Here is a 57,671-nt window from a genome sequence, read left to right as displayed (position 1 = left end):
CTGCGGTACGCCGACGAGGAGCGCGGCTACCTGATCACGGGGTTCCTCATCGCCCTGCGGCGAAACCTCTGGCGTGGCACGGCCGTCGGGCTGCTGCTTGGCCTGCCGGCCGCGATGGCGGGCTTCGCCGCGGCCTTCTGGCTGGCGACGGGCAGCGCCGTCGGGACTGCCGTCGGCACCGTCGCGGTGCTGCTCACCGCCTACCTGGCGGCCGCGCTGCTGTGCGGCCTGGCGCTGGTCGCGCGGTACGCCGACCCGCTGGGCCGGATCGTGCGCAACGCCCTGCTGCTGCCGCTCGGCGAGCCGCTGCGCACGTTCGCCCTGCTGCTGCGGCCGGTCGCGACGGTGAGCCTGTTGTACGTGTACCCGCCGGCCGTGGTGCTCGTGGTGACAATCGGGTTCTCGGTGGGGGCATACGTGGACGCGCTAGTGCTGCACAGCGTCTTCCGGCGGCGCAGCGGTGATCCCACCGCGCTCGACCCGGTCAGCCCGTTCTCCGGCGAGTAGACGGCACGCACAAGGCCCAGGCGATCGATCGCCTGGGCCTTGCGCGTGCCGTCTACCGCCCCGGGATCAGGCGGTTCCGCTTCCGGCTCAGCCGAACTCGTTGGCGACCGCGACGCGGGCGTCGTTCTGCGCCTTGGCGTTGGCCATGTCGACCTCGAGGACCTTCTCGTAGCCCAGGCCGTTCACCGTCTCCTGGAGCTCCGCGAGCAGGGAGTCGAACTCGGTGTCGTCCTTGGCGAACGCCATCTTCCAGGAGTACTCGACGATGCTGGCCTTGACCTGGTTGCGCAGTGTCTCGATCTCCGAGTCGTCTGTCGGGGCGGTGAAGCCCGACCCCGGCGCCACGATGAGCTGGTCGTTCTCCTGCAGATACTGCATGGTGGTCGTCGCGCCGCCCATCTGCGCGCTCCAGTCCTCCGTCAGCGGGTTGGCGACGGTCTCCTGGTAGCTGGGCCAGTACTTGTAGTTGTACGGGAGGCCCGTGTTCGGGTCCACCTCGGCGGGCAGCACCGCCGACACGTTGAGCGCCGAGCCGCCGTCCTTGTACTTTCCGCCGCCCCACTCGGCCGGAACGTCCGCGTCGCCCTCCAGGATGGCCTTCCGGCCGAACTCGGTGAGCTCCGGCCCGTCAGGCCCGTCCTCCCAGGTCAGCCCCTCAGGACCGGCGGCGCCCATGGTGTCGGAGGAGGTGACCTGGACACCCTCCGGCGAGTAGAGCCAGTCGATGAACGCCGCGATGCGAGCCGGGTCCTCGGCCTTCGAGCCGATGCCGTAGACCAGCCCGCCGCCGTACGCCTCGGCGCCGTACGTGAAGATCTTCTGGTCCTCCATCGGCACGAGCTCGAAGCCCTTGCCGTCGGCCATGTTCTTCTCGGTGTTGTACGCCGACTGGCCCAGCCACGGCCACCAGGACAGCAGGACCTGGCCGGCCTGGTACTTGGCGAACATCGTGTCGTAGTTCTGCGTGGTCGACTCCGGGTCGACGAGGCCCATCTGGTTCGCCTTGTTGTAGAACTTCAGCGCGCGCACGTACTCCGAGTCGGCGTCGATGATGCTCTGGTAGTCCGAGCCGTCGGCCTTGGCGAGCACGAAGCCCATCTCGTCGTAGCCGTAGAGGGTCGTCGGCTGCTTGCCCATCACCATCATGTTGCCATCCCAGTCCTTGAACAGGGAGATGGCGTAGGTGGGCTTGCCGTTGTCGGCCTTCGGGTGGGCGTCCTGCATCTCCTTGAGCACCGGCAGGAGGTCCTCGAGGGTGCCGATCTCGGGGTAGCCGGCCTCGGCGTAGTAGTCCCACCGCAGGAACGGGCCGAATGTCGGGTCGATGCTCTCGCCCGGCTCGGTCGGCTTGATCGTGGAGACCGTGGTCGGGAAGGCGTAGACGCCGTCCTTGCCCTCGTTCAGCTTCTGGACCGCCGGGTCGTACGCGGACGCGTTCTTCATGGACTCGTAGTAGGGGGACGCGTCGAGCAGCAGGCCGCCCTCGACCAGCTCGTCGGCCTGCTTGCCCTTGCCCACGATGACGAGATCGCCGAGCTCGCCGCCCGCAACGCGGGTGTTGTAGAGCGTGTCACCGCCGCCCGCGACGTTCGGGGCGAGGATGTTCAGCTCCATGTTGAACTTGTCCTTGACGATCTTGCCGAACCAGCCGCTCTGGATGCCCTGGTAGTTGGCTGGAACGTCGAAGACGTCGATAGTGATGGGCTCGGCCTTGGACCAGTCCTGGTCGAGCGACACCGCCTCGGCGTCCTCCGGCGTCCCCGACCCCGTGCAGGCCGCGAGGGACAGGATCCCCAGCAGCGGAGCCACCATCATCGCTATGGCCTTGTGTGATCTCATGACACTCCCTTGTGTTAACACGGAATGGACGGCGCTCAGCCGAACTCGTTGGCGACCGCTTCGCGGGCCTCGTTCTGGGCCTTGGCGTTGGCCAGGTCGACCTCGAGGACCTTCTCGTAGCCCAGGCCGTTCGCCGTCTCCTGCATCTCGGCGAGCAGGGCTTCGAACTCGGCCTCGTCCTTGGCGAAGGCCATCTTCCAGGAGTGCTCCACGATCGTGGCCTTGACCTGGTTGCGCATCGTCTCGATCTCGGAGCTGTCCGTCGGGGTGGTGAAGCTCGCGCCCGGTGCGACCAGCAGCTGGTCGTTGGACTGCAGGTACTCCATGGTCGTGGTGGCGCCGCCCATGTGCTCGGACCAGTCCTCGGTGAGCGGGTTGGCCGCTGTCTCCTGGTAGCTCGGCCAGAACTTGTAGTTGTACGGGTAGCCCGTTCGCGGGTCCTCGTCGTTCTGCAGGACTCCGCTGACGTTGAGCGCCGAGCCGCCGTCCCTGTACGCGCCGCCGCCCCACTCGGCCGGCACCTCCTCGTCGCCGCCCTCCAGGATGGCCTTCCGGCCGAAGTCGGTGAGCTCCGGCCCGTCAGGCCCGTCCTCCCAGGTCAGCCCCTTGGGACCGGCACCCGCGTTATCGGAGGAGTTGGACTCGACGCCCTCCGGCGAGTAGAGCCAGTCGATGAACGCCGCAATGCGAGCCGGGTCCTCGGCCTTCGAGCCGATACCGAAGATCAGCCCGCCGCCGTACACGTCGGCGCCGCGGGAGAGGACCGTCTGGTCCTGCATCGGGGCGATCTGGAAGCCCTTGCCCTTGGCCATGTTCTGCTCGGTGTTGTACGCCGACTGGCCCAGCCACGGCCACCAGGACAGCAGGACCTGGCCGGCCTGGTACTTGGCGAACATCGTGTCGTAGTTCTGCGTCGTCGACTCCGGGTCGACGAGGCCCATCTGGTTCGCCTCGTAGTAGAACTTCAGTGCGCGCACGTACTGCGACTCGGGGTCGAGGACGCCGTGGTAGTCGGACCCGTCCGCCTTGGCCTCGGCGAAGGCGACGTGCTCGTACCCGTAGAGGGCCGGCGGCTGCCCCGCCATGGTCATCACGTTGCCGTCCCAGTCCTTGAACAGCGACATGGCGTACGTCGGCTTGCCGTTGTCGGCCTTCGGGTGCGCGTCCTGCATCTCCTTGAGCACCGGCAGGAGGTCCTCGAGGGTGCCGATCTCGGGGTAGCCGGCCTCGGCGTAGTAGTCCCAGCGCAGGTACGGGCCGAACGTCGGGTCGACGCCCTCGGACGGCTCGGTCGGCTTGAGCGAGGAGACCACGGTCGGGAAGGTGTAGACGCCGTCCTTGCCCTCGTTGAGGTACTGGACCGCCGTGTCGTACGCGGACACGTTCTTCATGGACTCGTAGTAGGGCGACGCGTCGAGCAGCAGGCCGCCCTCGACCAGCTCGTCGGCCTGCTTGCCCTTGCCGACGATGACGAGGTCGCCGAGCTCGCCGCCCGCGACGCGGGTGTTGTAGAGCGTGTCGCCGCCACCGGCCACGGCCGGGGCGAGGATGTTCAGCTCCATGTTGAACTTGTCCTTCACGACCTTGGCGAACCAGCCGCCCTGGATGCCCTGGTAGTTGGCCGGGCCGTCGAAGACGTCGATCGTGAGGGGCTCGGCCTTCGACCAGTCCTGGTCGATCGACACCGCCTCGGCGTCCTCCGGCGTCCCCGACCCCGTGCAGGCCGCGAGGGACAGTATCCCCAGCAGCGGAGCCACCATCATCGCGATGGCCTTGTGTGATCTCATGACACTCCTTTGTGTGGTCATGGGACGCGGTCAGCCCTTGACCGCGCCGAGCATGATGCCCTTGACGAAGTACCGCTGGAACAGCGGGTAGACGAAGATGATCGGCAGCACGACGATCACGGCGACCGTCATGCGGATCGACGTGGGCGTCTGGGTCGTGGCGGCAGAGACGATCGCGCCGAGGTTGCCCTGCGCGTTCTGTGCCGCCTGAGCCAGGCTGTTGGCCTGGTTGAGATAGGTGTAGAGCGTGTACTGCAGCGGGTAGAGCCGCTGGTCCGTGACGTACAGCAGCGTGTCCTGGAACGAGTTCCACTGGGCCACCGCGGAGAAGATCGCCACCGTCGCGAGGATCGGCGTCATGTTCGGGAGCATGATCCGGAAGAAGATCGTCACGATCCCGGCACCGTCGAGCTCGGCGGCCTCCTGCAGCGACTGCGGCAGCGACTCCACGTACGTCTTGACGAGGATGATGTTGAAGGGCTGCACGATCGCCGGGAGGATGTAGACCCAGAAGTTGTTGGTCAGCCCGAGCGTATGGATCGTGACGTACACCGGGATGAGGCCGGCGTTGAAGTACATCGTGAAGATGACCAGCCGGTACCAGAGGGAGCGATTCTGCAGGCGCTCCTGCGTGAACATGAAGCCGAGGAACGCCGACGCGAGGACGGTGGCTCCGGTGCCGATCACGGTGCGCGCGATCGAGACCAGCAACGAGCTCGTCAGTCCCGGCAAGCCGAGGATCTGTTCGTAGTTCGACAGGTGGAGGCCGACCGGCAACAGGCGCACGTCGCCGAGCGCGCTGATGTCGTTCGCGCTGACCGAGTTGATGATCAGGTAGTAGAACGGGTAGCCGCAGACCAGTGCGAAGAGCAAGAAGCCGGCGTAGTTGATGATGGCGAACGGGATGTCCCCGCGGGCGTGGCGCCAGTGGGGCCCGGTGTCCATGGTGGTCACGACGTCGGTCCTTTCCTAGATGATCGACGTCCCGCGGGCGCGCTTCGCGATCGCGTTGGCGGCGATCAGGAGCGCGAGCGAGATCAGGCTCTTGAGCATGCTGAGGGCCGTCGCCATCGACAGGCTGTTCCCCGTCATGCCGATGTTGTAGACGTACAGGTCGAGCACCTGGATGTGCTCCCTGTTGAAGGCGTTCTGGAAGACGAAGTACTGCTCCATGCCGTTGTTGAGGATGCTGGCGATGGAGAGGATCAGTAGCACCACGTAGGTAGGCATGAGCTGCGGGAACGTGATGTAGCGCATGAGCTGGAACCGGTTGGCGCCGTCGATCCGCGCCGACTCGTACAGCGACTGGTCGATCCCCGCGATGGCGGCGAGGTACATGATCGCGCCCCAGCCCAGGCCCTTCCACAGGCTCCAGGCGAGCATGGTCAGCCAGACGTGCTGGTCGGTGTCGAGGAACTTCATGGGGACCGTGATCAGGCCCCAGTCGTGCAGCGTGGTGTTGACCAGGCCCGACGTCGAGAACAGCGAGAACGCGATCATGTACACGAGCACCCACGAGATGAAGTTCGGGAGTGTCGTGAGCGTCTGCACCGTGTTCCGGAACCAGGTGGAACGGACCTCGTTGAGCAGCATCGCGAAGAAGACCGGCAGCAGCGATGTCGCGATGCCGAGGAAGCTCATGGCGAGGGTGTTCGCCAGGACCTGACCGATCTGCTGGAGCTGCGTCTCGGACGAGACCAGGATCTCGAACCACTGCAGCCCGACGAACTCGCTGCCGCCCAGGCCGAGTGCCGGCTTGTAGTCGTAGAGAGCGGTGACCCAGCCGAGCAGCGGCAGGTACGAGAACACGAAGACGAGCACGAGGAACGGCAGGACGACGAGGAACATCGACCCCGAGGTCTTGCCTTGGGTCGGTGCTCGACGGCGTCTGTCGCGACCACCCCCCTTGCCTGTGCCCGCCGGTCCGGCGCCTGGCGGGGTGCTCGCGCCGAGCACCTCCTGGGGCACTCCCTGGGTGAGGCTCACCTGTCACTCCCTTGTGATTGGCCACGTCAACGTGGCGCGAACGACGCATCGGAGGAGTCCGTCCGTCGAAGCGCTTCGACATTAATATCAGAGGTACGCCTTGCCATGCAATGACCAAAAGTTCACGGTTCGGCAACGGACGCCCGGGGCATCCGTTGCCGCCCGGCCGCGAAGAGGTGGTGCTCGGGCGTTACGTGAGGCCAGGACGGCGGCGGGTGTGAACCGGCCCTCAGTCCAGCGCGCCGGCCGGCCCGTACGCCGAGCTCTCCCGCTCGGTGAGCACTGGGGAGAGCAGCCTCGTCTCGGACGGGTGGTCGCCCTCGAGGCGCGCCATGACCATGTCGACGGCTACCTTGCCGATGTCCTCGGCGGGCAGGTCGATGCTGGTCATCGGGATCCGCTGGGAGAGCGCGACGTCCGTGGGGCACACGGCTATGACAGACATGTCGGCGCCGACCACGATGCCGCGCTCGGCCAGCCGGGACAGCACGTGGGGGAGCGCGGCCTCGTTGTGCACGATGATCCCCGTGGTGTCCGGCGCTGTGGCCAGCAGCGTGTCGACGGCGGCCGAGGCACCCGACGGCGAGGAGTCGCACGCCTCCACCCTGGCCGTCAGGCCGGAGCTCGTGGCCTGGCTGCGCAGCCCGCGCATCAGCCGCTCGGCGTAAGACGTGTGCCGCTGCAGCACCTCGGGCGGGGAGCCGATGAGCGCGACGTCGGTGTGGCCCGTCCGAGCGAGGTGTCGCACGGCGAGCCGGCCTGCAGCCTCGAAGTCGAGGTCGACGCAGCTGAGCCCCTCCGGATCCTGCGGTAGGCCGATCAGCACGGTGGGCTGCTTGGCGGCCGCCACCAGGGGCACGCGCGGGTCGTCCGCCTCGATGTCCATCATGACCAGCGCGTCCACCATGGAGCCGCCGGTCACGCGGTCGAGGCCGCTCACGTCGTCCTGGGTCAGGAGCAGGACGTCATGGTCGAAGTCCCGCGCACGCGTGACCACGCCCGCCACGAACTGCATGATGACCGGCACGTTCACGCCCACACGCAGAGGCGCCATGAGCGCTATGACGTTGGTGCGGGCAGAGGCGAGGGCCCGCGCCCCGGCGTGCGGCCGGTATCCGAGCTTGTCGATCGCCCGCTCGACGCGTGCCCGTGTGGGCGCTGAGATGGGCCGCTTGCCCGACAGCACGTAGGACACTGTCGAGGTCGAGACCCCCGCTGCCTTGGCGACGTCGTCGATCGTGGCCACAATGTTCCTCTCGGTCTGGTATCGCACAGTGTGCTCGCATAGTTGTGCTCGCGTGAGTATGCCTGCGTGAGCGTGCCAGGCGCCGTGGCAGATGGAGCGCGTCGCGTGCGGACACCCTCAGTGTGCCGCATGGTAGGCAAGCGCTTCGATGAAACCTTTGACAAATTGCCCTTTGTCGCTCGCTGGACATAAGCACATGCCCCGGACTAGCGTATTGAATCGCTTCGACGATCCAGATTTCGACGAGCCAGACGCAGGCGTCTGGGACGGGCCAGGAGGGTAATGATGCCGACGACCGACGGACTTCGTGCGCTCGTGGCCGAGAGCGGGATCTGCTGCTCAACCATTCCGGCGAGCCGGCACGCGTCAGCGCGCCGGGCACTGAGCCCTGAGCCTGGCACTGCGAATCAAGGAGAGATGCGATGAGGCACCAGCGGACGATGACGGTCGTAGCGGCCGCGATGGCCGGCGCCCTGGCCCTGGCCGGCTGCACCGGCCAGACCGGCGGCGGCGGTGGGGACACCGACGACAGCACGCTGACGATCTGGCACTACGAGAACGATGACTCTGCGATGGGCCAGGCGTGGGCCGAGGCCATCAAGATCTTCGAGGAGGAGAACCCGGACGTCACCGTCGAGCTCGAGAAGCAGACGTTCGAACAGATCCAGAAGAACGCAAAGATCGTGCTGACGGGCGACGACGTGCCCGACGTCATGGAGTTCAACAAGGGCAACGCGACAGCGGGCCAGCTCGCGGCGCAGGGCCTGCTGACCCCGCTGACCGACGCCGCCACCGAACGGGGCTGGGACGAGAAGCTGACCGGCTCGCTGGCGACCACGGCGACCTACGACGAGCAGGGTCTCATGGGCTCCGGCGAGTGGTACGGGGTACCGAACTACGGCGAGTTCGTCGGGGTCTATTACAACAAGGACATGTTCGACGAGCTGGGCCTCGAGCAGCCGACCACCCTTGATGAGCTCGAGGACGTGCTGGCCGCCTTCAAGAAGGAGGGCATCACGCCGCTGGCCGAGGCCGGTGCCGAGTACCCGCTGGGCCAGCTCTGGTACGAGCTCGTGCTCGCCTACGGCGACCGCACCCTGGTGGACGACTACCAGCTCTTCGCGAACGACGTGGACTTCCACAACGACGCGATGACACAGGCCACGGAGAAGCTCGACGAGTGGATCGAGAAGGGCTACATCGCGTCCGACTCGGCGGCGCTCACCGCCGAGGACATGGGCGTCTCGTTCATCGACGGCACCTATCCGATGATGGTCAGCGGCTCCTGGTGGTTCGGCCGCCTCGCTGCCGAGACCGAGGCGGACTGGGGCCAGTTCAACTTCCCGGGCAACGACCTGCACACGGGCTCGTCGGGCAACCTGTGGGTGATTCCGACGAACGCCGACTCCCCGAGCCTGGCCGAGGAGTTCATCGACATCACGCTGCGGCTCGAGGTGCAGAACATCCTGGCCTCCGAAGGCGGCTTGCCCGTGGCGGGCGACGCGTCGGTCATCGAGGACGAGCGTACGCGCGAGCTCACGGAGAACTTCCAGGCGATCCTGGACGCCGACGGCCTAGCGTTCTACCCGGACTGGCCGGTCGCGGGCTACTACGACGTGATCGTCAGCGAGCTGCAGTCACTCGTGAACCGGTCCAAGACGCCGGACGAGGTGCTGGACGGGCTGCAGAGCTCGTACGACGAGGGCAAGGCCGACCTGCTCGATGGCTGACAGCACCCTCACCGCACAGCGCTCGCGGGCGCAGCAGCGCCCGCGAGCTCGCGGGACGCGCCGCCGTCGGGCAGAGTGGGTGGGCTACCTGCCCTACCTGCTGCCCGGCGCGGCCGCGTTCATCGTGGTGATCGGGTACCCGCTGATGACGAACGTGTACTTCAGCCTGTTCAAGTGGCGCGGCGGCATGGCTCCGCTGCGCTGGAACGGGCTGGGCAACTACGTGGACCTGTTGGGCGACGACAAGTTCTGGACGTCGTTCGGCAACTCGCTGGCGATGATCGTCGCGATGGTCCTGGTGCCCACGCTCCTCGGGCTGGTGCTCGCGGCAGTGCTGTTCGACTACCTCGGACGGCGGTTCGGCGCGCAGGTCTCGTCGGTGCTGCGGGCCACCTACTACCTGCCGCAGATCCTGCCCGTCGCCGTGGCGGGCGTGCTCTGGAACTGGATCCTGAACTCCCAGACCGGCGCGCTCAACGAGATCCTGCGCGGGATGGGCGTCGCCGCGCCGCCCAACTGGCTCGGCGACCCCACGACAGCGCTGCCATCGGTGATGCTCGTGCTGATCTGGGTGCAGATGGGCTACCCCGTGGTCATCTTCATGGCGGCGCTGCAGCGTGTCGACCCCGAGCTCTACGAGGCGGCGGAGCTCGACGGAGCCGGCTGGTGGGACCGGTTCCGGGCCATCACCGTGCCCCAGATCCGGCCGGAGACCTTCGTGGTCACGCTCACCTGCACGGTGGCGGCGCTCAAGGTGTTCGGGCCCATCTACGTGCTGACGCGCGGCGGCCCGGAGAGCTCGACCCTGGTGCCGAGCTACTACTCGTACCTGAACTTCTTCGACAAGTCGCAGGTCGGGTACGGATCCGCGATCGCGACGGTGCTCACGCTCGTGATCGTCGTGGTGGCCGTGATCATCCTCGGCCTGCAGAGCCGGTCGGAACGACGTGAGAGGGAGGGGGTCTGACATGGCTGTCGCCACTGAAGTGCGTACGCCCGAGGTGCGCCGCACCGCCGTCGACTCCCGGTATCGCCGTGGCCCGGGCCGCTGGCTCGTGCTGGCCGCAGCGGTCGTCGTGGGCCTCGCGGTCCTCGCGCCGTTCGGGATCATGCTGCTCAACGCGTTCAAGTCGCCGCAGGACTACGCGGCGAACGGGCCGCTGTCGCTGCCCTCCGGCCTCTACCTCGACGGGGTGGTCGCCTTCTGGGAGCGCGTCGACTTCCCGGTGAAGCTCTGGAACTCGGTGTTCATCTCGGCCGTCGTGGCCGTGCTGGGGGCGCTGCTGTCGCTGCTCAACGCGTACGCGATAGGCATCGGTCGGGTGAAGGGGCGGCTGTGGATCGTCGCGCTGTTCCTGCTGGCGAACATGCTGCCGCAGGAGGCCCTGATCTACCCGCTGTTCACGATGGCGCAGTCGGTCGGCCTGTCGAACTCGCAGTGGTCGGTGATCATCATCTTCACCGTCATCCAGTCGGCGTTCGGCACCTATCTGCTGTCCTCGGTGCTGGGCACGTTCCCGCCCGCGCTCCTGGAGGCCGCGCAGCTCGACGGCGCGAGCCGGTGGCGCATCCTCTGGCAGGTCGTGTTCCCGATCGTGCGGCCGACTCTCTCGGTCCTGATGATCTTCTTCTTCATCTGGACCTGGAACGAGTTCTTCATCCCGCTGGTCATGCTGACCAGCAACGACACCCAGACCATCCCCATCGCCCTGGCCTCCCTGCAGGGCGATCGCATGATGGATGCGCCGACCATCAACGCGGGCTCGCTCGTCTCCCTCGTGCCGGCCGTCGTGTTCTTCCTGATCTTCCAGCGCACCCTCACCCGGGGCGTGACCGCCGGGGCGGTCAAATGACCCCGTTCAACGACGCCGAGAGGTTCCAGCCCTATGAGATTCACTGACGGCTACTGGCAGCTGCGACCTGGCGTCGAGATGCTCCGGCCCCGCGACATCGACTCGGTCGAGGCCGGCGACGACACCCTGACCGTGTACGCGCCCACCGCGCCGATCACCCGGCGCGGCGACACCCTGAACCGCCCGGTCGTGACCGTCACGTTCGACGCACCTGCGGACGGCGTGATCGGCGTGCGCATCGAGCACCACCAGGGCCGCCGGGACCCAGGCCCGCACTTCGCCGTGAACCGGGATCCGGGCACGGTCAAGGTCGTCGCGCCCGACAGCCCGGTCGTGGGCCCCGCCGAGCTCACCTCCGGCGCCCTCACGGCCCGCATCGCCACCGACGGCGAGTGGCAGGTCGACTTCCTGGCCGACGGCGAGGTGCTCACCTCGTCGTCGGGCCGGAGCATCGGGATCGCGACCACGCCCGAGGGCGACTTCGTGCACGAGCAGCTCGCGCTCGGCGTCGGCGAGCACGTCTACGGGCTCGGCGAGCGGTTCGGCGCGTTCGTGAAGAACGGCCAGAGCATCGACGTCTGGAACGAGGACGGCGGCACCGCGAGCGAGCAGGCCTACAAGAACGTGCCGTTCTACGTGACCGACCGCGGCTACGGCGTGTTCGTGGCCCACCCGGAGCGGGTCTCGTTCGAGGTCGGCTCCGAGGTGGTCAGCCGCACCCAGTTCTCCGTGCCGGGGCAGTCGCTGCAGTACTACGTGATCCACGGACCCACGCCGGCGGAGATCCTGCGCCGGTACACGGCCCTGACGGGGCGGCCCGCCGTCGTCCCGGCCTGGTCGTACGGGCTGTGGCTCTCCACGTCGTTCACCACGAACTACGACGAGGAGACCGTCAACGGCTTCATCGACGGCATGGCCGCGCGGGACATCCCGCTGTCGGTGTTCCACTTCGACTGCTTCTGGATGCGGCAGTTCCACTGGTGCGACTTCGTGTGGGACCCGGCCACGTTCCCCGACCCCGAGGGCATGCTGGCCCGGCTGCACGACCGCGGCCTGAAGGTCTGCGTGTGGATCAACCCGTACATCGCCCAGCGCTCGCACCTGTTCCGCGAGGGCCAGAAGAAGGGCTACCTGGTCACCACACCGGACGGCGACGTCTGGCAGTGGGACAAGTGGCAGGCCGGCATGGGCCTGGTCGACTTCACCAACCCCGACGCCGCCGCCTGGTACAAGGACAAGCTGCGCGTGCTCCTGCGTCAGGGCGTGGACTGCTTCAAGACCGACTTCGGCGAGCGCATCCCCACCGACGTCGTCTGGCACGACGGGTCCGACCCGCAGCGCATGCACAACTACTACGCCTCGCTGTACAACAAGCTGGTCTTCGAGCTGCTCGAGGAGGAGCGCGGCCGCGGCGACGCGGTCGTGTTCGCGCGGTCCGCGACCGCGGGCACGCAGGCCTACCCGGTGCACTGGGGCGGCGACTGCGAGTCCACCTTCGTGTCCATGGCGGAGTCCCTGCGCGGTGGCCTGTCGCTGTCGCTGTCCGGGTTCGGCTACTGGAGCCACGACATCGGCGGGTTCGAGGGCACGCCCGACCCGGCTGTGTTCAAACGGTGGGCCGCGTTCGGCCTGCTGTCCTCGCACTCGAGGCTGCACGGGTCGAGCTCCTACCGCGTCCCGTGGGCGTTCGACGACGAGGCCGTCGACGTCACCAGGAAGTTCACGAAGCTGAAGCTGCGGCTCATGCCGTACCTCGGGCGGCTCGGCCACGTGGCCGCCGAGGAAGGCATGCCCGTCATGCGCCCCATGGTGCTGCAGTTCCCCGACGACCGGACTGCGGCCGGAGTCGACACGCAGTACATGCTGGGACCGTCGCTGCTGGTCGCGCCGGTCTTTCACGAGTCCCGCGTGGAGTACTACGTCCCCGAGGGGGAGTGGACCCGCCTGCCCGACGTCGGGGCCGGGCAGACGCCGACCGTCACGGGACCGCGCTGGATCGCCGAGGAGCACGGGTTCGACAGCCTGCCGCTGCTCGTCCGGCCCGGCACGGTGCTGCCCGTCGGCGCGCGCGACGACCGGCCCGACTATGCGTGGGCCGAGGGCGTGACGTTACGCTGCACTCGTCTGCCCGAGGGGTTCGACGAAGAGGTCCTGGTACCCGGCGGTACCGGCTCCCCGGCGACGTTCCGTGTGCGGTGCGAGTCCGGCGTCGTGCACGTGACCAGCGATGACGCACCTGGCGAATGGGGCGTCGAGAACGAAGGACGGACCGTTCGGGCCACCGGCCCGGGAGAGGTGGCACTGTGAGTGCGCGGAGTTTTCCCCCGGATTTCCTCTGGGGATCGGCGACGGCGTCGTACCAGATCGAGGGGGGCGCGACCGAGGGCGGGCGCGGCCCGTCCATCTGGGACACGTTCTCGCACACGCCCGGCAAGACGCTGAACGGGGACACGGGCGACGTCGCTGACGACCACTTCCACCGGTGGCAGGAGGACGTCGAGCACATCAGGAACCTGGGTCTTGGCGCATACCGGTTCTCCATCGCGTGGCCGCGTGTGCAGCCGGGCGGGTCGGGGGAGTTCAACGCCGAGGGCATCCGGTTCTACTCGGACCTCGTCGACGGGCTGCTCGCCGCGGGCGTGAAGCCCGTGGTCACGCTCTACCACTGGGACCTGCCGCAGGAACTGGAGGACGCCGGCGGTTGGACGAACCGCGAGACGGCCTACGCCTTCGCGCGGTACGCGCGGCGGATGGCCGAGGAGCTGGGCGACCGCATCGACGTCTGGACCACGCTCAACGAGCCGTGGTGCACGGCGTACCTGGGCTACGCCTCGGGCGTCCACGCGCCGGGCCGTACGGAGCCCCTGGCCGCGCTGCAGGCAGTGCACCACCTCAACCTGGCGCACGGCCTCGCGGTCCAGCAGATCCGCGAGGTGCTGGGCGACGCCGCGAAGACGTCGATCACGCTGAACCTGCACGTCTTCCGGCCGGACGACCCGGCGTCGGAGCTGGACCGCGGCGCGGTCCGCAAGGTCGACGCCCTCGCCAACCGGGCGTTCCTCGGCCCGGTCCTGGAGGGCGCGTATCCCGCGGACCTGCTGGAGAACACCGCGTCGGTCACCGACTGGTCGTTCGTGCAGGAGGGTGACCTGGAGGCCATCGCGCAGCCGCTGGACGTGCTGGGGGTCAACTACTACTCGACGGCGCGGGTGCGGCGCTTCTCCGGGCAGGGGGAGCGGCAGCAGGCCGACGGGCACAAGGACTCCTCGGGCACGCCATGGATCGCGGCGGACGACGTCGAGTTCCTGCCGCAGCCCGGCCCGTACACCGCCATGGGCTGGAACATCGAGCCGGCCGGCCTCACGGACCTGCTGGTCTCGCTGCGCGACTCCTACCCGGACCAGCCGCTCATGGTCACCGAGAACGGTGCCGCGTTCCAGGACGAGGTGGTGACGGAGGACGGCGTCAAGCGGGTGCACGACCCGCTGCGCGTGTCCTACCTGCACGACCACGTCGAGGCCATGGGCCAGGCCCGCGACAAGGGCGTGGACGTGCGCGGGTATTTCGCGTGGTCGCTGCTCGACAACTTCGAGTGGGCCTACGGCTACGACCGGCGGTTCGGCATCATCCACGTCGACTACGAGACGCTTGAGCGCACCTGGAAGGACTCGGCGCACTGGTACCGGCGTCTGGCGACGTCGGGCACGCTGCCGGGCACTGACGAGGTGTCGCCTGCCTGAGCGGGATGCTTGGGGGCTTGCGCGACCTCGGTCGGATGCTTTGAGATCGGTCAATCACTGGACCGAGCTCGAAGCATCCGACCTATCTCGTTCTCGCGGTGCCCGCATCCGACCGATCCCGTGCTCCGGGTCGCCCTCGTGCGCACGTGCTTCGGTACCTTCGGGGCATGACGAGATCGGACGAGCTGCCGGGCGCGGAGCTGAGCGGTGTGATCGCAGGCCTGCGCGATGCCGCACGAGTCCCGGCCCTGTCCGCGGCGGCAGGCCGCGGGGGCGAGGTGGTCTGGGCCGACGTCGCCCATGCCCGCTGGGCAGGCACCCCGACGCCGGAGCACGCCTTCCGCATCGGGTCCATCACCAAGCCCATGGTCGCCGTGGCAGTGCTCCGGCTCGTCGCCGAGGGCGAGGTGGCGCTCGCGGACCCGATCGGCAAGCATCTGCCCGACGCGCCCGCCCCGGACGCGACGATCCGCCACCTGCTGACCCACACGAGCGGCTTGCAGGCCGAGTTTCCTGGCCCGTGGTGGGAGCGGCACGGCGGGCAGACGTGGGAGGAGCTGGCCGGAGCCGGCGTCGAGCAGCTCTGGGACCCGGGCGAGCGGTACCACTACAGCAACGCCGGGTTCGCCGTGCTGGGCCGTCTGGTCGAGGTGGTCCACGGCAGCACCTGGGACAAGGTGCTCCGTGACGAGCTGTGGGAACCGCTGGGAATGACCGCCACCGGGCGCGTGCCCGTCGGCCCGCACGTCACGGGGTACGCGGTGCACCCCCACGCGGACCTGGTCCACCACGAGCCGGTGGCCGAGTACCTCGCTGCGGGGCCGGCCGGAGAGCTGTGGTCCACGCCCTCGGACCTGGTGCGGTTCGGCATGTGGCTCGTGGGCGGCGAGGCCGACCGGGACGCCGGCGAGGCCGTGCTGCCGATCGCCCTCCGCCACCACATGGCCGTCCCACGCGTTGTGGTCGACGACGCCGGGCCCTCGGGCGGTCCATGGTCCACCGCCCACGGCCTGGGTGTGCGGGTGCGCCAGGACGGCACCGTCCGCACGGTGGGCCACGGCGGGTCGGTGCCGGGCTTCACCGCGGACCTGAGGGCGGACGCCGCGACGGGCGACGTGGTCGCCGTGTGCGGATCGTCGACGCTCGGGTTCGGCGACGGCACCCGCCTGCTCGCGACCCTCCAGGGCACCGGGACGCCTGCTCCGCTGCCGCCGGGGGACTCGCATGACGCCGTGCGGCAGGCGAGCGAGCGCGGCGCCGGCGGACCGGGCGAGATCACGGGCACCTGGTACTGGGGGCCGTTCCCGCACACCGTGAGCATCGATGCCGCGGGCCGTGTCGAGCTGCGGTCCCAGGGCAACGGCGGCCGTGGCACCGTGTTCGACGCCGTCGGGGGCGAGCTGCGCGGCGTCGAGGGCGGTTACTGGCTCGGGGAACGGCTGGTGGTGCGCGACGCCGGGGGCGTGCCCGTGGCGCTGGACGTCGGCACCTTCCACTTCACGCGGACCCCCTACGACCCGGACACGGCCGTGCCCGGCGGCGTCGACGGGGACGGCTGGTACCGACCCTGACCCGCCGCGTGACCGCCGCGCCGAGCGTCTGCGAGACACGCCCAACGGTCGCGACACGCCGCTGACTCAGATCACTTTTCCGCCTCTGCGGGGGCCTCTGACGGTCGCGTGAGGCGCTCTTTCTCGTGCCCCGCGCGGCTCGTCCGACGGCGCCGCGAGAAGCCCTGGGCGCGGCCTACCAGGCGGTGTCAGAGGCTCGTGGCAGCATGGTCCGTGAGCGTTCCGGGCGGGTCGGGTAGCGGATTGGCATGGCGCGCCGGACGTCCTCAACCACAACATGTCGTAACAGGGCGAGTGTCAGACACTAGGTGTAGTGTTTGGTTCAGCGGGAGACGCAGACCCGCAAACAAAGCACACCGGTGTAAGTTCACGGGTGTCCTTCGAGGTCAGAGGAGGCGGACATGAGCGTCACGGTCTACAGCAAGCCGGCGTGCGTCCAGTGTGACGCGACGTACCGGGCACTGGATCGCAAGGGCGTCGAGTACTCGGTTGTCGACATCACCCAGGACCCCGAGGCGCTCGAGATGGTTCGCGGCCTCGGGTACCTCCAGGCGCCGGTCGTCGTAGCCGGTGACACCCACTGGTCGGGCTTTCGCCCCGACCAGATCAGCGCGGTCGCCGCGCTTCAGGCCGCCTCGGCCTGACCTGCATCACAGCTACGTCGGCAAGGAGGCGTGACGTGAGCTCTCTCGTCTACTTCTCCAGCGTGTCCGAGAACACGCACCGGTTCGTCGAGAAGCTTGGCCTCGAGGAGCTCGGGATGTCGGTGCACCGGATACCGCTGCGCCCCGCCGACGGCTTCCTGCGCGTGGACGAGCCCTACGTCCTCGTGGCCCCCACCTACGGCGGCGGCAACGAGGGCGGGGCCGTTCCACGGCAGGTGAGGAAGTTCCTCAACGACGAACACAACCGGTCGCTCATTCGCGGCGTCATCGCTGCGGGGAACACCAACTTCGGGGCTGCGTACTGCATCACCGGGGACATCATCGCTGCGAAGTGTGATGTCCCGTATCTGTACGCCTTCGAGCTACTGGGAACTGCGCAGGACGTCGCGCGCGTCCGCAACGGATTGGGACGATTTTGGCAGCAACAACGACTGAGCCTCTCCGCCTGAACGGTGAGGGCCTGAGCGAGATCCCCCTGGAGACCATCCAGATGGACTATCACTCGCTCAACGCCATGCTGAACCTGTACGGGTCGGACGGGAAGATCCAGTTCGAGAAGGACCGCGAGGCGGCCCGCCAGTACTTCCTGCAGCACGTGAACCCGAACACCGTCGAGTTCGAGTCGCTCGAAGCCAAGCTCGAGCACCTCGTCGAGGCCAAGTACTACGACCCGACCGTGCTCGCGAAGTACTCCGGTGCGTTCGTCAAGGAGCTGTTCCAGCTCGCGTACTCGAAGAAGTTCCGCTTCGAGACGTTCCTGGGCGCCTTCAAGTACTACACCTCGTACACGCTCAAGACGTTCGACGGCAAGAAGTACCTGGAGCGCTTCGAGGACCGCGTCGCCATGGTCGCGCTCGGCCTGGCGGACGGCGACGAGCGGACGGCGCGGGACATCGTCGAGGAGGTCATCTCCGGGCGGTTCCAGCCGGCGACGCCGACCTTCCTCAACATCGGCAAGGCGCAGCGCGGCGAGCCCGTGTCCTGCTTCCTGCTGCGCATCGAGGACAACATGGAGTCGATCGCGCGCGGCATCAACTCCGCGCTGCAGCTCTCCAAGCGCGGCGGCGGCGTGGCGCTGCTGCTGAGCAACATCCGCGAGCACGGCGCGCCGATCAAGCACATCGAGAACCAGTCCTCCGGCGTCATCCCCGTGATGAAGCTCCTGGAAGACTCCTTCTCCTACGCGAACCAGCTCGGCGCACGTCAGGGTGCGGGTGCGGTGTACCTGCACGCGCACCACCCCGACATCATGCGGTTCCTCGACACCAAGCGGGAGAACGCGGACGAGAAGATCCGCATCAAGACGCTCTCCCTCGGCGTCGTCATCCCGGACATCACGTTCGAGCTGGCCAAGAAGAACGCTGACATGCACCTGTTCAGCCCGTACGACGTCGAGCGCGTCTACGGCAAGCCGTTCGCCGACATCTCCATCTCGGAGAAGTACGACGAGCTGGTGGCCGACGACCGCATCCGCAAGACGACGATCAGCGCGCGTGACTTCTTCCAGACGCTCGCGGAGCTGCAGTTCGAGTCCGGCTACCCGTACATCATGTTCGAGGACACGGTGAACGCGGCGAACCCGATCAAGGGCCGCATCACGCACTCGAACCTGTGCTCCGAGATCCTGCAGGTGTCGACGCCGTCGACGTTCAACGAGGACCTCTCCTACAGCGAGGTCGGGCGGGACATCTCCTGCAACCTGGGCTCGCTGAACATCGCCAAGGCGATGGACTCGCCGGACTTCGGCCGCACGATCGACACCGCGATCCGCGCGCTGACCGCGGTGAGCGACCAGACGTCGATCGAGTCGGTCCCGTCGATCAAGCTGGCCAACGAGCAGGGGCACGCCATCGGCCTGGGCCAGATGAACCTGCACGGCTACCTGGCCCGCGAGCACATCTACTACGGCTCCGACGAGGGCGTCGACTTCACGAACATCTACTTCTACACCGTGGCGTACCACGCGATCGCGGCGTCCAACCGCCTGTCGATCGAGCGCAAGAAGAAGTTCGGCGGGTTCGAGGACTCGAAGTACGCCACCGGCGAGTACTTCGACAAGTACGTCGAGCAGGAGTGGAAGCCGGCCACCGAGCGTGTCGCGCGCCTGTTCGCCGACGCCGGTGTGTCGATCCCGACGCAGGACGACTGGCGTGAGCTCAGGACCTCGGTGATGGAGCACGGCATCTACAACCAGAACCTCCAGGCCGTGCCGCCCACGGGTTCGATCAGCTACATCAACAACTCGACGTCGTCGATCCACCCGGTCCCGGCCAAGATCGAGATCCGCAAGGAAGGCAAGCTCGGTCGCGTCTACTACCCGGCGCCGTACATGACGAACGACAACCTGGACTACTACCAGGATGCGTACGAGATCGGCTACGAGAAGATCATCGACACGTACGCCGCGGCGACGCAGCACGTGGACCAGGGCCTCTCGCTGACGCTGTTCTTCCCGGACACGGTGACCACGCGCGACGTCAACAAGGCGCAGATCTACGCGTGGCGCAAGGGCATCAAGACCCTCTACTACATCCGTCTGCGCCAGCTCGCCCTGGAGGGTACTGAGGTGGACAACTGCGTCAGCTGCATGCTGTGACGGGTTCTTGCCCCCTGGCCCGCCACTACCGTCGTCGTCCCTGAAGGAACCTCCCATGTCACCCACTGGCAAGCTCAAGCTCATCGACCGCGTGACCGCGATCAACTGGAACCGCCTCGAGGACGAGAAGGACCTCGAGGTCTGGGACCGCCTGGTCGGCAACTTCTGGCTGCCCGAGAAGGTCCCGGTCTCCAACGACATCCAGTCGTGGAACACCCTCTCGGAGCACGAGAAGACCATGACCTCGCGGGTGTTCACCGGACTGACCCTCCTGGACACCATCCAGGGCACGGTCGGCGCGGTGTCGCTGATCCCGGACGCGCTCACGCCCCACGAGGAGGCGGTGTACACCAACATCGCCTTCATGGAGAGCGTGCACGCGAAGAGCTACTCCTCGATCTTTTCCACGCTGCTGTCGACGCCGGAGATCGACGCGGCGTTCGAATGGTCCGAGAACAACGAGAACCTGCAGAAGAAGGCAGAGATCGTCCTCGACTACTACCGCGGAGACGACCCGCTGAAGCGCAAGGTCGCCTCGACGATGCTCGAGTCGTTCCTGTTCTACTCCGGCTTCTACGCGCCGATGTACTGGTCCTCACGAGCGAAGCTCACGAACACGGCTGACCTGATCCGCCTCATCATCCGCGACGAGGCAGTGCACGGGTACTACATCGGCTACAAGTACCAGAAGGGCCTCGCGAAGCTGACGCAGCCCGAGCAGGAAGACCTCAAGGCCTACACGTTCGACCTGCTCTTCGAGCTGTACGAGAACGAGGTGGAGTACACCGACTCGCTCTACGGCGAGCTGGGGCTGACCGAGGACGTCAAGAAGTTCCTGCGGTACAACGGCAACAAGGCCCTGATGAACCTGGGCTACGAGGCGCTGTTCCCCAAGGAGGACACCGACGTCAACCCGGCGATCCTCGCGGCGCTGTCGCCGAACGCGGACGAGAACCACGACTTCTTCTCGGGGTCCGGCTCGTCGTACGTGATCGGCAAGGCCGTGGAGACCGAGGACGACGACTGGGACTTCTGACCTCGTGTCGGGAGCCCGCCGCCCATAGTGGCGTATCAGAGGCCCGGAACCGCAGAATTCTGCGGTTCCGGGCCTCTCTGCATGACCTGTCAGGCCAGGAACGCGTCGGCCTCAGCCAGCGCCTCGTCGAGGATGGCCAGCCCTGTGGCGGCGTCGCTGTCGGTGACGTTGAGCGGTGGCGCAACGTGGATCCGGTTGCCCAGGACGAGCGGGAGCAGACCACGACCGAGGCACGCCTTGGCGAACGCGGCCATCGGTGCATTCGCGGCCCCAGTGGCACCCACCGGGACGAGCGGCTCCTTGGTCTGCCGGTCACGCACCAGTTCGAGGGTCCACAGCCCGCCGACGCCACGGACGTCCCCGATGCACGGGTGGTTCTCGGCAAGCTTCGTGAGTCCGGGACCGATGATGACGTTGCCGAGCCGCGCGGCTGACGCCACGATGCCCTCGTCGTTCATGGCGCCGATGGCGCCCACCGCGGCGGCGCAGGCCAGCGGGTGCCCGCTGTAGGTCATGCCCGCCGGGTAGGGACGGTTGGTGAACGTCTCGTAGATCGAGTCGCCGACCAGCACCCCGCCGAGCGGCACATAGCCGGAGTTCACGCCCTTCGCGAAGACCAGGAGGTCCGGGGCGACACCGTCGTGGTCGACGCCGAACCACTCTCCGGTGCGGCCGAAGCCAACGAGCACCTCGTCGGCGATGAACACGATGCCGTGACGGCTGCAGACGTCACGGACACCCCGCAGGTAGCCGGCCGGCGGCACGATGACGCCTGAGCTGCCGGTCACCGGTTCCAGGACCAAGGCGGAGATGGTCGACGGGCCTTCGAGAAGGATCACCTGCTCCAGATGCGCGAGCGCCCGCTCACACTCCTCCTCGGGAGTGCTCGCCCCGAAAGCAGAGCGGTACAGGAACGGGCCGAAAAAATGGACGACGCCCGCCGCCCCGGTGTCCGACGCCCAGCGGCGCGGGTCACCGGTGAGGTGGATCGAGGTCGTCGTGGAGCCGTGGTACGAGCGGTACGCGGCGAGCACCTTGGGCCGCCCGTTGTGCAGGCGGGCCATCCGCACCGCATGCTCGATCGCCTCAGTCCCGCCAGTGGTGAACAGCACGTGCCCCAGGCCCTCCGGGGCGACCTCCACGATCAGCCGCGCCGCCTCGCCGCGGATATCCGAGGCATAACCGGGGGCCAAGGTGCACAGCCGATCGGCCTGCTCCTTGATCGCCGAGACGATGCGTGGGTGCTGGTGACCGAGGTTGGCGAAGACCAGCTGCGAGCTGAAGTCCAGAAAACGCCTGCCGGTGGCGTCGGTGAGGTAGCTACCCGAACCGCCGACGAAGGTCGGCACGGTGCGCGGCCCTTGCACGGACCAGGGGTGGAAGACCAAGTCGTCGAGATCCATCGCCACCGTCTCACCTCATCGCATCAGCCGATCCCACAGTGCGGCGCGGACGGACACACCGCAAGCGCACGTCCTGAACCCGCTCTACCTGGTGGCGCTCGTGCCGATCACCGGCTCGCTATGCCGCTCGGATGTCTCGTCAGCGACGGCGCGCGCCCGGACCGAGTACCAGAGCAGCCAGCCGATCATCCAGAACTCGCCGATTGTCGCCGGGATCACGAGCAGCTCCGAGGCCGGCGCGGCGGCGGGTACCAGGTAGGCGAGGAAGCCGCTGACGATGTAGCCGATACCGCCCGCCACGAGAATCCAGCCGAGCGGCCGCGGCATCCCCGAGCGCAGCGCGAGCACGCCCATCGGGATCAGCCAGAGCCCGAAGAAGAGCGCACCGACCTCCCAGAAGCTGCCGCCCAGGACGTACAGGAGCTGTGCTCCGCCGGCGGCGTCGACGGACGACGGCGCGAGGGCGACGTCCAGTGCGCCGCCGAGGCAGGCTGCACTGGCGAGAATCGCCACCGCGTTGATCAGTCCGAAGGCGGTCAGCGAAACCGCAGCGAACGAGTCCACCCGCCGGAACAGCCGGTAGAACCACAGCGCGACCAGTGCCTGGGCCGCGACGAGCGCGAGCTCTAGGCCGATCCCGAGGCGGGCGAGCGACTCGTCCTCGACGAGGTTGGCGAGCGTAGATGCCGCGCTGTCCGGGTCGAACAGCATCGGACGGATGATCAGGAACCCCGGGATGGCGACGACGGCAAGTGCCAGGTAGAGCAGGCCGGTTGTTCGTGCCGTGCGGGGGTGCAGCGTGGGCGAGTTCATGGCTTCCCTCTCGTGAGCCTTACAACGTAAGGCGACCTTACGACGTAAGGCTACGGTGGGGAAGACGGGGACCGGATGAAGATCGGCAGGGGTGTCAGCTGGGGGTCCGCGCGTGCGCCGCGATAAGTGCCGCCTCCACCCGGTTGCGGGCACCGGTGGTTCGCAGGATCGAGGTGACGTGCACCTTGACCGTGCCCTCGGCGAGGTGCAGGCGCGCCGCGATCTCCGGGTTCGACAGCCCGTCGCCAATCAGGGTCAGCACCTCCTGCTCACGCTGGGTGAGGCGTTCGAACCGCTGCTTGGCCTCCTGCTCCGCGATGAAGCGCGTACCCAGTCCCGTCTGCAGCAGACGCCGGGACACGGCGGGCGAGAAGTAGGCGGCGCCCGACGCCGCCGCATGCACCGCGAGCAGCAGTTCACGTGGGTCACCCGACTTCAGCACGAAACCGTCGGCGCCCAGCCGGATGGCCTCTGCGACGTACCCGTCCTCACCGAACGTTGTGACGATGAGGCACGGCAGGGACCCGGCGGTGCGACGGATCTCCGCGAGGGTTTCCAGGCCGCCCATCGTGCCCATGCGCACGTCCAGCAGCACGACGTCTGGCCGGTGAGCCCGGACTGCCGCCAGTGCCTCCTCGCCCGAGGACCCTTGCGCGACGACCCGGACGCCATCGTCGGTCTCGAGGATCCCGGCCAGTCCCGCGCGCACCAGGGGCTCGTCGTCGGCGAGGACCACACGCAGCGGCGGCGTGGTGCCGGGCATGTTCATCGGGCGCCTCCGACAACGAGACCCGTCGAGGCGACGCGGTCGTCGGCCCAGCAGATCCGGTAGGCATCGCCGGACGCGTCGGCGAGCGGGTCCGCCGTGACCGCGTAGTAGTCGCAGGCCGGGTTCGCGCCCGAGGGCGGATCGAGGGTGGCCGCAGGTAACACGGGCTCGACCTCGGACAGGGCGTCGCCCACGGCGATCCGAGCGAACGCCTCCGGGTCGAGTCGTGCGCGACGGGCATCGAGGTGGTCCGCGAGCTGGATCGCCGCAGCGACCAGGACCAGCGCGACCGCCGGTACGAGCACTGCGACCAGCAGCAGCGCCCCGCCGCGGCGCCGGGCGCTAGCAAGCCCGTTGGTCACGGCGCGCGCGGCCTGCGGGGGTCGGCCACCGGGCGCAAGAGGGCTGTCCCCGGCCCCTTGCCCGGCGGGCGGAGCGAGGGCGGATGCCGGATCCTCAAGGGCGGGTCGCAGCACAGCGCGCAATGTGTAGCCGCCGTCCCCCGGGCCGGCCTCGACCGATCCGCCCGCCGCGTGCACGTGTTCGGTCAGTGACCGCACGCCGGTGCCAGCCACACCAGGCACGGGTTCGCCCATCGGTCCGGGCAGCGGATTGCGGACCGTAACCAGCAGACGCTCCTCGTCCGCGTCCAGCGCCACCCGGACCGGTTGACCGGGTGCGTGCTTGAGCGCGTTGGTCAGCCCTTCCTGGACCACGCGAACGACGATGGGCCCGAAGACGGCGAGGCGGTCCGGCCCGGGCGAGCTACTGAGCTCGACGTCGGCACCCGCACGGCGGGCGTCCCGCACGAGAGCGTCGAGGTCGGCCTCAGCCGTCGTAGCGAGCGGGTCGACGGCGAGACCCGTACGGAGAGTCTGGACGGACGCGCCGAGGCGGGCCACCGCGTCGGACACCTGGCGCCGCGCGAGCCCGACGGACTCCCGGGCGGACGCAGCGACGTCCGGCCTGTGCCCGTTCGCCGGGTCGTTCTCCTTCTCGGGGCCGCTCGCCAGGCCGTGTTCTAGCTCGAGCTCCAGCCGACCCAGGTTGAGGGCGACGAGGCTGAGGGCGTGCCCCAGGTCGTCGTGCAGCCCCTCGGCGAGGTGCAGCCGCTGCCGGGCAAGGTCCGCCTCGGCACGCATCCGCTGGGCGTCCTGCTCCCGCAGGAGCGCGATGGCGGCATCGGACTCGGCCGATCGGCGGGCGCGCCATGCAATCGCCACGGACCACGGCAGCACTCCGGTGACCACATCGCGCGCCGCCGTGACGAGCGCCTCGCGCAGATCGGCCCAGCCGGCCACGACGGCGATCGCGCCCACGCCCGTGGCAACCGCCATGGCGACAACACCACGGCGCGCGCCGTCGTCGGTCAGCCCAAGGGGTGCGGCAACGCCTGCGAGCGCGATCATCCACCACGGGTTCACGCCGGCCAGGACCAGCAGCACGGTGAACGCGGCAGCGAGGAGCAGGCCGAGGGGACGCGTGGCCGCGCTGCGGGCTGTGCTGTCAACTGTGTGCTCTGTGTCGATGATCTCGGACGGTTGGGTCACCGGACCATGGTCGCCGAACGGCCTGGCGCGCGCTTCCCGCCGGGGTCGGATCTTCGAGGCGGCCGAGTAGGACCACGGTCATAGACAACTCCTGACCCACGCCAGATCCGAGCGGCTCCGCTGATTTCTAGCGTTCCCGACATGACCACAACACGCCATGCACCAGCAGCGAACGGTCCCGCAGGGCTCGTCCGGAGCCCGATACCCCGCGCCTTCCTGCCCGTCGCGCTCAGCGCGTTCCTGGGCCTGTGTGCTCTCGCACTCCTGACCTGGCCCGCCCGCGAGGTTCTCTTCGAGGGCGTGGCCGGCGGAACCACCACGTCACCCTTGGCCGGTCTCATAGGTCTGGTCGCGGACAAGGGTCTGCTGGCTCTCGTCGCGATCACGGCCGGACTCGTGCTGTTCACGTGGTTCCGCGACCGGCCCCGGTTCGGGCTGCTCGCGGCGGCCGGGGCCGGCACGGTCGCCGCCTATGCCGCGAGCGAGGTGGTGAAGCTGCTGGTCGCCGAGGAGCGGCCATGCCGCGTCGTCGACGTCGCGACCGTGCTGCCGTGCCCGGCGCCGGGGGACTGGTCCTGGCCCAGCAACCACTCGGCGATCGCGGGTGCCCTGGCCGTCGCCTGCCTGCTCGTCGCGCCGCGGCTCTGGTCCGCGGTCGTGCCGCTCGCGCTGGCCGTGGCGGGCGCCCGCGTCGCCGCGGGGGTCCACTACGTGCACGACGTCGCGTCTGGGCTGGCGCTCGGCGTGCTGGTCGCCTGGCTGGTGGGGCTAGCCGTGTACGCAGGCGCTCAGCGGCTCACGCGTCGATCGACCTCGCGCCGGTCACCGGCGGCTCGGCGGACCACGGGAAGGTGATCCACAGATCGGTGTCCTTCCACGAGTAGTCGGGCTGGATGATCGTGCGCGGCTTGGTGAACAGCACGGCGGACCGGGCCTCGGCGCCCTGCTTCTCCAGCAGGTCCATGACGAGGGCCAGCGTCCGGCCGGAGTCGGCGACGTCGTCCACCACGAGGACCTTCGCGCCCGGGAGCTCGGACGTGTCCATGAGCGGCGGCAGCACGCGCGGGTCGTCGAGCGTCTTGCCGATGTCCGTGTAGAACTCGACGTTCAGCGTGCCGACGCCCTTGGTGCCGAGCGCATAGGCCATGGCCCCGCCGGGGACCAGGCCACCGCGTGCGACGGCGATCACGACCTCGGGGACGAACCCGCTGTCCACCACCTTGTGGGCCAGGTCGCGCACTGCGTCGGGGAAGGTCTCCCAGGTGAGCACCTCGCGCTCCGGCATCGAAGCGGACTCGGCCGTGGGCAGGTCTGTCGAAGTCATGGGGACGACCCTACGAGACGTGGCGGGCGCCCGCCACGTTCTGTGCCGTGACCAGCGGCGATGCGCACGTCACGTGCGCGAGGTCTCAGGCCGGTCCGCGGACGGACCGGCCGTGAGGATCAGGCCGCCTTGGCGTCGAGGATGTCGACCACGAACACGAGGGTCGAGTTCGCGGGGATGCCACCCTGCTCCTGCTCGCCGTAGGCCTGGTCGGCCGGGACGACGAGCAGCACCTGGCTGCCGACCTTCTGGCCGGCGATGCCGTTGGTCCAGCCGGGGATCACGCCGCTGAGCGGGAACGACGTCGGCGCGCCACGGCTCCACGAGGAGTCGAACGACGTGCCGTCGAGCAGGCAGCCCGCGTACTGGACGGTGACCGTCTGGTCCTTGGTGACCTCGGCGCCGTCACCCTCGATGAGGGGCTGGACCACCAGGTCGGTGGGCGCCTTGTAGTCCTTCGGGATGGTGACGGTCGGCTGGCCGTCGTCGGCGAGCTCGACGGTGGGTAGGCCCCCTTCCGGGGTCACCGCGGTGCCCTCGGCGCGGGTCGGGACGTCCGGGGCCGCCTCCACCTTGGTGACCTCGACCATCGTGACCTGGATGGTCTGGTCCATCGCGGTGCTCGCCATGAGAAGGCGCATGCCGACCTTCTGGCCGATCAGGCGGTCGTTCAGGAGGTCGTACTCCGGCGCGCCGAGCTTGAACGTCTCCGGCTTCTTCGTCTTCCAGGTGGAACCGCTCGTCGAGCCGTCCTTTCCGGCGATCACCAGGTAGTTGATCGTGACCTGGGCGCCGTCGGTGAGCTCCTCGCCGGTGCCTTCGTCGACCACCCGGAACGTCGGAGCGCTGACCTCCAGCGGCGCCTCGAACTCCACCTTCGGCTCCTTGCCGACCGGGCCCGAGACCTTGATCGCATCGACAGCCTTGACGTCCTCCTCGGACGGGCTCGGCGCGGGCGACGGCTCGGCGGCCGGGGTCACCTCGCAGACGTTTCCGCCGGATGCGGCAGCGCTGCCGCCGTCGTCGCTGCTTGCGCAGCCGGTGAGCGCGATCGAGGCCAGCGCGACGGCTGCCAGGCCGGCAGTGGTGCGGTGCTTCACAAGTAGTCCTTCGGTAGGTTTGCAGCCTTGCTGGGGACCGCCACACTCTAGCGGGCGGAAATGAGTGGGGCTCCCAGGCTTCGAGCAGGTTCGGGCGGTCGAGCCATCCGCTCCGCCCTGCGGAAGAATAGATGCCATGCCGTCGAATCGCCGCTCCAGCAAGCGTCCGTACGCCGCGGACCATGTACCTCTCGATGTAGAACGAGCGACGGGCGGACGCCGCAGCGAGTCGGCGGCTGACGGCGAATGGGTGGTGCAGCGGATCCGATCGTCCGACAAGACCTACATCTGCCCGGCCTGCCGCCAGGAGGTCACGCCGGGCACGGCGCACGTCGTCGCGTGGAAGACGGACGTGCTCGGCGGCCCCGAGGCCGGGCTGGACGGCCGGCGGCACTGGCACAACAGCTGCTGGCAGCGCCGTGCCAACCTCCGCTGATCCCACCGGCAGTCAGGGGAGACAATGGAACGGATGACCACTGAAGCGGCCTCCGGCCAGACGACGCACCAGATCCGCTCGCTCACCGTCCTGCCCGCGCAGCGGGAGGACGTCGAGCTGCACACCGCCGACGGCCTCACCCTCGTGGGCGAGCTGGCGCTGCCGGCGGACAGCGAACCATCGGCCAGCCTGCTGACGTTCCACCCGCTGCCCACGCACGGCGGTTTCATGGACTCCCACCTCTACCGCAAGGCGGCCTGGCGCCTGCCCGCGCTGGCGAACCTGGCGGTGCTGCGGTTCAACACGCGCGGCACCTCGTCCCCGCGGGGCACGAGCGAGGGCACGTTCGACGGCGGCGACGCCGAGAGGTACGACGTCGCCGCAGCAATCGAGCTGGCCGAGTTCCGCGGGCTGCCCCGGCCCTGGCTGGTCGGCTGGTCGTTCGGCACGGAGCTGGTCCTCAAGCACGGCGCCGACCCGAGCATCGAGGGGGCGATCCTGCTGTCGCCGCCGCTGCACCGAGCGACCGACGAGGACCTGGACCGCTGGGCCGCATTCGACAAGCCCCTCGTCGTCCTGGTCCCCGAGCTCGACGACTACCTCCGGCCCGACGAGGCCCGCAGCCGCTTCGCACGTGTTCCGCAGGCCGAGGTGATCGGCGTCGACGGCGCCAAGCACCTGTGGGTCGGCGAACCGGCCGTCGCCCGCGCACTGAACGAGATCGTGGCCCACGTCCTGCCCGACCACCCTCTCCCGCTGCCGACCCACTGGGACGGACCACTGGGCGTTTCCTGAGCGGCCTCACCGACCACAGCACACCCCCACAGGAGGATGACGATGACGTCTCAAGCCACCAGGAACCTGGCGACCTTCACCCTGCACGACGGCGGTGGTGTGCCGCTCGTGCTGTTGCACGGCTTCCCGCTCGACCACCGCATGTGGGCGACCTGTGCGCAGCACCTCCCGCCGGGCGTCCGCGCGATCGGCGTTGACCTGCCTGGTGCCGGGCACAGCGACCTGGACGGGTTCCCGCCGAGCATCGAGCACGCGGCCGACTCCGTGTACCGGACCATGGTCGCGGCGGGCGAGGGCAACGCCGTCGTCGTGGGGCACTCGATGGGCGGGTACGTGGCGCTCGCCCTGGCCGAGCGCCACCCGGGGTTCGTGGCCGGCCTGGGGCTGGTGGACACCAAGTCGACGGCGGACACCGAAGAGGCGCGCGCCAAGCGGCTGCGGGTCGCGGCCGCCGCCGAAGCCAGCCAGACCGTGGACGCCGTGCTCGGCATGCCCGCCGCCCTGGTGGGCGCCACGACCACCAAGGGCCGTCGGCAGCTCTTCCCCGTGCTGGACTCGTGGATCCGGGCGCAGTCACCAGCGGGCGTCGCGTGGGCGGAGCGGGCGATGGCGGCCCGCCCGGACCGGACAGCGGTGCTCGAGCGCTTCGACGCGCCGGTCGCCGTCGTGGTGGGCGCGGAGGACTCCATCACGCCACTGGCCGAGGCCGAGCACATGGTCAGGGCGGCCGCGTCACCCTCGGGGTACACCGCCGGCGACGCCGCGCTCACGCTCGTGCCCGGCGTCGGGCACATGAGCGTCGTCGAGGACCCGCAGGCCGTCGCCGCGGCCCTGGGCCTGCTGCACGCGCAGGTGATCACTCACCACTGACCCGTTGTGCCGAGATAGAACCAGGGCGAGATAGGACTGGGGCGCAACCAACCACGCGGTTGGTTGCGCCCCAGTCCTATCTCGCCCTGGTTCTATCTCGGCACCAGATCAGCTGGAGGCGCCGGCCTTCTCGGAGACGGACTCCTCGGCGTCGTCGCTCTCCGTGGGGGAGGAGGCCGAGTCGGAAGCGGCCTGGCCGGCCTTCGTGCTCGCCTTGGTGCCCTTGACCGACGGGATCACGACGGTCGCCGTGCCGACCGGCACGGGTGTCGGGTGGCTCGGCGGGATCGACGCGGGCATCGATCCCGTGTCGGTTGACTCGGGGATCTCGGGCTCGGCCTCGGTGCCGTCGCCGACCACCGCGAAGCGCGCCTGCTGCGCGGGGGTCGCTCCCGCCAGGCTCGACGGCTTGGACGTGGGAGTGGGCGCCGCAGCCGGGGCGCTCGGGGCGGGCGGCCCACCGAGCATGCCGCGCAGCTCGTCCAGGTAGGAGTTGATCGAGTCGTGCTGGCGCGTGAGGTCCTCGAGCTGGTTCTGCGCGGCCGACCGGCTCGACTCCGCCTCGGCGCGGGCGTCGTCGATGGTCTGCTCGGCGAACTCCCGGGCCTCGGCAACGATCCTGTCCGCGGACTTGCGCGCGTCGGCCACGAGGTCCTTCACGTAGACGTCGGACTCCGACCGGATCTTCTCCGACTGCTCGAGGGCCACCGCGACCCGCTTCTCGGCTTCTGCTGCGTGCTCCTCGGCCGTGCTGACCAGCTTGGCGGTCTCGGCCTTCGCCGTCTCGTGCCGCTCGGCGAGCTCCCGCTCCACGGCCTCCTTCTGCGTCGCGATGTCGAGCTCGGCCTGGGCGAGCGCGGCGCGGGCCTGCTCGCGCAGGTCCTCCATCTCGCTGGTGACGGCGTTGGCCGCCTCGGCGGCCTGGCGACGCGCCTCGGACAGGATCTGCTCGGACTCGGCGCGGGCGCTGGTCAGCATCGCGGACGAGTCGCGCTCAGCGGTCTCGCGCTGTGCGCTGGTCTCCGCGTGCACCTTGGCGCGGAGCGCGGCGGCCTCACGCTCGGTGTTCACGCGCAGCTCAGTGGTCTCGCGCTCGACAGTCGAGCGCAGGGTGCCGAGCTCGCGCTCGAGGCTGGCCCGGCGCTCGCTCTCCTCGGCGGCGATCGCGCTGGCGATCTGCGCGGACTCGCGCTCGGCGGAACCCACGAGCTCCTCGGCGCGGCGCTGTGCGGCGAGCAGGTGGCCCTCCGCCTCCGCAGCCATCGTCGTGCGGATCTCCTCGGCCTCGCGGCGGGCGCTCGCGAGCATCTCGGCGACCTCGGACTCGGCGCGGGACCGCACCTGCCCACCGGACAGCTTCGCGCGTGCCATGATGTCGGCGGCCTGCTGGTTGGCCTGGTTGATGATGTCCGTCGACTGGTCCTCAGCGGAGCGCAGCAGCAGCTCGATGCGGGAGCCGAGGCCTGCGTACGAGGGCTTCTCGGTCTCGCGCAGGTTGCGCTTGGCATCGGTGAGGTCCTGCGTCAGCTGCATGGCGCGGCTGTCAGAAGCCTCGACCTGCCTACGGGCCTCTTCGAGCGCGTGGTTCAGTCGGTCCAGATGCGCGTGCACCTGGTCGCGGTCGTATCCGCGCATGGCAGTCGGGAAGAGCGAGCGCTCGTCGGACACGGTGCAGACCTCCAGTGTCGGAACTTGGTGAGGCGCGGGTCAGGCTCCCCCCGGGGACGCCGCTTATACGGCTCGTCCGGCGCCCAGGATACGTGCCTTGTGCTGATGTGGATACTCCGTGGCCCGATGCAATCTACGCAATGCGTGGAATACTCCCGCCCCGTCCAGGCCCCTCGGCTGCGGTGGCGGTTCAGGCGAACGTCAGTGAAGGAAGGGTGAGAGTCCCGGCCGAACCTCACAAGCGCACCCTTCATTGGACAGCGCTCCTTGTTCGGTCCCTATGCTGGAGCACCCACCCTGATCGACGGGCTAGCGCCCAAAATTCGAAGGGAATCGGTGGTGCAACGCTTTTTGGCGACTCTCCTGATCCTTGCCGGGCTCGGCGGGATCGGCTATGGGGTCGCGACGGCAACCGTCCTGCGCGAGTCCGACACTGTTGTCGCGACCGCGACCCCCAGCGGTGACGGAACCATGGTCGTGACCGAGCCCGGAGTGCTCGGTCTTGTCGACGACCAGGTGACCGTACGGGCCACTGTCCCCGAGGGACAGAAGGTCACGCTCGCGCTCGGCTCCGACGTCGATGTGCTCGGCTGGGTCGGCAACGACCCGTACGACTCGGTGACCGGCCTGTCCTCGTGGGAGACGCTGAGCGTCGCCCCGGGTACCGGCGCGGCCACCGACGAGGAAGAGGCCGCGGAGCCGGCCGAGAAGCCGGCCACAGGCCCGGACCCCGCAGGGTCCGACATGTGGATCTCCGAGGTGAGCGACGAGACCGTCGTCTCCATGAGGTGGACCGAGCAGCCCGGCCGCGTCGTGCTGCTGGCCGCCGGAGTCGGCAAGGGCGCCGAGGCGCCCACGCTGGAGCTCACCTGGCCCCGTCCCGTCGCCACGCCGTACCTGTGGCCGGGCGTGCTGGGCGGCGGGTTCGCCCTGGTCCTCGGCGTGTTCATGGCCATCGGCTCGCGCCGCGGCAAGAAGCGCGGTTCCGGCAAGGGAAGTTCGGCGTCCGAGGTCCGCACCCGTGAGTCCGGCTCCGACCTGCCGCGTCGCGGCGCGGCCTTCGGGGTGGACGGCGACGAGCCGAGCCAGTATCCGGCCGAGTCCGGCGGTGGGTTCCCGCCCGCGCTGGGCGACCCGCCCGAGGAGGGCACGGCGGTCTTCCCGCCGGCCGCTCCCGGGATGCCGGGCCACCGTCCGGGGATGCCGGGCCAGCGTCCCGGGATGCCGGCCCCGGGGGTGCCCGAGCGGGGCGCGTCACGACCCGACCAGGACCGCACGCAGTCCTGGGGCGCACCCGCGCCGTTCGGTGGGGCGGCCCCGATCACCCCGGTACCGGCGCCCGAGCCGGCTCCTGCACCCGAACCGGCCGCCCCTGCGCCGTCCATCCGGGGGATGCGGCGCAACCGCCGTGGCGCGGCGGCAGCGCCCGCGGCACCCGCTCAAACCCCGGCTCAGCCGACGCCGTTCGGCGGCGGCGCCCCGGAGCGCGCACCCGCAAAGCCCGCTTCGGCGGCTGCCGAGACGCCGGCCGCCCCGCCGGCGTCGGGCAGACCGATGACCCGACGCGAGATGCGCATGCGCGAGCAGGCACAGCTCCGGGCCGCGACGGGCGCGATGCCCGCCGTGCCGGCGTCCGAACCTGAGCCCGAGCCGGAGCCGCAGACGCCGAGCAGCCGAGCTGCCGCGTGGCGCCAGACCTGGGGCGTCACCGGGAACGACGGAGACAACAACGGATGAAGCACCCCATGAGATACGCACGGACCCGCACCATGGCCGTGGTAGCAACCCTGCTCGCCACAGGTCTGCTCGCCGGCTGTGCCGAGGAGCTGCCCACGCCTAAGCCGGAGGCGCCCGTCGCCGAGGCGGTCGTCACGCAGTCGCAGGAGCGCAAGATCCTGGACAAGGTGGCGGGCGTCGTCGCGGACGTGACCAAGGTCGGACAGGCCAAGGCGCTCGAGGACCGGCTGACCGGGCCCGCGCTCTCGATCCGCGAGACCCAGCTCCAGGTAGCCGCGGCACGTAAGGACACAGAGCCGCTGACGGACCTGACGATGGAGATGCAGCAGGTGATCCTGCCGTCGGACCAGGAATGGCCGCGCAGCAGCTACGCCATCACGGTGCAGCCCAAGGACCTCACGACGCCGGTGCTCATGGCGTTCGAGCAGTCCTCGGCCCGTGAGCAGTACAAGCTGTGGGGCTGGGTCCGCCTGCTGCCGGGCGTGACCATGCCCCAGTTCGCGGAGGCCGACCTCGGCAGCCCGGCTGTGCCGCCGGACGACAAGAGCCTCAAGGTGTCGCCCGAGACCGCGATCGCGCAGTACGCGTCCGTGCTGACGGTCGACGAGCGATCGAAGTACGCGGAGAACTTCGCGGACGACGACCTGCGCCAGTTCTTCCGGGACTACGGCAAGCTCCAGGTCGATGCGATCAACAAGGAAGAGTGCAAGGGCGCCTTCGAGGTCGCGTACGAGCCCACGAAGGACCCGGTCAAGGCGGTTCGTACCGCCGACGGCGGTGCGCTCGTGATCGCGGCGATGATCAGCAAGGAGACGATCACCGCCAGGGAGGACGGCTGCGAGATCGGCCCGCCGACCAAGACGACCCAGGCGCTCTGGGGCGATGCCGACGTGACCAACGTGGTCGAGGTCAACTACGAGGACATGGTGGCGATGTACCTGCCGCCCGAGGGCTCGAACGACCAGATCAGCCTGGTCGGCTACGAGCACGTGCCCAGCTCGGTCTCGAACGACTGACTTTCGGCGATCTCGCCCGTCCCCGCAGCTAGGGTGGCCCCGTGAACCTACGGCGGCCACCCTTGCTGCGTTCCGGAGCTCTTCCCTCGGCCCGACGCCGGGCCGTCGCCGGCCTGACCGCGGTCGGTCTCGCGTCCGTCGCACTGACGGGCTGCACGGTCGAGCCGCCCACTCCGGCACCCGAGCCGCCGACGGTCGCGGCCGTGGTCAGCGTGGCGCAGGAGCGCAAGATCCTTGACCGGGTGTCGGGGGTCGTCGAGGGGACGACCAAGGCCGGCGACGCCGGCTCGCTGGCGGCACGCCTGACCGGTCCCGCACTCGCGATGCGCGAGGCAGAGCTCGACGTAGCGGCGAGTGGCAACACGGATGCGCTGAGCGACCTGTCCATGCGGATGCAGCAGCTGGTTCCGGCGTCGGACCCGCAGTGGCCGCGCACCAGCTATGCCATCACGGAGCAGCCGCCCGACCAGACCACGCCGACGCTCATGGCGTTCGAGCAGGACAGCGCCCGGGGTCAGTACAAGCTGTGGGGCTGGGTGCGCCTGGTGCCGGACATCGCCATGCCGCGGTTCGCCGAAGCCAACCTCGGCAGCGCCGCCGTGCCCGAGGATGACACGAGCCTCAAGGTCACGCCGAGGGACGCGATCAAGCGCTACGCGTCGGTGCTGAGCGTCGACGAGGACTCCAAGTACGCCGCCGACTTCCGCGACGACTACCTGCGCCGGCTGGTGCGGCGGAGCGGCGAGACACAGCTCGCCGCGATCGAGCACAAGGACGGGAAGGGCACTTTCGAGGTCGCGTACCAGCCCACGAAGGACCCGGTGAAGGCCGTCCGCACTGTTGACGGCGGCGCGCTGGTGCTGGCGGCGATGCGGAGCCAGGAGACCCTCACCGCCGAGGAGAACTGGGAGCTTGGCCCGCTCGCCCCGTCGGCCAAGGCGCTCTGGGGCGATGCGAAGCGGACCAACGTCATGCGGATCGTCTACCGGGACACCGTCGCGCTCTACGTGCCGCCGGCGGGCTCGGCGGAACCGATCAGCCTGCTGGGCCACCACCGGGTGCCCTACGCCGTGTCGAACAGCTGACCACCGCGTCGTCGACGGCATTCTCGCTGAGAGCGGAGCCGACGAGTAATTGCGGCCGCGGTCATTAGGATTGCCCCCATGAGCAGTGCCACCCCTCAGCCCGGCCCCGCCCGGAGCGCGCAGCCCGAGTTCGCGGTGCGCGGCGCCGTCGACCTGTCCGCCCTCAACCGCCCGCAGGCGCCGCCGCCCGGCGAACCCGGCGGCGCGCCGCCCGCCGGCGGCTTCGTGGTGGACGTCAGCGAGGCGAACTTCGAGCCGCTGGTCCGCGACTCGTCCACCTTCCCGGTGGTGATCCTGCTGTGGATCCCGACCGACCAGGCGAACGCGGAGCTCGGCGCCACGATGGGCCGCCTCGCCGAGGAGTACGCCGGCCGGTTCCTGCTGGGCCGCGTGGACGCCCAGGCATCCCCGCAGGTCGCGGCAGCGTTCCAGGTGCAGGGTGTGCCCACCGTCGTCGCGGTGCTGCAGGGCCAGCCCCTGCCCCTGTTCCAGGGCGCCGCCGACGAGCAGCAGATCCGCAGCGTTCTGGACCAGGTGCTGGCCGCCGCCGAGCAGAACGGCGTCACGGGCCGGGCCCCTGGTGCGGCACCCGCGAGCGACGAGCCGGAGGCCGCTGCGGAGCAGCCGCTGCCGCCGCTGCACCAGGAGGCGTACGACGCGATCGAGCGCGACGACCTCGACGCGGCCGCGGAGGCCTACGCCAAGGCGCTGCGCCAGGACCCGAAGGACTCGGACGCCACGGCCGGCCTCGCGCAGGTGCGCCTCATGCAGCGCACCCACGACGCCGACCTCGCCACCGTGCGCCAGGCCGCCGCGGACGCGCCGTCCGACGTCGACGCCGCGCTCGCCGTCGCCGACCTGGACATGCTGGGCGGCAAGGTGGACGACGCGTTCGCGCGCCTGCTCGACCTGCTCCCCGAGGTGGACGCGGACGACAAGGAGAAGATCCGCGTGCGCCTGCTGGAGCTCTTCGAGGTCGCCGGTACCGCCGACCCCCGGGTGAGCAAGGCGCGCAAGCGCCTGGCGATCAGCCTCTACTGACGAGCGGCGGGGGCTCGGCGGCCGCGCGCTCCGGCACAAGCACCAGCGCACCGAGCGGGGGGATCCGCACCACGGCCGACCACGCGCGGCCGTGGTGCGGCACCGGCTCCGCGTGCACGCGGCCCAGGTTCCCCACGCCCGACCCGCCGTACACCGTGGCGTCGGTGTTCAGCGCCTCGCGCCACACGGGATTCTCGACCAGCGGCAGGGGCAGGCGGTATCCCTCGTGGGGCACGCCCGCGAAGTTCACGACCACCACCACGGGGTCGCCGCTGCGTGACCGGCGGACGTACGCGAGTACGTTGTGGCCGGCGTCGTCCGACTCCAGCCACTCGAACCCGGCGGGGTCGTAGTCGACCTCCCACAGGGCCGGCGTGGCGCGGTAGAGCGTGTTCAGGTCCCGGACCAGGTGCTGCACGCCGGCGTGCCCTGCGTCGCCGAGCAGGTGCCAGGGCAGGCCGTCGCCCTCCGACCACTCCGTGTCCTGCGCGAACTCGCACCCCATGAACAGCAGCTGCTTGCCGGGGTGCGTCCACTGGTAGGCGAGGAAGGACCGCACGCCCGCGAGCTGCTGCCAGTGGTCGCCGGGCATCTTGCGCAGGAGCGACCTCTTGCCGTGCACCACCTCGTCGTGGCTGATCGGCAGCACGAACTGCTCGGTGAAGGCGTAGATGAGCGAGAACGTGAGCTCGCCGTGGTGGTAGCGCCGGTTATACGGGTCCTCGGCCAGGTAGCGGAGGGTGTCGTTCATCCAGCCCATGTTCCACTTCAGGCCGAAACCCAGCCCTCCGCTCGACGTCGGGCCCGTGACCTGGGGGAACGCCGTCGACTCCTCGGCGATCATCATGACGCCGGGCGAACGCCGGTAGGCGGTGGCGTTCGCCTCCTGGATGAACGCGATGGCCTCCAGGTTCTCCCGCCCGCCGTGCACGTTGGGCGTCCACTCGCCATCCTTGCGGGAGTAGTCGAGGTAGAGCATGGACGCGACGGCGTCCACGCGCAGCGCGTCGACGTGGAACTCCTCGAACCAGTAGGTCGCGTTGGCCACCAGGAAGTTGCGCACCTCGCGGCGTCCGAAGTCGAAGATCAGCGTGCCCCAGTCCTGCTGCTCGCCGCGCCGGGGGTCGGGGTGCTCGTACAGGGGCGTCCCGTCGAACCGGGCAAGGGCGAACTCGTCGCGCGGGAAGTGCGCGGGCACCCAGTCGAGGATGATGCCGATCCCGGCCTCGTGGAGCCTGTCCACCAGGAACCGGAAGTCGTCGGGCGAGCCGAACCGCGCCGTCGGCGCGTAGTAGCTGGTGACCTGGTAGCCCCAGGATCCGCCGTACGGGTGCTCCGCCACGGGCAGGAGCTCAACGTGTGTGAAGCCCTGCTCCGCGACGTACGCGGTGAGCTGCTCCGCGAGCTCCCGGTAGCCGAGGCCGGGACGCCAGGAACCCAGGTGCACCTCGTACACGCTCAGCGGCGCGGAGTGCGGGTCGCTCGCCGACCGGGCGGCGAGCCAAGCGCGGTCGTGCCACTCGTACTCCGAGGTCGTCACGACGCTCGCCGTGGCGGGTGGCTGCTCTGTCGCCTTGGCGAGGGGGTCAGCCTTGGCGCGCCAGACGCCGTCCGCGCCCAGGATCTCGAACTTGTACCGCAGGCCGGGGCCGACGTCGGGGACGAACAGCTCCCACACGCCCGCGGCGCCGAGCGACCGCATGGGGTGCGTGCCGCCCCAGCCGTTGTGGTCGCCCACAAGCCGGACGCCGCGCGCGTTCGGTGCCCAGACGGCGAAGGCGACGCCGGCGATGTCGCCGGACGCGCTCGGGTACCGGTGCAGGTTGGCGCCGAGCACCTGCCAGAGCTGCTCGTGCCGCCCCTCGCCGATCAGGTGCAGGTCCACCTCGCCCAGGGTGGGCAGGAACCGGTACGGGTCGTCCGATGCCCAGGTATCCGTCCCGGACCGGGTCCGGATGCGGTAGTCCGGCGTGTGCCAGGTCCCGTCCGGGTCCTCGATAGCGGGCACGACGGCGGCAAATACTCCCGCGCCCTGGTGCGTCGCGGAGATCTCGCTGTCCGGCGTCACGATGATCACCTCGTCGGCGAGCGGGCGCAGGGCGCGCACGACGGTCCACGGCCCGTCGAGCAGGTGGGGGCCGAGCACGTGGTGCGGATCGTGGTGGGTTCCCGACGCGATAGCGGTCAGAACCTCGAGGTCGACGTGGGGCAGGTCTGCCATGGGTTTACCTTTCCATGCCAGGTGCGAGGTGTGCGACACGTCACGCCGCGCGCGGGTCACGAGCTGAGCACCCGCTCCACGGCGGCCAGCGGGATGTGCATCCACGCGGGGCGGTGCCGGAACTCGTAGACCACCTCGTAGAGCGCCTTGTCCACGGTCAGGGCGCGCAGCAGCAGCTCGGCGGTGGCCACGTCGAGCTCGCTGCCAGACACCTTCACCCCACGAGGCGTCCTCGCTTCGCTGCGGGTCCTCGCGGGGGCCCCGGGAGCCGCGCCCGACACCGTCCCACCGTGCGCCTCGCCGCTGGCCTGGCGGTACCCCTCGAGGAAGCTGACCTGGGCGTGCGCGGTCCAGTGCGGGTCGGTGGCCTGGCCGACGGCGGCCGCGTAGTCCAGCGAGCGGAGCATCCCCGCGACGTCGCGCAGGGGGAGGTCGGGGGCCACGCGCTCGGAAACGGGGCGCTGCGGCTCGCCCTCGAAGTCGAGCACCTTCCAGCCGTCCGGCGAGTACAGCGCCTGGCCGAGGTGCAGGTCGCCGTGGATGGGCTGGAGCGGGATGAGACCCCCGGTGCGCTCGGCGACGGCGGACAGCCGCGCGCTCACGGCGTCGAACAGCGCGGCGACGCCGGCGCGGTGCGGCGCCAGGGCGGGGACGTCCGCGAAGGCCTCGGCGGCGCGGCGGCGCAGCACGCCCATGAAGCCGGCGGGCTCGAGCCCCGGACCGGGGCCGAGCGCCTGCCGGAGGGCCACGTGCAGGTGCGCGACGACGGCGCCCAGCTCCGCGGCCTGCTCGCCGAAGTCCTCGTTCCGCCCGGCGTACGCGCAGGCCAGCTCGAACCCGTCGGTCGCGTCGGGGACGAGCTCGGAGAGCACGGCGAGGTGCGCGAGCGGCTCGGCGGCGCCGCTCTTGCCCGGCGAAGCTACGTCGTCCGGCGAGGGCAGCCCTACGGCGCCGAGGAAGCGGGGCACGCCGTCCCAGCCGACCCGGGTCAGGGCCTCGGGGATCACGACGTCGGGGTGCGGCCCCAGCGCGACGGTCCGGAGGATCTTCAGCATCCCGCCCCGCCCGGTGTCGAGCGGCAGCCAGGGGAGCATGACCGAGGTGTTCGACTGCTCCCCGGAGATCCGCCGCGCACCGGCCATCTCGTCCCAGCTCTCCCGCTCGGATGCGTCGGGGAGGGCCGTGACAAGGTAGGCGCGCCAGGCGGCCGGGTGGAGGCCGCCGTCGTACACCGTGACGGTGCCCGACGCTGTCGCCACCGTGCCGATCAGGCCGGCCGCCTCCGTGTCGGCGGTGTCGGCCGTCGGCTCGGCCGTCGGCGTCAGGACCAGCGGGACCTGGATCACCAGCGCCTCGTCGCCGGCGGCCAGCCCGGGGCCGGCCAGCCGCAGGAGGGCGACGACGACGTCGGCCACGCCCGGGAACGTGACGGTGAGCCACGGCACGTGCGCCACGCCGTCGGTGGGCACCGGATACCACCGCTGCTGTGGCAGCCATCTGTCCAGCAGCCGCAGCACCTCTGGGGCGAGGTGCGCGGCGCCAGGGGAGACGTGAATGCGTCGCGCCGGGCTCACGCCTCTCTCGCCTGCCCGATCGAGCCGCTCGGTCCGGTAGGCCTCGGCGGAGCGAGGACCAGCCAGTAGAAGTCGCGAGCGCCCCACGTCATCGTCAGGATGCCGTCCTCCCCGACGCTCGGGAACCCCGCCCCGCCGAACACGTCGGTGAGCGTCCAGCCGGCGTACCCCGGGAGCTTGATCGTGGACGACCGCGCCGTCGCGGACAGGTTCGCGGCAACCAGCAGCGTCTCGTCGGCGGAGGTCCGGGTGAACGCGATGACCGACTCGTCGTTGCAGTCGAGCGCCGTGAAGTCCCCCGTCCCGAACGTGGGGTGCAGCTTCCGGAACGCCAGCATGTTGTGCATCCAGTGCAGCAGCGACGTGGGCTGCGCGAGCTGCGCCTCCACGTTGGTGTGCTGGTAGTGGTGCACCAGCGACTGGACGAGCGGCAGGTACAGCTTGCCGGGGTCGGCCGTGGAGAAGCCGGCGTTGCGGTCCGGCGTCCACTGCATGGGGGTACGCACGGCATCCCGGTCGGGAAGCCAGATGTTGTCGCCCATGCCGATCTCGTCGCCGTAGTACAGGCAGGGGGTGCCGGGCAGCGACAGCAGCAGCGCGTTCGCCAGCTCGATCTCCTTGCGGGCGTTGTCGAGCAACGGCGCGAGCCGGCGCCGGATGCCGACGTTCGCCCGCATGCGGGGGTCGGGGGCGTACCAGCCGTACATGCTGGCGCGCTCCTCGGTGGACACCATCTCCAGGGTGAGCTCGTCGTGGTTGCGCAGGAACGTGCTCCACTGCCCTGCCGCCGGGATGGCCGGGGTGTCCGCGAGGATCTCCAGGAGCTGGCGCGCCCGCTGGTCGCGGATCGCGTAGAAGATCCGAGGCATCACGGGGAAGTGGAAGCACATGTGGCACTCGGGCTCGTCGTCCGTGCCGAAGTACCCCACGACGTCCTGCGGCCACTGGTTGGCCTCGGCCAGCACGATGCGGCCCGGGAACTCGGTGTCGATCATGCGCCGCACGCGGCGCAGGAAGGCGTGCGTCTCGGGCAGGTTCTCGCAGTTGGTGCCCTCGGCCTCGAACAGGTACGGCACGGCGTCGAGCCGGAACCCGTCCACGCCGAGGTGCAGCCAGAACCGCGCGACGTCGAGCATCGCCTCCGCGACGCGCGGGTTGTCGAAGTTGAGGTCCGGCTGGTGGCTGAAGAACCGGTGCCAGAAGTACTGCCGCCGGACCGGGTCGAACGTCCAGTTCGACGTCTCCGTGTCCACGAAGATGATGCGCGCACCCTCGTAGCGCGTGGGGTCGTCGCTCCACACGTAGAAGTCGCCGTACGGGCCGTTCGGGTCGGCGCGTGAGGCCTGGAACCACGGGTGGGCGTCGCTGGTGTGGTTCATGACCAGGTCGATCACCACGCGGATGCCGCGCTCGTGCGCGGCGGCGACCAGGTCGCTGAAGTCGGCCATGCTCCCGAACTGCGGCGAGACGGCGGTGAAGTCCGCGACGTCGTACCCGCCGTCGCGCAGCGGCGACGGGAAGAACGGCGGCAGCCATAGGCAGTCGACGCCGAGCCACTCCAGGTAGTCGAGCCGTTCCACGAGGCCGCGCAGGTCGCCCGACCCGCCGTCGGCCGAGTCGGAGAACGACCGGATCATGACCTCGTAGAAGACGGCCTTCTTGTACCACTCCGGGTCGGTCGACAGCCCCTTGCGCCGGGCGTCCACGCGCGGCTGCCGCCGCGGCGGCAGCGCCTGGACGGGCACGGGGATCGACGGCGGGTTGGGCATCACGGGGCGCGGCGGATCGGGGTAGCCCTCCGGTCCGACGGCGGGGCCGCCCGGCCCGAACGTCGTCATGCCGGACCCACTTGCAAGATGTGTGCCACCTGGACCTGGGGGTCGAGCCTGACCCAGGGATGTGCTCCCCAGCCGTAGGTCTCGCCGGACAACAGGTCGTGTGCCACGAAGAACGGGGCGTTCTCGTCGCCCTCGGGAGCGCTGAGGCCGAGGGCGGAAATGTCCAGGTCCACTACAGACTCCTGTACGTTCCGCGGGTCCAGGTTCAGCACGACCACGATCACGTCGTCGTGCCGCGGGGCACGCCGATCGTTACCCCCTGTTCTCATGGTGCGGCCCTGCGGCTTCGCTGTCGCGCGCGACGCGTGATCGGCCGAGATCCGGCGGGAGTACGCGACCACCTGGCCGTTCGTCGTGGGGTGGATGGTCAGGTTGCGCAGCTGCTGGAGCGCGGGGTGCGCGCGGCGGATCGCGTTCAGCTCGCCGAGCAGGAGCGCGATCCCGTACTCGTCCGCCTTCTCCCAGTCCCGCGGCCGGTACTCGTACTTCTCGTTGTCGATCTGCTCCTCGGCGCCGGGCCGCGGCGTGCTCTCCACGAGCTCGTAGCCGGAGTAGATGCCCCACGTGGGCGAGCCGGTGGCGGCCAGCACCGCCCGCACCGCGAACGCCGCGACGCCGCCGTCGGTCAGGTAGGGCGGCAGGATGTCGTGGGTGGTGGGCCAGAACGAGGGGCGCAGCACGGAGCCCTGCGGCCCGCTCACCTCGGCCAGGTACGCCTCGATCTCCTCCTTGGTGTTGCGCCAGGTGAAGTAGGTGTACGACTGGTGGAAGCCGATCCGGGCCAGCGTCTGCATCATCGCCGGCCTGGTGAACGCCTCCGACAGGAAGATGACCTCGGGGTTCGTCGCGTGCACCTGAGCCAGGAGCCACTCCCAGAAGTTCACCGGCTTGGTGTGCGGGTTGTCGATCCGGAACAGCGTGACGCCCCGGTCGATCCAGGTGCGGAAGATGTCCAGCATCGCCGCGTACAGGCCCTCGGGGTCGGTGTCGAAGCTCAGCGGGTAGATGTCCTGGTACTTCTTGGGCGGGTTCTCCGCGTACGCGATGGACCCGTCGGCACGGATCACGAACCATTCGGGGTGTTCCTTGATCCAGGGGTGGTCGGGCGACGCGTTGAGCGCGATGTCGATCGCCACCTCGAGCCCTTCGGCGCGGGCGGCGGAGACGAAGTCCCGGAAGTCGGCCTCAGTTCCCAGGTCGGGATGGATCGCGTCGTGCCCGCCGTGCTTCGACCCGATCGCGTACGGGCTGCCCGGATCGCCCGGCCCGGCCACGAGCGTGTTGTTGCGGCCCTTGCGGAACGTGGTGCCGATCGGGTGGATCGGCGTCAGGTAGACGACGTCGAACCCCATCGCCGCGATCGCCGGCAGCCGCTTCGCCGCCGTCGCGAACGTGCCCGACACCCACTTGCCGCTCTTCTTCCGGTACGCCCCCTCCGAGCGGGGGAACATCTCGTACCAGGACCCCGCCAGCGCCAGCGGCCGCGAGACCCGCAGCGGGTAGGTGTCCGACGCCGAGACCAGCTCGCGCAAGGGCGCCCGGCGCAGCGCGGCCACCACCTCGGGCGCCGTCGCGGCCGCGAACCGGGCCTTGGCCGGGCGCTTGGGGTCCGCCAGGGCGCGGGCCGCCGCGGTCAGCACGCGTGCGTCGCGGGTGGTCCGGGCCGGGCCGACCAGCGCGTCGTCGCGCACCAGGCGGCTGATCTTGTCGAAGAGACGCACGCCCTCGGCGAGCATCAGCTCGGTGTCGATGTCCGCGCCGATCTTGATCCCGGCGTCGTGCGTCCACGTGGCGTACGGGTCCGACCACGCCTCGACGCGGAAGGACCAGTCGCCCTCGCCGTCGGGCTGCAGCAGGCCGCGGAAGCGGTCCAGGCCCGGGGCGATGTCGGCCATGGGGGCCCACGAGTGGTCCGACCCGTCCGGGGCGACGAGCACGGCGGTGGCGGAGACGGCGTCGTGCCCCTCACGGAAGACCGTCGCCTCGATGGGGACCACCTCCCCGACCGCCGCCTTCGCCGGCCATCGGCCGGCCTCGATGACAGGGGCGATCTCAAGGACGGGGATACGGCCGATCCGGCCGGGCGTCGTGTACGAGCTCACTGGAACACGCTATCGACCACTGCAAGGGACATGCGCGTCGGGCGCGCCGGGGATCCGAAGTGTCGCCTCATCAGGCGATGTGTGCTCGCCCGTACATGTGCGTAGTCTTCCTCCGGTGAGAGCGATCCGCAGATTTACCGTCCGCACGGTCCTCCCCGAGCAGCTCGCAGCGCTCGACGAGCTGGCCCAGAACCTTCGTTGGTCCTGGCACGCGCCCACGCGCGAACTGTTCGCGAGCATCGATCCGGAGCTCTGGTCCGACGTACGAGGCGACCCCGTCGCCCTGCTTGCCGCGCTCGGATCCGACCGCCTCGCGGCGCTCGCGGCCGACGAGGCGTTCACGGGCCGCGTGCGCGCGGCGTCGGACGACCTGCACCACTACCTGCGCGACCCGCGGTGGTACCAGGGCCAGGCGGCGACGACAGGCGGCGCGCTGCCGGGAGCGATCGCCTACTTCTCGCCCGAGTTCGGCATCACCTCGGTGCTGCCGCAGTACTCGGGCGGCCTCGGCATCCTGGCGGGCGACCACCTGAAGAGCGCCTCCGACATGGGCGTGCCCATCGTCGGCGTCGGCCTGCTGTACGGCGCCGGGTACTTCCGGCAGTCGCTCACCCGCGACGCCTGGCAGGTGGAGACGTACCCGCTGCTCGACCCGGACGGTCTGCCGCTCGCGCTCCTGCGGGAGGAGGACGGCACGCCCGCCACCGTGTCGCTCGACCTGCCGGCCGGGCGCACGCTGCATGCGCACGTGTGGGTCGCCGCCGTCGGCCGGGTGCCGCTGCTGCTGCTCGACTCGAACGTGCCGGAGAACGACGAGGCGGCCCGCAAGGTGACCGACCGTCTCTACGGTGGCGGCGGGGAGCACCGCCTGCAGCAGGAGCTGCTGCTCGGCGTGGGCGGCGTGCGCGCGCTGCGCGCCTGGTCGCGCCTCACCGGTGCGCCGCAGCCGGAGGTCTACCACACCAACGAGGGCCACGCGGGCTTCCTCGGGGTGGAGCGGATCCGTGAGCTCGTCGGGTCGGGGCTGAGCATCGGCGAGGCGCACGAGGCGGTGCGCGCCGCGACGGTCTTCACCACCCACACGCCCGTCCCCGCCGGTATCGACCGGTTCCCGAAGGACCTGGTCACCGCGTACTTCGGCGGCGACAACACGATGGACGGCGTGCCCCTGGAGACCGTGCTTGCGCTCGGCGCAGAGGACTACGACGGCGGCGACCCCACCGTGTTCAACATGGCGGTGATGGGCCTGCGGCTCGGCGGCCGGGCGAACGGCGTCTCGCTGCTGCACGGCCAGGTCTCGCGGGAGATGTTCGAGGGCCTGTGGCCCGGGTTCGACCTGCGTGAGGTGCCGATCACGTCGGTCACCAACGGCGTGCACTCGCCCACCTGGGTCGCGCCGCGGCTGGCCGACGTGGAGGCCGAGCGGATGGGGCTGGACCAGATCACGGCGCCGGAGGCGTCGTCGGGCTGGCTCGACCCGGGCAAGGTGTCCGACGCCGAGCTGTGGGCTCTGCGCGGCGCGATGCGCGGTGAGCTCGTGGACGAGGCCCGTCGCCGCGTGTACGCGTCCTGGCGCGAGCGCGGTGCGTCCCCGGCCGAGCTCGGCTGGGTCGACGACATCCTGTCGCCCGACGTGCTCACCATCGGCTTCGCCCGCCGCGTGCCCACCTACAAGCGGCTCACGCTGATGCTGCGCGACCAGGACCGGCTCAAGGCGCTCCTGCTGCACCCCGAGCGGCCTGTGCAGCTCATCGTGGCCGGCAAGTCGCACCCGGCGGACGACTCCGGCAAGCGGCTCATCCAGCAGCTGGTCCGGTTCGCCGACGACGCCAAGGTGCGGCACCGGATCGTGTTCCTGCCGAACTACGACATCGGCATGGCGCAGTCGCTCTACCCGGGCTGCGACGTCTGGCTGAACAACCCGCTGCGGCCGCTCGAGGCATCCGGGACCTCCGGGATGAAGAGCGCGCTGAACGGTGGGCTGAACCTCTCGATCGAGGACGGCTGGTGGGCCGAGTGGTACGACGGCGAGAACGGCTGGGGCATCCCCACGGCCGACGGAGTGCAGGACGCCGACCGCCGGGACGACCTAGAGGCCGCCGCGCTGTACGACCTGGTGGAGAACCAGGTGGCGCCCGCGTTCTACGACCGGTCCGCCGACGGCGTGCCGGGCCGCTGGCTCGAGATGGTGCGGCACACGCTGGCCACGCTCGGCCCGAAGGTGCAGGCCACGCGCATGGTCTCGGAGTACGTGCACGGGCTGTACGCCCCGGCAGCCGAGGCCGGCCGTCTGCTCGCCGCCGACGGGTACGCCGCGGCGAAGGACCTCGCGGGCTGGAAGGCCCACGTACGGGGGGCCTGGAGGCAGGTGCGCGTGGACCACGTGGAGTCCGGCGGCATCGGCGACGCGGTGCAGGTGGGCGACCGGCTCGCGGTGCGCGCCTACGTCTCGCTCGGGCCCCTGTCGCCCGACGACGTTGACGTGCAGGTGGTGCACGGCCGCGTCACGGAGGCCGACGTCATCGACGAGTTCGCCGCCGAGTCGCTCGCCCTCAAGGAGTCCTACGAGGCGGGGCGGCACGCGTTCGGCGGGGAGGTCGACCTGGACACCTCCGGGCCGTTCGGCTACACCGTCCGGATCGTGCCGAAGCACCAGCACCTGGCGAGCGTGGCGGAGCTCGGCCTGGTGGCGAACGCCTGATCCGGCGGGGCTCGCTCCGGTCCGGAGCGAGCCGCCCGGGCTGGATTAGGCGAACTGCCCCTCCGGTAGGGAGAGTGACCTCATGAAGATCAACGTGGACCGCGACGCCTGCTGCGGCGCCGGCCAGTGTGCCCTGCTCGCGCCCGACGTGTTCGGCCAGGACGACGACGACCGGGTCATCCTGCTCGACGAGCGTCCGGGCCCGGAGCTCGACTTCGCCGTGCAGGAAGCAATGAGCATGTGCCCGACGGGCGTCATCTGGGTGGACCAGAACGCCTGACGGGTCTCGGGGGGATCGGCTTGGCGGCCTCGATGTCGGGGGCCGCCACGTCGACTTCCTTGGGCTCGCCGCGGCCGGGCACCGGGTCGGTGCGCAGCCGCAGGCCGGCGTCGGACACCTCGACGACGTAGCCGATCAGGTCCGTCCAACGGTGCGCCGTGCCACCATCGGACACGACGGGGCCGGCGGGCGGGAGCCGGCGTCGGACCACCACCCGGGTGCCGGGCCGCAGGTCGTGCCACCCCCCGGCGGGGGTGGGTGTAGCGAATGTCACGTCTGTTCGCCTTCCGCTGCGTGAGACCGGTGGGGATCTGGGTGCATCCCGGGAGATACTAGGATCGCGCCGCAGGGTCAGCCCTGTTGTCTGCCTCTTGCATGATCCTCAGTCCGGAAGTGGAAGGACACCCCGAAGTGACCTACGTGATCGCTCAGCCGTGCGTCGACGTCAAGGACCGGGCGTGCATCGAGGAGTGTCCCGTGGACTGCATCTACGAAGGCAGCCGCTCCCTCTACATCCACCCGGACGAGTGCGTGGACTGTGGCGCGTGCGAGCCGGTCTGCCCGGTGGAGGCCATCTACTACGAGGACGACGTCCCCGATGAGTGGAAGGACTACTACCGGGCGAACGTCGAGTTCTTCGACGACCTGGGCTCGCCCGGCGGTGCCGCGAAGATGGGCGTCATCGAGAAGGACGACCCGATGATCGCGGCCCTCCCGCCCCAGGCCTGACGTGGGTCTGCACGACCTGTCCGACCTGCCCTACCCCTGGGACTCGATAGCGGGTATCACCGCGACGGCGAAGTCCCACCCGGGTGGCCTGGTCGACCTCTCCATGGGTACGCCCGTGGACCCGACACCGGACGTCGTGCGGCACGCGCTCGAAGCGGCGTCGAACGCGCCGGGTTACCCGATGACGGCGGGCACGCCCGCGCTGCGCCAGGCCGTCGCGGACTGGTTCGCCCGACGCCGGGGCGTGCCTGGCCTCGACCCCGCGGCCGTGCTGCCGACCATCGGCTCCAAGGAGCTCGTGGGCCTGCTGCCCTCGCTGCTGCACCTGGGCCCGGGCGACGTGGTCGTGCACCCGGCGGTCGCCTACCCCACCTATGTGGCGGGCATCCGTGCGGCCGGCGCCACGCCGCTCGCGGCGGACGACGTCGCCGACTGGGCCAGCCGGGGCGACGTGCGGATGGTCTGGGTCAACTCGCCCGGGAACCCGACAGGCCGCGTGCTCGGCGTGGAGGCGCTGCGAGTGGTGGTCGACGCCGCCCGCGCCATCGGCGCCGTCGTCGTCTCCGACGAGTGCTACGCCGAGCTGGTGTGGGACTCGTCGTGGGACGCCGGGCCAGGCCCGAGCAGGGTTCCGTCGATCCTCGACCCGCGCGTGTGCGGCGGGTCGCACGAGGGGCTGCTCGCGGCGTACTCCCTGTCGAAGCAGTCCAGCATCGCGGGCTACCGGGCGGCGTTCCTCGCCGGTGACCGCGCCCTGATCGCCGGCCTCACCCAGACCCGCAAGCACCTGGGCCTCATCGTCCCGGCGCCGGTCCAGGCCGCGATGACCGCGGCGCTGTCCGACGACGAGCACGTCGCCGTCATGCGCGAGACGTACGGTGCCCGACGCCGGGCGCTCGCCGCCGCGATCGAGAAGGCCGGGCTCGTCGTCGACGAGTCGGGTGCCGGCCTGTACCTGTGGGTGGCGGCGCCGGACGGCCGGTCCGGGCTGCGGGTCGCGGAATGGTTCGCGGAGCGCGGGATCCTGACCGCGCCCGGACATCTGTACGGCGACGACACGCATACGCGGGTGGCGCTGACCTCAACTGACGCGCAGATTGCCGACGCTGTGTCACGTCTCACAGAGGCTTGACCGAAGGATTGGAAAAACGAGAGCTGGGCGCGATACTGTCGTGGCCCCAGGTCGACGTTGCCCCGACAGCTTTCTTCGCCGCAGCGTCCCTCGTGCGCCATTCAGGAAGGAAGACATGACCTCCACACCGGTGGACGGCTCGAGCCGCGTCGAGCTCGCCGTCAACGGAACCACTCACAACCTGCCTGTCGTCGCTGCCACCGAGGGCAATGACGGCATAGTCGTGTCGTCGCTGCTCAAGGACACAGGGCTGGTCACGGTCGATCCCGGCTTCATGAACACGGCATCGTGCGAGTCGGCTATCACGTACATCGACGGCGACGCCGGCATCCTGCGCTACCGCGGGTACCCGATCGACCAGCTGGCCGCGGGTTCGAGCTTCCTCGAGGTCGCCTACCTGCTCATCTACGGCGGGCTGCCGAGCGCCACCGAGCTCGACTCGTTCACCGAGCGGGTCAACCGCCACACGATGGTGCACGAGGACTTCCGCACGTTCATGGGCACCTTCCCCCGGGACGCGCACCCGATGGCCGTGCTGGCGTCCGCGGTGAACGCGCTGTCCACGTTCTACCCGGAGTCGCTCGACCCGGCGGACGACGAGCAGGTCGACCTGGCGACCGTGCTGCTGCTCGCCAAGACCCGCACCATCACGTCCTACCTGCACCGCCGCCGCGTGGGCGAGCCGCTGCTGTACCCGGACTACTCGCGCGGCTACGTCGAGGACTTCCTGCGCATGACGTTCGCGACGCCGTACGAGGCCTACGAGGCCGACCCGATGATCGTGGACGCCCTGGAGAAGCTGCTCGTGCTGCACGCGGACCACGAGCAGAACTGCTCGACGTCCACGGTGCGCGTCGTCGGCTCGTCCAACGCGACCCTGTACGCATCAGTGGCGGCAGGCGTGAACGCACTGTCCGGTCCGGCGCACGGCGGCGCCAACGAGGCAGTGCTCACCATGCTCGAGAAGATCCGCTCGGGCGGCGAGACCGTCGAGACCTTTATGGAAAAGGTCAAGAACAAGCAGGACGGCGTGCGCCTGATGGGCTTCGGCCACCGGGTCTACAAGTCCTACGACCCGCGTGCCGCGATCGTGAAGAAGTCGGCCGACGAGGTGCTCGACAAGCTCGGCGCCAAGGACGAGCTGCTCGACATCGCGCGCGGCCTCGAGGAGATCGCCCTCTCGGACGACTACTTCGTGGAGCGCAAGCTCTACCCGAACGTCGACTTCTACACGGGCCTCATCTACAAGGCCATGGGCTTCGAGCCCGCCATGTTCACGCCGCTGTTCGCGCTGGGCCGCATGCCCGGCTGGATCGCCCAGTGGCGCGAGATGATCAAGGACCCGCAGACCAAGATCGGCCGCCCGCGCCAGGTCTACACGGGCGCGACCGAGCGCCCGTACATCCCGGCCGCGATGCGCTGACGTAGCTCGACAGTCCGCTTCGAGAACGTCTTCGAGTACCGAGTCCAGCCGTCTTCGGTACCCGAAGACGTTCCCGAAGCCGACGGCATCGGGTGTGTGACCGGATCGTTGCTCGGGGCGCCACTGGTTCTGTAGTCCGTGTCACAGGGCGGGGCTAGTTTGGGGCCGTGAGCCGAGCCACTCTCCTTGCCCGCCGGTCCACGGCACACCGCGGGCTGCTCGCGCTCGTCTGGCTGCTCGTCGCGGTGCTGACCGGCGCCCTGGGCGTGACCGTCGGCTGGACCCAGGCTGCCGCTACGGCAGGCGCCCGCGACGGGCTGGCCGCCGCCGAGCCGTCGGGCCGGGCGGTACAGCTCGCCACCCGCCTCGCGGACGACGCCGAGGCGGACGCCCAGGACGTGCGAGTCCAGCAGGTGCTCGCGGAGCTGCTCGACGGCGTACCGCACCGCGTTGCCTACGACGTGCGGACCGAGCCGCAGTACACGTCGGGCGCCGACGGGAAGGATCTGGGCCGCTGGTCCGTGGCCCTCCTGCCTGCCCCCTCGCGGGAGGCAGCGCTGGCTGGAGCCGGAGCGGACGGCGTCACCCTTGTCGACGGCGCCTGGCCCGCAGGCACCGAGGAGGCGGCGGTGCAGGCCGACGCCGCCGAGGCCGCCGGGCTGGCGGTCGGCGACACGATCCGGCTCGGCGTCGACCCAGAGGACCCCGTGACCACCGGCACCCCGGTCACGATCGCCGCGACCTGGCGTGTCACCGACCCCGACGACGCCGTCTGGCTCGGCGACCCCACGATGCTCACCGGTTCGGACGGCGCCTACCCGGGCCCGGTAGTGGTGAGCCAGGAGGTCATCGCGGGCCTGGACACCGATCCGTTCGCTCGGTGGACCGTGGTGCCCGACGGACCCGCGCTCACCCCCGCGGACCTGCCCGCCCTGGCGGCGCTCACCCCCGAGATCGAGCGCATCCTCGGGGAGGACGCCGACGTCGCGCCCCGCGGGCTGACGATCGCGGGCACGCTCGCCACGACGGCAGCCGACCTGGAGGCCGCGCTGCGCGCCGCGGACGCCGTCGCGCTGGTGCCGCTGTCCCTGCTGGCCCTCGTGGGCGTGGTCGCGCTGGTGCAGGTGGCGCGCCTGCTGGCCGCGACCCGGGAGGGCGAGGTAGCGCTCCTGGTCTCGCGCGGGGCCGCCCCGGGAACGGTGACGGCGGCGGCCGTCGTGGAGGGCGCGCTGCTGGCGCTGACCGCGGCGGCGGCGGGCGGGGCTGCCGCGTGGGCGGCGCTGCGGATCGTCGCGCGGGCGGACGCCGGTGCGGCGGTCCCCGCGGTGACGCCCCTGGCCGTGGCCCTGGCGGTCGGCGTGGTGGCGACCACGACGCTCGTCGTGGTCGCGGCGCTGCAGGCCCAGACGGCGGTGCGACGGCAGGTGACCGACCGTTCGGGGCGCCTGCGCCAGGTCGCCGCACTCGGCACGGTGGTGCTGACGGTGGCCGCCGCCGGGGTGAGCGCCACCCAGCTGTTGCGCTACGGCTCGCCGCTGCTGACGACGCCCGACGGCCCGCGCACCGACCCGACGGCGGCCGTGGCGCCCGCCCTCGTGCTGGCCGCGCTCGCCGTGGCGGCGATGGCGGTGCTCGGCCCGGCCACACGCCTGTGGGCGGGGCTGGCGGGGCGGTCACGGGGCGTCGTCGGGCCGCTGGCGGCGCGGCAGGTGGCCCGGCGGATCGTCGTGTACGTGGTGCCGGTGGTCCTGCTCGTGCTCGCCGGCGGCGCCGCGACGCTGGCCGGCGGGTACACGGGCACCGCGGAGCGCCTGCGAGCCGACGTCGACGTGCTCGCCAACGGCGCGGACGTGCGCGTCACGGCCCCGGAGACCGGACGCCTCGACCCGGCGCCGTACCTGGCGGGCGGCTCGGGCACGGGCAGCGCCGCCGTCGCGGCCGCGCCGGTGCTGTCCGGCACTGCCTACTCCGACGGCCGTCCGGTCACGGTGCTGGCGCTGCCCGCCGCGGCCGTGCCTCAAGTGGTGCGCGCGCCGGCTGAGGTGCTCGACGTCGGGCAGCTTGCCGACGACCTGACGAGCGACGCCCTCGCCGAGGCCCCCGCGCTGCCCGACGGCGCCCGCGACGTCGTGCTCACCCTGAGCGGCCGGATCCGGGAGACCGTCGAGATGCACCTGCCCGCCGGGGTGCCCCCGCACGAGCTGGACGTGTCGCTCCTGCTCGCGGCGCCCGACGGGACGCTCGCCCGGGTGGGTCTCGGACAGCTCGCGGAGGGCGACGGGACCGGCACCACCCTCGGCGCGGACACGACCACGCACGAGCTGTCCGGCGACGTGCCGCCGCCTCCGCAGGGCCAGACGTGGCGGGTGGCCGCCCTCGACGTCGACACGCGGCCCGGGTGGTCGATGGCGGAGGTGACGCTCTCCGTGGAGGGCCTGACCGCGGGCAGGGAGCTCTTGGAGCAGCCGGAGTGGACACCGTCGGAGACGTTCGACGGCGCCGAGGGCATCGAGCTGACGCCGGGCCGGGCCGAGCTCACGATGCCGCTCGGCAACGCCGCGGCCGGCGCCAGCAGGCTGCGGCTCCTGACCACCCCCGACCCCGCCCCCGTCCCGCTGCTGGCCTCGTCGTCGCTGGTCGGCGCGCTGGACATCGCCACGGGCGACCAGTTCGAGCTGACCCTCGGCGGGACGCGGCTGCCGGTGGTCGCCGTGGCGTCGTCGGGCACGGTGCCCGGTGCGCTCGAGCCGTACGCCGCGCTGCTGGACCGCGGAGCGCTCGCTGCCGCCCTCGTGCGCGAGGTGAGCGACCCGGTGCTGACGAACGAGGTCTGGCTCGCGGCAGGCCCGCCGGGTGCCACCGCGCCCGCCGCGGACGTGACGCGCCTCGCCCAGGAGGCGACGGCCGTTGCCGAGGCGGCGGGCGAGAGCAGCCGGGAGCGGCCGGACGTCACCACCCCCGGCTACGGCTCGACCGACACCGCCGTGCCGGTGCGCGTCTCGTTCTGGCTCGCCGCGGCCGGCGCGACGGTGCTCGCGCTGGCGGGCGTGCTCGCGGTAGCCGTCGCGACGCTGCGCGAGCGGCGCGGCGAGGTGATCGTGCTCCGCGCCGTGGGTCTTGGACCCGTGGCGCAGGGCCGGGCCCGGGCCGCCGAGCTGATCGCCGTCGGCGTCGTGGCGCTCGCCGTGGGCGCCGTCGCCGGGTGGGCCGTCGCACGGTTCACCGTTGGCGGCCTCTCCGCCGCGACCCTCACGGGCATCGACGCGGCCCCACCCGCCCAGTTCGTCGTCGAGACCGCGGGCACCGGCCTGGTGGTCGCCGCTGCCCTCGCCGGGCTCGTCCTGGTCGCGATCGGAGTGGGCGGGCGCGTGGCCGCGCAGGCCCGCGACACCACCTACCGCGAGGAGGTCCGCTGATGGGGGCACTGTCCGGGCTGGGCCTGCTCGCGCGGCGGCAGCTGCGTACGTCCTGGGGTGCGACGGCGACGCTCGGCGTGGTCGCGTTCCTCGCGGCCGGGGTGCTGTCGACAGCGCCGCGCGCCGTGGCGACCATGCACGCCGACCAGGTGGCCTACGAGACGGAGACGGCCTCGGGGCCGGCGCGCGACGTGATCTCGGTGGTCGGGGCGGTTCCGGGGCACCCGCCGGGTGGCAGGTTCTACGACTGGGGCGCTGTCGGGACCGGCGTGCCGGCCGAGCCGGACTGGTCGCCGTTCCTCGCGAACCTGGACGCCGTGCGCGCCGAGACTCCTGAGCCGCTGCGCTCGGTGATGCGCGCCCCGCACTTCCACGTGACCTCTACCGAGACCGCGTACACCGACCCGGTGCCCAGCTCCCAGCTGGCCGAGGCCAAGGTCTTCCTCCGCTCGGCCACCGACCTGAGCGAGCACGCCGAGCTCGTCGAGGGACGCTGGCCCACCGCGACGGCCGCGCCCGTTTTCGCGGACGAGCAGCAGTTCCTGGGACGGCCGGCAGAGCAGGCCCCGCCGTTCGAGGTAGCCGTCTCGCGCGCCGTCGCGGACACGTACGGCTGGGAGCTCGGCGGCCGGTACGCCAACCTCTCCGGCTCGGGCGTGGTCGCCCTGGCCGACCGGTATCCGGCCCTCGTCGTGACCGGCATCTTCGAGACCGGCGACCCGGACGCCGACTACTGGCTGCACCACGGCCTGGCGGCCCGGGCCTCGGTGATCGCCGACCCAAATCAGGGCCTCCTGGGCACCGCCTCCGTCTACCTCAATCCCGCGATGATCACGCCGCTGACGCTCGGGATGGCCGAGACCCGCGTCTGGTACCCGGTGAACACCGGCGGCGTGACCGCCGCCGACGTGCCGCTGCTCCTGTCTCAGGTCAACGGCCAGTCCGCCAAGACCTTCCCTGTCGCGGCCGGGCCCGACGACCCCGTACCGATCCAGCTGCGGCCCAGCACCCGCCTCGGCGAGATCCTGGAGACCCTGCTCGCGCAGCGCACCGGCGTCGACGCGATAGTCGCCGTCCTCGCCGTCGGGCCGCTCGGCGCCACCGTGGCCGTCCTGGTCCTGGGCGCGCGGCTCGTCGTCGACCGACGGCGCTCGGCGCTCGCCCTCCTGCGCGCCCGCGGGGCGTCCGGCCCGCAGCTACGGCTGCTCATGGGCGGTGAGGGCCTCGTCGTCGGTCTCGGGTCGGCGGCGGCCGGGTTCGCCGCCGGGCTCGCGCTCTGCGCCGACCTCGGCATCGATGCGCCGGTCACCGCGAGCCAGGTGGGGCTCGCGCTCGCCGCGGGCCTCGCACCGGCGGTAGCCCTCGCGCTCGCCACGTCGCCCGCAGGCCTGCGGACCACCCGGTCCGACCTCGCGCCCCGCTCGCGCAGCCGCGTGCGCTGGGTGCTGGAGGTGCTCGTCGTCGCGGGCGCGGCGCTCGCGACCTGGCTGCTGCTCTCGCGCGGGGTGGTGGCGGGATCGGGCGCCCGATCCGGCTCCGGCGTCGACCCGTTGGTGGCCGCCGCGCCGCTGCTGGTCTCGCTCGCGTTCACCCTGCTCGCGGTGCGCGCCTACCCGTGGCTCGCGCTCGCGGTGGAGCGGGCGCTCGCGCCGCGGCGTGACCTGGTCCCGTTCCTCGGCGCCGCTCGCGCCACGCGCGACCCCGCGGGTGGCCCCGTCCCGGCGGTTGCGCTCGTGCTGGCCGTGGCCGTCGCGGCAACCTCGGCGGTGCTGTACTCCACCGTCTCGGGTGGTGTGGTCCGCGAGGCGTGGCGTGCCACCGGCGCGGACCTGCGCGTCTCCGGCCCGATCGTCGACGAGCCCGTGGCCGCGCAGATCGCCGCGCTCCACGGGGTGGACGCGGTCACGCCGGTCGACGAGGTGGGCGACAGCGTGGTGCAGGGCGCGGCGTCGTCGCTGCGCGCCGAGGTGTACACGGTGGACGCGGCGGCGCTGGCCGTCGTGCAGGAGGACGTGGCCGGCGCCCCCGAGACGCTCGACGGGCTGGTCGGGCCGGGCGGCGGCTTGGACGACGGCGCGGACGACGCAGTACCGGTGATCCTCACCCGCGCGGCGGCAGGCCTCGGCGTCGGCCCGGGGAGCGCGGGCATCACCCTCGCGACGCGGGAGGGCAGCGTGCCCGTCCGTGTCGTCGACGTGGTCGACGAGCTGCCCGGCCTGCCCGCCGACCGCGCGCTCGTCCTCGCCGACGCCGAGCGCCTCGCCGCGAGCACGGACGGCAGCAGCTTCGCGCGGCTCGCACTCGTCGGCCTGGCCGACGGCGCCGACCGGGCAGCGGTGAAGGCCGAGATCTCGCGGCTCCTGCCGACGTCGGTGGTGGAGGATCCGGACCAGGAGGCCGACGCCGTGCTGGCGGCGCCAGTCTCCGGCGGGCTCGCGATCGCCTTCGTGCTGGCGGTGCTGCTCGCGGGGCTGCTGTGCGCGGCGGCCGTGGTGATGACGCTGATGCTCGCCGCCCCCGCGCGGGCCCGGCTGCTCGCCGTCCTCCAGACGCTTGGCCTCTCACCGCGCCAGGGGCGCGGGCTGGTCGGCTGGGAGATCGGGCCGTGGGCGGTGGTGGCGCTCGTGGTGGGCGCCGCGCTCGGCGTGGCCGTGCCCTCGCTGGTGCTGGCAGCGGTGGACGTCACGGCGCTGACCGGCGGAGCCACCCAGCCCGGCCCGCAGTACGACCCGCTGCTGCTGGGCGCGGCCGCCGCCGGGTTCGTCGCGGTGGTGCTGGCCGCGGTGGGCGTCGCCGCGGCACTGAGCCGGCGCGGCGAGGTCGCCGCGCAGCTCCGGATGGGCGGCAACGACTGACATGACTACCGGACCCAGGCGTTCGAAGGGAGACCCGATGAGCACGACCATCGAGCTGACGGGCGGCGGCGCGCCGACGTCGGCCGAGCCGACGGGCGGCGGCGAGATCCGGTGCGGCGACCTCGTGCGGATCTTCGCCACGGACGGCGTGGAGGTGCAGGCCCTGCAGGGCCTCACGCTCACCGTCGACCCCGGGGAGATCGTCGCCGTCGTGGGCGCCTCGGGCTCCGGGAAGTCCACGCTGCTGACCATCCTCTCCGGCCTGGACACGCCAACGGGTGGGTCCGCGGTGGTGGCGGGCACCGACCTGCTGACCATGGGACATGCCGAGCGGGTGCGGTACCAGCGATCCACCGTCGGCTTCGTGTGGCAGCAGACGTCGCGCAACCTGCTGCCCTACCTCACGGCGAGCGAGAACGTGCGGCTCCCGCTGGAGCTGGCGGGCACGCTGCCGCGACGCGAGCGCTCGCGTCGCGTCGAGGCGCTGCTGGAGCTGCTGGAGGTCGGCCACGTGGCCGGACGGCGGCCGGGCGAGATGTCCGGCGGCGAGCAGCAGCGCACGGCGATCGCGGTCGCCGTGGCGAACAACCCGCGGGTGCTGCTGGCCGACGAGCCGACCGGCGAGCTCGACCAGGCCACCTCGGTGGAGGTGCTGGAGGCCCTGCGCGGCGTGAACCGGGAGACGGGCGTGACCACCCTGATCGTGACGCACGACCCGACGGTGTCCGAGCATGTCGCGCGCACCGTCCAGATCCGCGACGGCCGCACCTCCACGGAGACGCTGCGGCGCACCGAGGTCGATGAGCACGGGGCCGAGCGGCACGTCGCCGAGGAGTTCGCGGTGCTCGACCGGGTGGGCCGCCTGCAGCTGCCGCAGGACTTCGTGCACGCGCTCGAGCTGCGCGACCGCGTGCGGCTGGCCCTGGAGCCGGACCACGTGGGTGTGTGGCCGGCCGCGCCCGACCAGCGGAAGTCCGAGGAGGACCGATGACGACCACGACACAGGCGCGCACCGTGCTGCGCGCCCAGGGCCTCACCCGGGTGTTCGGGACCGGCGCCGGCGAGGTGCGCGCCCTGGCGGACGCCTCGCTGGAGGTGGCCGCGGGCGAGCTGCTCGTGGTGCGCGGCCCGTCCGGCTCGGGCAAGACGACGCTCCTGAACCTGCTGGGCGGGCTGGACCGTCCGACGTCGGGCAGCGTGTGGCTGGGCGACGCCGAGCTGACCGCGCTGGGGGAGA

45 protein-coding genes (2 of these 45 cut by a window edge) are annotated in these 57,671 nt (G+C 70.7%); 28 read left to right on the top strand and 17 right to left on the bottom strand.

Annotated elements, in window-relative coordinates:
• Positions 1 to 507 carry the 3' portion of a DUF624 domain-containing protein gene (locus IE250_RS20730; protein ID WP_189671204.1) on the top strand. 141 nt of this gene lie to the left of the window's left edge, so 507 of the gene's 648 nt are visible here — the last part of the coding sequence; its start codon lies off the left edge, out of view; its stop codon occupies positions 505 to 507.
• Positions 508 to 594: 87 nt separating this feature from the next.
• Here the strand turns inward: IE250_RS20730 and IE250_RS20725 are convergent, their stop codons facing one another.
• From IE250_RS20725 to IE250_RS20705, 5 genes are all read right to left on the bottom strand, one after another.
• A complete protein-coding gene (locus IE250_RS20725; RefSeq protein WP_189671203.1) occupies positions 595 to 2,346 on the bottom strand; it encodes a type 2 periplasmic-binding domain-containing protein in 1,752 nt (583 codons plus the stop codon).
• Positions 2,347 to 2,381: 35 nt separating this feature from the next.
• Positions 2,382 to 4,133 carry a type 2 periplasmic-binding domain-containing protein gene (locus IE250_RS20720; RefSeq protein WP_189671202.1) on the bottom strand — a complete coding sequence of 584 codons (1,752 nt, stop codon included), beginning with the start codon at positions 4,131 to 4,133 and terminating at the stop codon, positions 2,382 to 2,384.
• A gap of 30 nt (positions 4,134 to 4,163) precedes the next feature.
• Positions 4,164 to 5,078, bottom strand: a complete 915-nt coding sequence (locus IE250_RS20715) for a carbohydrate ABC transporter permease (RefSeq protein WP_189671285.1) — start codon at positions 5,076 to 5,078, stop codon at positions 4,164 to 4,166.
• Between the two features lie 24 nt (positions 5,079 to 5,102).
• Positions 5,103 to 6,119 carry an ABC transporter permease subunit gene (locus IE250_RS20710; protein WP_229872642.1) on the bottom strand — a complete coding sequence of 339 codons (1,017 nt, stop codon included), beginning with the start codon at positions 6,117 to 6,119 and terminating at the stop codon, positions 5,103 to 5,105.
• Positions 6,120 to 6,348: 229 nt separating this feature from the next.
• Complete coding sequence (locus IE250_RS20705) at positions 6,349 to 7,365, bottom strand: LacI family DNA-binding transcriptional regulator (RefSeq protein WP_189671201.1); 1,017 nt, start codon at positions 7,363 to 7,365, stop codon at positions 6,349 to 6,351.
• Positions 7,366 to 7,787: 422 nt separating this feature from the next.
• Between IE250_RS20705 and IE250_RS20700 the strand changes: the two genes are divergently transcribed.
• From IE250_RS20700 to nrdF, 10 genes are all read left to right on the top strand, one after another.
• On the top strand, positions 7,788 to 9,095 hold the full coding sequence (locus tag IE250_RS20700; protein ID WP_189671200.1) for an ABC transporter substrate-binding protein: 1,308 nt from the start codon (positions 7,788 to 7,790) through the stop codon (positions 9,093 to 9,095).
• Positions 9,088 to 10,062, top strand: a complete 975-nt coding sequence (locus IE250_RS20695; protein WP_229872641.1) for a carbohydrate ABC transporter permease — start codon at positions 9,088 to 9,090, stop codon at positions 10,060 to 10,062. Before IE250_RS20700 ends, IE250_RS20695 begins: the two co-directional genes overlap by 8 nt.
• A 1-nt stretch (position 10,063) precedes the next feature.
• A complete protein-coding gene (locus IE250_RS20690; RefSeq protein ID WP_189671199.1) occupies positions 10,064 to 10,948 on the top strand; it encodes a carbohydrate ABC transporter permease in 885 nt (294 codons plus the stop codon).
• A gap of 33 nt (positions 10,949 to 10,981) precedes the next feature.
• On the top strand, positions 10,982 to 13,255 hold the full coding sequence (yicI, locus tag IE250_RS20685; RefSeq protein ID WP_189671198.1) for an alpha-xylosidase: 2,274 nt from the start codon (positions 10,982 to 10,984) through the stop codon (positions 13,253 to 13,255).
• A complete protein-coding gene (locus IE250_RS20680; protein WP_189671197.1) occupies positions 13,252 to 14,688 on the top strand; it encodes a GH1 family beta-glucosidase in 1,437 nt (478 codons plus the stop codon). The genes yicI and IE250_RS20680 overlap by 4 nt, the downstream gene beginning before the upstream one ends.
• 167 nt (positions 14,689 to 14,855) lie before the next feature.
• Entirely contained in the window at positions 14,856 to 16,259 is a 1,404-nt protein-coding gene (locus IE250_RS20675) for a serine hydrolase domain-containing protein (RefSeq protein ID WP_189671196.1), read from the top strand.
• Positions 16,260 to 16,660: 401 nt separating this feature from the next.
• On the top strand, positions 16,661 to 16,903 hold the full coding sequence (gene nrdH / locus IE250_RS20670; protein ID WP_189671195.1) for a glutaredoxin-like protein NrdH: 243 nt from the start codon (positions 16,661 to 16,663) through the stop codon (positions 16,901 to 16,903).
• Between the two features lie 35 nt (positions 16,904 to 16,938).
• Entirely contained in the window at positions 16,939 to 17,373 is a 435-nt protein-coding gene (gene nrdI / locus IE250_RS20665) for a class Ib ribonucleoside-diphosphate reductase assembly flavoprotein NrdI (RefSeq protein WP_189671194.1), read from the top strand.
• A 41-nt stretch (positions 17,374 to 17,414) separates the two neighbouring features.
• Positions 17,415 to 19,520 carry a class 1b ribonucleoside-diphosphate reductase subunit alpha gene (nrdE, locus tag IE250_RS20660; protein ID WP_189671282.1) on the top strand — a complete coding sequence of 702 codons (2,106 nt, stop codon included), beginning with the start codon at positions 17,415 to 17,417 and terminating at the stop codon, positions 19,518 to 19,520.
• A 55-nt stretch (positions 19,521 to 19,575) separates the two neighbouring features.
• Complete coding sequence (gene nrdF, locus IE250_RS20655) at positions 19,576 to 20,556, top strand: class 1b ribonucleoside-diphosphate reductase subunit beta (RefSeq protein ID WP_189671193.1); 981 nt, start codon at positions 19,576 to 19,578, stop codon at positions 20,554 to 20,556.
• Positions 20,557 to 20,645: 89 nt separating this feature from the next.
• Here nrdF and IE250_RS20650 read toward each other — a convergent pair whose 3' ends face one another.
• The 4 genes from IE250_RS20650 to IE250_RS20635 form a co-directional block, all read right to left on the bottom strand.
• Positions 20,646 to 21,959: an aspartate aminotransferase family protein gene (locus tag IE250_RS20650; RefSeq protein ID WP_189671192.1), complete on the bottom strand. Its 1,314-nt coding sequence runs from the start codon at positions 21,957 to 21,959 to the stop codon at positions 20,646 to 20,648.
• A gap of 84 nt (positions 21,960 to 22,043) precedes the next feature.
• Positions 22,044 to 22,772 carry a DUF4386 domain-containing protein gene (locus IE250_RS20645; protein WP_189671191.1) on the bottom strand — a complete coding sequence of 243 codons (729 nt, stop codon included), beginning with the start codon at positions 22,770 to 22,772 and terminating at the stop codon, positions 22,044 to 22,046.
• Positions 22,773 to 22,866: 94 nt separating this feature from the next.
• On the bottom strand, positions 22,867 to 23,541 hold the full coding sequence (locus tag IE250_RS20640; protein ID WP_189671190.1) for a response regulator: 675 nt from the start codon (positions 23,539 to 23,541) through the stop codon (positions 22,867 to 22,869).
• The gene (locus tag IE250_RS20635; RefSeq protein ID WP_189671189.1) at positions 23,538 to 25,091 is read right to left on the bottom strand and encodes a sensor histidine kinase; all 1,554 of its coding nucleotides are present in this window, start codon (positions 25,089 to 25,091) and stop codon (positions 23,538 to 23,540) included. Before IE250_RS20635 ends, IE250_RS20640 begins: the two co-directional genes overlap by 4 nt.
• 141 nt (positions 25,092 to 25,232) lie before the next feature.
• Between IE250_RS20635 and IE250_RS20630 the strand changes: the two genes are divergently transcribed.
• The gene (locus IE250_RS20630; RefSeq protein WP_189671188.1) at positions 25,233 to 25,946 is read left to right on the top strand and encodes a phosphatase PAP2 family protein; all 714 of its coding nucleotides are present in this window, start codon (positions 25,233 to 25,235) and stop codon (positions 25,944 to 25,946) included.
• Here the strand turns inward: IE250_RS20630 and IE250_RS20625 are convergent.
• Entirely contained in the window at positions 25,888 to 26,415 is a 528-nt protein-coding gene (locus IE250_RS20625) for a phosphoribosyltransferase (RefSeq protein WP_189671187.1), read from the bottom strand. The two genes, IE250_RS20630 and IE250_RS20625, sit on opposite strands and share 59 nt — an antisense overlap.
• 119 nt (positions 26,416 to 26,534) lie before the next feature.
• Positions 26,535 to 27,515, bottom strand: coding sequence for an FKBP-type peptidyl-prolyl cis-trans isomerase (locus IE250_RS20620; protein ID WP_189671186.1), 981 nt, complete (start codon positions 27,513 to 27,515; stop codon positions 26,535 to 26,537).
• A gap of 136 nt (positions 27,516 to 27,651) precedes the next feature.
• On the opposite strand from IE250_RS20620, the gene IE250_RS20615 reads away from it, so the two are divergent.
• Genes IE250_RS20615 through IE250_RS20605 form a run of 3 tightly spaced genes read left to right on the top strand, consistent with a single transcriptional unit; the run spans position 27,652 to position 29,616 of the window.
• Positions 27,652 to 27,951 carry an Rv1322 family protein gene (locus IE250_RS20615; RefSeq protein ID WP_189671185.1) on the top strand — a complete coding sequence of 100 codons (300 nt, stop codon included), beginning with the start codon at positions 27,652 to 27,654 and terminating at the stop codon, positions 27,949 to 27,951.
• Between the two features lie 24 nt (positions 27,952 to 27,975).
• Complete coding sequence (locus IE250_RS20610; protein ID WP_189671184.1) at positions 27,976 to 28,746, top strand: alpha/beta hydrolase; 771 nt, start codon at positions 27,976 to 27,978, stop codon at positions 28,744 to 28,746.
• A 42-nt stretch (positions 28,747 to 28,788) separates the two neighbouring features.
• Positions 28,789 to 29,616 (top strand): alpha/beta fold hydrolase, encoded by an 828-nt coding sequence (locus tag IE250_RS20605; RefSeq protein ID WP_189671183.1) that lies wholly within the window; start codon positions 28,789 to 28,791, stop codon positions 29,614 to 29,616.
• A gap of 108 nt (positions 29,617 to 29,724) precedes the next feature.
• On the opposite strand, the gene IE250_RS20600 is transcribed toward IE250_RS20605, so the two are convergent.
• The gene (locus IE250_RS20600) at positions 29,725 to 31,284 is read right to left on the bottom strand and encodes a DivIVA domain-containing protein (protein WP_189671182.1); all 1,560 of its coding nucleotides are present in this window, start codon (positions 31,282 to 31,284) and stop codon (positions 29,725 to 29,727) included.
• A 339-nt stretch (positions 31,285 to 31,623) separates the two neighbouring features.
• On the opposite strand from IE250_RS20600, the gene IE250_RS24905 reads away from it, so the two are divergent.
• The 4 genes from IE250_RS24905 to IE250_RS20580 all read left to right on the top strand — a co-directional run bounded on the left by IE250_RS24905 (position 31,624) and on the right by IE250_RS20580 (position 36,163).
• On the top strand, positions 31,624 to 33,021 hold the full coding sequence (locus tag IE250_RS24905) for a hypothetical protein (protein WP_189671181.1): 1,398 nt from the start codon (positions 31,624 to 31,626) through the stop codon (positions 33,019 to 33,021).
• A gap of 8 nt (positions 33,022 to 33,029) precedes the next feature.
• Entirely contained in the window at positions 33,030 to 34,037 is a 1,008-nt protein-coding gene (locus tag IE250_RS20590) for a DUF8094 domain-containing protein (protein WP_229872639.1), read from the top strand.
• Between the two features lie 41 nt (positions 34,038 to 34,078).
• The gene (locus IE250_RS20585) at positions 34,079 to 35,122 is read left to right on the top strand and encodes a DUF8094 domain-containing protein (RefSeq protein ID WP_229872638.1); all 1,044 of its coding nucleotides are present in this window, start codon (positions 34,079 to 34,081) and stop codon (positions 35,120 to 35,122) included.
• Between the two features lie 78 nt (positions 35,123 to 35,200).
• Positions 35,201 to 36,163, top strand: coding sequence for a tetratricopeptide repeat protein (locus tag IE250_RS20580; protein ID WP_189671180.1), 963 nt, complete (start codon positions 35,201 to 35,203; stop codon positions 36,161 to 36,163).
• Here IE250_RS20580 and glgB read toward each other — a convergent pair.
• The 4 genes from glgB to IE250_RS20560 all read right to left on the bottom strand — a co-directional run bounded on the left by glgB (position 36,150) and on the right by IE250_RS20560 (position 43,898).
• Positions 36,150 to 38,384, bottom strand: coding sequence for a 1,4-alpha-glucan branching protein GlgB (gene glgB, locus IE250_RS20575; RefSeq protein WP_189671179.1), 2,235 nt, complete (start codon positions 38,382 to 38,384; stop codon positions 36,150 to 36,152). The two genes, IE250_RS20580 and glgB, sit on opposite strands and share 14 nt — an antisense overlap.
• Before the next feature lie 56 nt (positions 38,385 to 38,440).
• A complete protein-coding gene (locus tag IE250_RS20570; protein WP_229872637.1) occupies positions 38,441 to 39,958 on the bottom strand; it encodes a maltokinase N-terminal cap-like domain-containing protein in 1,518 nt (505 codons plus the stop codon).
• Entirely contained in the window at positions 39,955 to 41,727 is a 1,773-nt protein-coding gene (treS, locus tag IE250_RS20565; RefSeq protein WP_189671278.1) for a maltose alpha-D-glucosyltransferase, read from the bottom strand. The genes IE250_RS20570 and treS overlap by 4 nt, the downstream gene beginning before the upstream one ends.
• Before the next feature lie 65 nt (positions 41,728 to 41,792).
• A complete protein-coding gene (locus IE250_RS20560) occupies positions 41,793 to 43,898 on the bottom strand; it encodes an alpha-1,4-glucan--maltose-1-phosphate maltosyltransferase (protein WP_189671178.1) in 2,106 nt (701 codons plus the stop codon).
• Positions 43,899 to 44,013: 115 nt separating this feature from the next.
• Between IE250_RS20560 and glgP the strand changes: the two genes are divergently transcribed.
• Both glgP and IE250_RS20550 read left to right on the top strand, forming a co-directional pair.
• Positions 44,014 to 46,599: an alpha-glucan family phosphorylase gene (gene glgP / locus IE250_RS20555; protein ID WP_189671177.1), complete on the top strand. Its 2,586-nt coding sequence runs from the start codon at positions 44,014 to 44,016 to the stop codon at positions 46,597 to 46,599.
• 82 nt (positions 46,600 to 46,681) lie between these two features.
• A complete protein-coding gene (locus IE250_RS20550; protein WP_189671176.1) occupies positions 46,682 to 46,879 on the top strand; it encodes a ferredoxin in 198 nt (65 codons plus the stop codon).
• On the opposite strand, the gene IE250_RS20545 is transcribed toward IE250_RS20550, so the two are convergent.
• A complete protein-coding gene (locus IE250_RS20545; protein WP_189671175.1) occupies positions 46,854 to 47,153 on the bottom strand; it encodes a hypothetical protein in 300 nt (99 codons plus the stop codon). The two genes, IE250_RS20550 and IE250_RS20545, sit on opposite strands and share 26 nt — an antisense overlap.
• 137 nt (positions 47,154 to 47,290) lie before the next feature.
• On the opposite strand from IE250_RS20545, the gene fdxA reads away from it, so the two are divergent.
• The 7 genes from fdxA to IE250_RS20510 all read left to right on the top strand — a co-directional run.
• Positions 47,291 to 47,608, top strand: a complete 318-nt coding sequence (gene fdxA, locus IE250_RS20540) for a ferredoxin (RefSeq protein WP_020017584.1) — start codon at positions 47,291 to 47,293, stop codon at positions 47,606 to 47,608.
• A gap of 1 nt (position 47,609) precedes the next feature.
• Entirely contained in the window at positions 47,610 to 48,740 is a 1,131-nt protein-coding gene (gene dapC / locus IE250_RS20535) for a succinyldiaminopimelate transaminase (protein ID WP_308434175.1), read from the top strand.
• Positions 48,741 to 48,855: 115 nt separating this feature from the next.
• A complete protein-coding gene (locus tag IE250_RS20530; protein WP_189671174.1) occupies positions 48,856 to 50,163 on the top strand; it encodes a citrate synthase in 1,308 nt (435 codons plus the stop codon).
• Positions 50,164 to 50,330: 167 nt separating this feature from the next.
• Positions 50,331 to 53,579: an FtsX-like permease family protein gene (locus tag IE250_RS20525; protein WP_189671173.1), complete on the top strand. Its 3,249-nt coding sequence runs from the start codon at positions 50,331 to 50,333 to the stop codon at positions 53,577 to 53,579.
• A complete protein-coding gene (locus IE250_RS20520) occupies positions 53,579 to 56,434 on the top strand; it encodes an FtsX-like permease family protein (RefSeq protein WP_189671172.1) in 2,856 nt (951 codons plus the stop codon). Before IE250_RS20525 ends, IE250_RS20520 begins: the two co-directional genes overlap by 1 nt.
• A gap of 37 nt (positions 56,435 to 56,471) precedes the next feature.
• On the top strand, positions 56,472 to 57,425 hold the full coding sequence (locus IE250_RS20515; protein ID WP_189671171.1) for an ABC transporter ATP-binding protein: 954 nt from the start codon (positions 56,472 to 56,474) through the stop codon (positions 57,423 to 57,425).
• A protein-coding gene (locus IE250_RS20510) for an ABC transporter ATP-binding protein (RefSeq protein WP_189671170.1) crosses the window boundary here: on the top strand, positions 57,422 to 57,671 show its beginning. It continues 443 nt past the right edge of the window; 250 of the gene's 693 nt are visible here — the first part of the coding sequence; the start codon lies at positions 57,422 to 57,424; its stop codon lies beyond the right edge, outside the window. Before IE250_RS20515 ends, IE250_RS20510 begins: the two co-directional genes overlap by 4 nt.

This window comes from Promicromonospora soli (assembly GCF_014653785.1).
In the GTDB taxonomy this organism is placed as follows: domain Bacteria; phylum Actinomycetota; class Actinomycetes; order Actinomycetales; family Cellulomonadaceae; genus Promicromonospora; species Promicromonospora soli.
Note: the sequence above shows the minus strand (reverse complement) of the source record. Positions and strands in the feature narration are given on the sequence as shown.

Bases quoted from the DNA above. Each gene is read 5' to 3' on its own strand.
- IE250_RS20530 (WP_189671174.1), top strand. From the start codon at position 48,856: ATGACCTCCACACCGGTGGACGGCTCGAGCCGCGTCGAGCTCGCCGTC.
- IE250_RS20690 (WP_189671199.1), top strand. From the start codon at position 10,064: ATGGCTGTCGCCACTGAAGTGCGTACGCCCGAGGTGCGCCGCACCGCC.
- IE250_RS20550 (WP_189671176.1), top strand. From the start codon at position 46,682: ATGAAGATCAACGTGGACCGCGACGCCTGCTGCGGCGCCGGCCAGTGT.
- IE250_RS20725 (WP_189671203.1), bottom strand. From the start codon at position 2,346: ATGAGATCACACAAGGCCATAGCGATGATGGTGGCTCCGCTGCTGGGG.
- nrdF (WP_189671193.1), top strand. From the start codon at position 19,576: ATGTCACCCACTGGCAAGCTCAAGCTCATCGACCGCGTGACCGCGATC.
- IE250_RS20640 (WP_189671190.1), bottom strand. From the start codon at position 23,541: ATGAACATGCCCGGCACCACGCCGCCGCTGCGTGTGGTCCTCGCCGAC.
- IE250_RS20625 (WP_189671187.1), bottom strand. From the start codon at position 26,415: ATGACTTCGACAGACCTGCCCACGGCCGAGTCCGCTTCGATGCCGGAG.
- nrdE (WP_189671282.1), top strand. From the start codon at position 17,415: ATGGACTATCACTCGCTCAACGCCATGCTGAACCTGTACGGGTCGGAC.
- IE250_RS20645 (WP_189671191.1), bottom strand. From the start codon at position 22,772: ATGAACTCGCCCACGCTGCACCCCCGCACGGCACGAACAACCGGCCTG.
- glgB (WP_189671179.1), bottom strand. From the start codon at position 38,384: ATGGCAGACCTGCCCCACGTCGACCTCGAGGTTCTGACCGCTATCGCG.
- IE250_RS20605 (WP_189671183.1), top strand. From the start codon at position 28,789: ATGACGTCTCAAGCCACCAGGAACCTGGCGACCTTCACCCTGCACGAC.
- IE250_RS20700 (WP_189671200.1), top strand. From the start codon at position 7,788: ATGAGGCACCAGCGGACGATGACGGTCGTAGCGGCCGCGATGGCCGGC.
- treS (WP_189671278.1), bottom strand. From the start codon at position 41,727: ATGCCCAACCCGCCGTCGATCCCCGTGCCCGTCCAGGCGCTGCCGCCG.
- IE250_RS20590 (WP_229872639.1), top strand. From the start codon at position 33,030: ATGAGATACGCACGGACCCGCACCATGGCCGTGGTAGCAACCCTGCTC.
- IE250_RS20610 (WP_189671184.1), top strand. From the start codon at position 27,976: ATGGAACGGATGACCACTGAAGCGGCCTCCGGCCAGACGACGCACCAG.
- IE250_RS20695 (WP_229872641.1), top strand. From the start codon at position 9,088: ATGGCTGACAGCACCCTCACCGCACAGCGCTCGCGGGCGCAGCAGCGC.
- IE250_RS20615 (WP_189671185.1), top strand. From the start codon at position 27,652: ATGCCGTCGAATCGCCGCTCCAGCAAGCGTCCGTACGCCGCGGACCAT.
- IE250_RS20715 (WP_189671285.1), bottom strand. From the start codon at position 5,078: ATGGACACCGGGCCCCACTGGCGCCACGCCCGCGGGGACATCCCGTTC.
- IE250_RS20520 (WP_189671172.1), top strand. From the start codon at position 53,579: ATGGGGGCACTGTCCGGGCTGGGCCTGCTCGCGCGGCGGCAGCTGCGT.
- yicI (WP_189671198.1), top strand. From the start codon at position 10,982: ATGAGATTCACTGACGGCTACTGGCAGCTGCGACCTGGCGTCGAGATG.
- IE250_RS20720 (WP_189671202.1), bottom strand. From the start codon at position 4,133: ATGAGATCACACAAGGCCATCGCGATGATGGTGGCTCCGCTGCTGGGG.
- IE250_RS20650 (WP_189671192.1), bottom strand. From the start codon at position 21,959: ATGGATCTCGACGACTTGGTCTTCCACCCCTGGTCCGTGCAAGGGCCG.
- IE250_RS20580 (WP_189671180.1), top strand. From the start codon at position 35,201: ATGAGCAGTGCCACCCCTCAGCCCGGCCCCGCCCGGAGCGCGCAGCCC.
- IE250_RS20630 (WP_189671188.1), top strand. From the start codon at position 25,233: ATGACCACAACACGCCATGCACCAGCAGCGAACGGTCCCGCAGGGCTC.
- IE250_RS20675 (WP_189671196.1), top strand. From the start codon at position 14,856: ATGACGAGATCGGACGAGCTGCCGGGCGCGGAGCTGAGCGGTGTGATC.
- nrdH (WP_189671195.1), top strand. From the start codon at position 16,661: ATGAGCGTCACGGTCTACAGCAAGCCGGCGTGCGTCCAGTGTGACGCG.
- IE250_RS20515 (WP_189671171.1), top strand. From the start codon at position 56,472: ATGAGCACGACCATCGAGCTGACGGGCGGCGGCGCGCCGACGTCGGCC.